The sequence below is a fragment of the Paramicrobacterium humi genome, assembly GCF_900105715.1.
In the GTDB taxonomy this organism is placed as follows: Bacteria; Actinomycetota; Actinomycetes; order Actinomycetales; family Microbacteriaceae; genus Paramicrobacterium; species Paramicrobacterium humi.
The window spans coordinates 1,178,397-1,230,781 of sequence record NZ_FNRY01000001.1 but is presented as its reverse complement, the minus strand read 5'-3'; the positions used below and the strand labels follow the sequence as shown (position 1 = coordinate 1,230,781).

General features: G+C 69.4%; 64 protein-coding genes (2 of these 64 cut by a window edge). 18 read left to right on the top strand and 46 right to left on the bottom strand.

From position 1 onward, the window contains the following. Positions 1-349, bottom strand: the 5' end (the start) of a protein-coding gene (locus BLV49_RS06215) for a LacI family DNA-binding transcriptional regulator (protein ID WP_091181472.1). Its footprint begins 668 nt before the window's first position; only the first 349 of its 1,017 coding nucleotides appear in the window; the start codon lies at positions 347-349; its stop codon lies off the left edge, out of view. A gap of 180 nt (positions 350-529) precedes the next feature. Between BLV49_RS06215 and BLV49_RS06210 the strand changes: the two genes are divergently transcribed. Together BLV49_RS06210 and BLV49_RS06205 are read left to right on the top strand one after the other, a co-directional pair. Next, positions 530-1,357 (top strand): SDR family oxidoreductase, encoded by an 828-nt coding sequence (locus BLV49_RS06210; RefSeq protein WP_091181470.1) that lies wholly within the window; start codon positions 530-532, stop codon positions 1,355-1,357. Between the two features lie 16 nt (positions 1,358-1,373). Next, on the top strand, positions 1,374-1,616 hold the full coding sequence (locus BLV49_RS06205; RefSeq protein WP_091181467.1) for a hypothetical protein: 243 nt from the start codon (positions 1,374-1,376) through the stop codon (positions 1,614-1,616). A gap of 85 nt (positions 1,617-1,701) precedes the next feature. On the opposite strand, the gene BLV49_RS06200 is transcribed toward BLV49_RS06205, so the two are convergent. From BLV49_RS06200 to BLV49_RS06185, 4 genes are all read right to left on the bottom strand, one after another. Beyond that, on the bottom strand, positions 1,702-1,956 hold the full coding sequence (locus BLV49_RS06200) for a hypothetical protein (protein ID WP_091181465.1): 255 nt from the start codon (positions 1,954-1,956) through the stop codon (positions 1,702-1,704). Positions 1,957-1,989: 33 nt separating this feature from the next. Beyond that, positions 1,990-2,421: an Hsp20/alpha crystallin family protein gene (locus BLV49_RS06195; protein ID WP_091186857.1), complete on the bottom strand. Its 432-nt coding sequence runs from the start codon at positions 2,419-2,421 to the stop codon at positions 1,990-1,992. Between the two features lie 121 nt (positions 2,422-2,542). Then, positions 2,543-2,800, bottom strand: a complete 258-nt coding sequence (locus BLV49_RS06190; RefSeq protein ID WP_091181462.1) for a hypothetical protein — start codon at positions 2,798-2,800, stop codon at positions 2,543-2,545. 86 nt (positions 2,801-2,886) lie between these two features. Next, positions 2,887-3,069, bottom strand: a complete 183-nt coding sequence (locus BLV49_RS06185; RefSeq protein ID WP_091181461.1) for a hypothetical protein — start codon at positions 3,067-3,069, stop codon at positions 2,887-2,889. 186 nt (positions 3,070-3,255) lie between these two features. Here BLV49_RS06185 and BLV49_RS06180 point away from each other — a divergent pair, with 186 nt between their 5' ends. Then, the gene (locus tag BLV49_RS06180) at positions 3,256-3,672 is read left to right on the top strand and encodes a pilus assembly protein CpaE (RefSeq protein WP_091181460.1); all 417 of its coding nucleotides are present in this window, start codon (positions 3,256-3,258) and stop codon (positions 3,670-3,672) included. A 4-nt stretch (positions 3,673-3,676) separates the two neighbouring features. Here BLV49_RS06180 and BLV49_RS06175 read toward each other — a convergent pair whose 3' ends face one another. Together BLV49_RS06175 and BLV49_RS06170 are read right to left on the bottom strand one after the other, a co-directional pair. Then, positions 3,677-4,615: an NAD(P)/FAD-dependent oxidoreductase gene (locus tag BLV49_RS06175; protein ID WP_091181457.1), complete on the bottom strand. Its 939-nt coding sequence runs from the start codon at positions 4,613-4,615 to the stop codon at positions 3,677-3,679. 30 nt (positions 4,616-4,645) lie between these two features. Beyond that, positions 4,646-5,485 carry a class I SAM-dependent methyltransferase gene (locus BLV49_RS06170; protein ID WP_176980741.1) on the bottom strand — a complete coding sequence of 280 codons (840 nt, stop codon included), beginning with the start codon at positions 5,483-5,485 and terminating at the stop codon, positions 4,646-4,648. A gap of 48 nt (positions 5,486-5,533) precedes the next feature. On the opposite strand from BLV49_RS06170, the gene BLV49_RS06165 reads away from it, so the two are divergent. From BLV49_RS06165 to BLV49_RS16865, 3 genes are all read left to right on the top strand, one after another. After that, entirely contained in the window at positions 5,534-6,142 is a 609-nt protein-coding gene (locus tag BLV49_RS06165; protein ID WP_091181451.1) for a helix-turn-helix domain-containing protein, read from the top strand. Positions 6,143-6,220: 78 nt separating this feature from the next. Next, positions 6,221-7,129, top strand: a complete 909-nt coding sequence (locus tag BLV49_RS06160; protein ID WP_091181449.1) for a cation diffusion facilitator family transporter — start codon at positions 6,221-6,223, stop codon at positions 7,127-7,129. A gap of 110 nt (positions 7,130-7,239) precedes the next feature. Then, complete coding sequence (locus BLV49_RS16865) at positions 7,240-7,383, top strand: hypothetical protein (RefSeq protein WP_176980740.1); 144 nt, start codon at positions 7,240-7,242, stop codon at positions 7,381-7,383. Here the strand turns inward: BLV49_RS16865 and BLV49_RS06155 are convergent. Genes BLV49_RS06155 through BLV49_RS06140 form a run of 4 tightly spaced genes read right to left on the bottom strand, consistent with a single transcriptional unit; the run spans position 7,380 to position 12,448 of the window. Then, on the bottom strand, positions 7,380-9,293 hold the full coding sequence (locus BLV49_RS06155; protein ID WP_091181447.1) for a glycoside hydrolase family 127 protein: 1,914 nt from the start codon (positions 9,291-9,293) through the stop codon (positions 7,380-7,382). The two genes, BLV49_RS16865 and BLV49_RS06155, sit on opposite strands and share 4 nt — an antisense overlap. Positions 9,294-9,351: 58 nt before the next feature. After that, positions 9,352-10,230: a carbohydrate ABC transporter permease gene (locus tag BLV49_RS06150; protein ID WP_091181444.1), complete on the bottom strand. Its 879-nt coding sequence runs from the start codon at positions 10,228-10,230 to the stop codon at positions 9,352-9,354. After that, entirely contained in the window at positions 10,230-11,156 is a 927-nt protein-coding gene (locus tag BLV49_RS06145; RefSeq protein WP_091181441.1) for a carbohydrate ABC transporter permease, read from the bottom strand. Before BLV49_RS06145 ends, BLV49_RS06150 begins: the two co-directional genes overlap by 1 nt. 29 nt (positions 11,157-11,185) lie before the next feature. Further along, positions 11,186-12,448, bottom strand: a complete 1,263-nt coding sequence (locus BLV49_RS06140; protein WP_091181438.1) for a sugar ABC transporter substrate-binding protein — start codon at positions 12,446-12,448, stop codon at positions 11,186-11,188. 160 nt (positions 12,449-12,608) lie between these two features. Between BLV49_RS06140 and BLV49_RS06135 the strand changes: the two genes are divergently transcribed. Together BLV49_RS06135 and BLV49_RS06130 are read left to right on the top strand one after the other, a co-directional pair. Beyond that, positions 12,609-13,610, top strand: a complete 1,002-nt coding sequence (locus BLV49_RS06135) for a LacI family DNA-binding transcriptional regulator (RefSeq protein ID WP_342706617.1) — start codon at positions 12,609-12,611, stop codon at positions 13,608-13,610. Between the two features lie 35 nt (positions 13,611-13,645). Continuing rightward, positions 13,646-14,341 carry an NUDIX hydrolase gene (locus BLV49_RS06130; protein ID WP_091181432.1) on the top strand — a complete coding sequence of 232 codons (696 nt, stop codon included), beginning with the start codon at positions 13,646-13,648 and terminating at the stop codon, positions 14,339-14,341. Between the two features lie 3 nt (positions 14,342-14,344). On the opposite strand, the gene BLV49_RS06125 is transcribed toward BLV49_RS06130, so the two are convergent. Genes BLV49_RS06125 through BLV49_RS06115 form a run of 3 tightly spaced genes read right to left on the bottom strand, consistent with a single transcriptional unit; the run spans position 14,345 to position 16,472 of the window. Next, complete coding sequence (locus tag BLV49_RS06125) at positions 14,345-15,142, bottom strand: SDR family NAD(P)-dependent oxidoreductase (RefSeq protein ID WP_091181430.1); 798 nt, start codon at positions 15,140-15,142, stop codon at positions 14,345-14,347. A 57-nt stretch (positions 15,143-15,199) separates the two neighbouring features. Next, entirely contained in the window at positions 15,200-15,715 is a 516-nt protein-coding gene (locus tag BLV49_RS06120) for a GNAT family N-acetyltransferase (RefSeq protein ID WP_281245345.1), read from the bottom strand. Between the two features lie 34 nt (positions 15,716-15,749). Continuing rightward, entirely contained in the window at positions 15,750-16,472 is a 723-nt protein-coding gene (locus BLV49_RS06115; protein WP_091181422.1) for a TetR/AcrR family transcriptional regulator, read from the bottom strand. A gap of 133 nt (positions 16,473-16,605) precedes the next feature. Between BLV49_RS06115 and BLV49_RS06110 the strand changes: the two genes are divergently transcribed. After that, positions 16,606-17,541 carry an NAD-dependent epimerase/dehydratase family protein gene (locus BLV49_RS06110; protein WP_091181410.1) on the top strand — a complete coding sequence of 312 codons (936 nt, stop codon included), beginning with the start codon at positions 16,606-16,608 and terminating at the stop codon, positions 17,539-17,541. A gap of 25 nt (positions 17,542-17,566) precedes the next feature. Here the strand turns inward: BLV49_RS06110 and BLV49_RS06105 are convergent, their stop codons facing one another. Next, positions 17,567-19,015, bottom strand: coding sequence for an HNH endonuclease signature motif containing protein (locus BLV49_RS06105; protein ID WP_091181408.1), 1,449 nt, complete (start codon positions 19,013-19,015; stop codon positions 17,567-17,569). Between the two features lie 138 nt (positions 19,016-19,153). On the opposite strand from BLV49_RS06105, the gene betC reads away from it, so the two are divergent. After that, positions 19,154-20,635, top strand: coding sequence for a choline-sulfatase (betC, locus tag BLV49_RS06100; RefSeq protein ID WP_091181404.1), 1,482 nt, complete (start codon positions 19,154-19,156; stop codon positions 20,633-20,635). 10 nt (positions 20,636-20,645) lie between these two features. Here betC and BLV49_RS06095 read toward each other — a convergent pair whose 3' ends face one another. Genes BLV49_RS06095 through BLV49_RS06055 form a run of 9 tightly spaced genes read right to left on the bottom strand, consistent with a single transcriptional unit; the run spans position 20,646 to position 27,088 of the window. Further along, positions 20,646-20,987 (bottom strand): HepT-like ribonuclease domain-containing protein, encoded by a 342-nt coding sequence (locus BLV49_RS06095; RefSeq protein WP_091181386.1) that lies wholly within the window; start codon positions 20,985-20,987, stop codon positions 20,646-20,648. Next, the gene (locus BLV49_RS06090; RefSeq protein ID WP_091181384.1) at positions 20,984-21,445 is read right to left on the bottom strand and encodes a helix-turn-helix domain-containing protein; all 462 of its coding nucleotides are present in this window, start codon (positions 21,443-21,445) and stop codon (positions 20,984-20,986) included. Before BLV49_RS06090 ends, BLV49_RS06095 begins: the two co-directional genes overlap by 4 nt. Positions 21,446-21,488: 43 nt before the next feature. Beyond that, entirely contained in the window at positions 21,489-22,364 is an 876-nt protein-coding gene (locus tag BLV49_RS06085; RefSeq protein ID WP_091181381.1) for a ComEA family DNA-binding protein, read from the bottom strand. Further along, positions 22,364-22,894, bottom strand: coding sequence for a hypothetical protein (locus tag BLV49_RS06080; protein WP_091181379.1), 531 nt, complete (start codon positions 22,892-22,894; stop codon positions 22,364-22,366). The genes BLV49_RS06085 and BLV49_RS06080 overlap by 1 nt, the downstream gene beginning before the upstream one ends. After that, complete coding sequence (locus BLV49_RS06075) at positions 22,891-23,685, bottom strand: 4Fe-4S single cluster domain-containing protein (protein WP_091181376.1); 795 nt, start codon at positions 23,683-23,685, stop codon at positions 22,891-22,893. The genes BLV49_RS06080 and BLV49_RS06075 overlap by 4 nt, the downstream gene beginning before the upstream one ends. Beyond that, the gene (locus BLV49_RS06070) at positions 23,682-23,888 is read right to left on the bottom strand and encodes a DUF2997 domain-containing protein (protein ID WP_143033980.1); all 207 of its coding nucleotides are present in this window, start codon (positions 23,886-23,888) and stop codon (positions 23,682-23,684) included. The genes BLV49_RS06075 and BLV49_RS06070 overlap by 4 nt, the downstream gene beginning before the upstream one ends. Before the next feature lie 10 nt (positions 23,889-23,898). Further along, on the bottom strand, positions 23,899-25,527 hold the full coding sequence (locus BLV49_RS06065) for an AAA family ATPase (RefSeq protein ID WP_091181372.1): 1,629 nt from the start codon (positions 25,525-25,527) through the stop codon (positions 23,899-23,901). Then, a complete protein-coding gene (locus BLV49_RS06060) occupies positions 25,524-26,387 on the bottom strand; it encodes a hypothetical protein (RefSeq protein WP_091181369.1) in 864 nt (287 codons plus the stop codon). The genes BLV49_RS06065 and BLV49_RS06060 overlap by 4 nt, the downstream gene beginning before the upstream one ends. Continuing rightward, positions 26,318-27,088: a hypothetical protein gene (locus BLV49_RS06055; RefSeq protein WP_143033979.1), complete on the bottom strand. Its 771-nt coding sequence runs from the start codon at positions 27,086-27,088 to the stop codon at positions 26,318-26,320. The genes BLV49_RS06060 and BLV49_RS06055 overlap by 70 nt, the downstream gene beginning before the upstream one ends. Positions 27,089-27,230: 142 nt before the next feature. Between BLV49_RS06055 and BLV49_RS06050 the strand changes: the two genes are divergently transcribed. Both BLV49_RS06050 and BLV49_RS06045 read left to right on the top strand, forming a co-directional pair. Continuing rightward, positions 27,231-27,416: a hypothetical protein gene (locus BLV49_RS06050; RefSeq protein WP_091181360.1), complete on the top strand. Its 186-nt coding sequence runs from the start codon at positions 27,231-27,233 to the stop codon at positions 27,414-27,416. Between the two features lie 3 nt (positions 27,417-27,419). After that, on the top strand, positions 27,420-28,541 hold the full coding sequence (locus BLV49_RS06045) for an AI-2E family transporter (protein ID WP_091181356.1): 1,122 nt from the start codon (positions 27,420-27,422) through the stop codon (positions 28,539-28,541). 25 nt (positions 28,542-28,566) lie between these two features. On the opposite strand, the gene BLV49_RS06040 is transcribed toward BLV49_RS06045, so the two are convergent. From BLV49_RS06040 to BLV49_RS06025, 4 genes are read right to left on the bottom strand one after another with little or no spacing between them, the layout of a single operon-like run. Beyond that, on the bottom strand, positions 28,567-30,213 hold the full coding sequence (locus tag BLV49_RS06040; protein ID WP_091181352.1) for a dipeptide ABC transporter ATP-binding protein: 1,647 nt from the start codon (positions 30,211-30,213) through the stop codon (positions 28,567-28,569). Then, positions 30,210-31,157, bottom strand: a complete 948-nt coding sequence (locus BLV49_RS06035) for an ABC transporter permease (protein ID WP_091181349.1) — start codon at positions 31,155-31,157, stop codon at positions 30,210-30,212. The genes BLV49_RS06040 and BLV49_RS06035 overlap by 4 nt, the downstream gene beginning before the upstream one ends. Beyond that, positions 31,154-32,122 carry an ABC transporter permease gene (locus BLV49_RS06030; RefSeq protein WP_091181347.1) on the bottom strand — a complete coding sequence of 323 codons (969 nt, stop codon included), beginning with the start codon at positions 32,120-32,122 and terminating at the stop codon, positions 31,154-31,156. The genes BLV49_RS06035 and BLV49_RS06030 overlap by 4 nt, the downstream gene beginning before the upstream one ends. A 13-nt stretch (positions 32,123-32,135) precedes the next feature. Further along, on the bottom strand, positions 32,136-33,653 hold the full coding sequence (locus tag BLV49_RS06025) for an ABC transporter substrate-binding protein (protein ID WP_091181344.1): 1,518 nt from the start codon (positions 33,651-33,653) through the stop codon (positions 32,136-32,138). Positions 33,654-33,776: 123 nt separating this feature from the next. Between BLV49_RS06025 and BLV49_RS06020 the strand changes: the two genes are divergently transcribed. Beyond that, positions 33,777-34,430 (top strand): DUF1028 domain-containing protein, encoded by a 654-nt coding sequence (locus tag BLV49_RS06020; protein WP_091181340.1) that lies wholly within the window; start codon positions 33,777-33,779, stop codon positions 34,428-34,430. A gap of 4 nt (positions 34,431-34,434) precedes the next feature. Here the strand turns inward: BLV49_RS06020 and BLV49_RS06015 are convergent, their stop codons facing one another. The 6 genes from BLV49_RS06015 to BLV49_RS05990 form a co-directional block, all read right to left on the bottom strand. Then, the gene (locus tag BLV49_RS06015; RefSeq protein ID WP_091181337.1) at positions 34,435-35,025 is read right to left on the bottom strand and encodes a helix-turn-helix domain-containing protein; all 591 of its coding nucleotides are present in this window, start codon (positions 35,023-35,025) and stop codon (positions 34,435-34,437) included. Between the two features lie 27 nt (positions 35,026-35,052). Next, positions 35,053-36,399 (bottom strand): enoyl-CoA hydratase/isomerase family protein, encoded by a 1,347-nt coding sequence (locus BLV49_RS06010; protein WP_091181333.1) that lies wholly within the window; start codon positions 36,397-36,399, stop codon positions 35,053-35,055. Positions 36,400-36,410: 11 nt separating this feature from the next. Continuing rightward, positions 36,411-37,619 (bottom strand): acetyl-CoA C-acetyltransferase, encoded by a 1,209-nt coding sequence (locus tag BLV49_RS06005; RefSeq protein ID WP_091186851.1) that lies wholly within the window; start codon positions 37,617-37,619, stop codon positions 36,411-36,413. A 377-nt stretch (positions 37,620-37,996) separates the two neighbouring features. Further along, positions 37,997-38,395 (bottom strand): type II toxin-antitoxin system VapC family toxin, encoded by a 399-nt coding sequence (locus BLV49_RS06000; RefSeq protein ID WP_091181330.1) that lies wholly within the window; start codon positions 38,393-38,395, stop codon positions 37,997-37,999. Next, positions 38,392-38,622: a FitA-like ribbon-helix-helix domain-containing protein gene (locus BLV49_RS05995; protein WP_091181327.1), complete on the bottom strand. Its 231-nt coding sequence runs from the start codon at positions 38,620-38,622 to the stop codon at positions 38,392-38,394. The genes BLV49_RS06000 and BLV49_RS05995 overlap by 4 nt, the downstream gene beginning before the upstream one ends. A gap of 59 nt (positions 38,623-38,681) precedes the next feature. After that, the gene (locus tag BLV49_RS05990; RefSeq protein ID WP_245723549.1) at positions 38,682-39,584 is read right to left on the bottom strand and encodes an NUDIX hydrolase; all 903 of its coding nucleotides are present in this window, start codon (positions 39,582-39,584) and stop codon (positions 38,682-38,684) included. A 70-nt stretch (positions 39,585-39,654) separates the two neighbouring features. Here BLV49_RS05990 and BLV49_RS05985 point away from each other — a divergent pair, with 70 nt between their 5' ends. Together BLV49_RS05985 and BLV49_RS05980 are read left to right on the top strand one after the other, a co-directional pair. Continuing rightward, positions 39,655-40,068, top strand: coding sequence for a YbjQ family protein (locus tag BLV49_RS05985; protein ID WP_091181324.1), 414 nt, complete (start codon positions 39,655-39,657; stop codon positions 40,066-40,068). A 39-nt stretch (positions 40,069-40,107) separates the two neighbouring features. Then, positions 40,108-40,380, top strand: coding sequence for an acylphosphatase (locus tag BLV49_RS05980; RefSeq protein ID WP_091181320.1), 273 nt, complete (start codon positions 40,108-40,110; stop codon positions 40,378-40,380). On the opposite strand, the gene BLV49_RS05975 is transcribed toward BLV49_RS05980, so the two are convergent. Continuing rightward, entirely contained in the window at positions 40,377-40,955 is a 579-nt protein-coding gene (locus BLV49_RS05975) for a metallophosphoesterase family protein (RefSeq protein ID WP_176980739.1), read from the bottom strand. The genes BLV49_RS05980 and BLV49_RS05975 overlap by 4 nt on opposite strands. Positions 40,956-41,002: 47 nt before the next feature. On the opposite strand from BLV49_RS05975, the gene BLV49_RS05970 reads away from it, so the two are divergent. After that, the gene (locus BLV49_RS05970; protein ID WP_143033977.1) at positions 41,003-41,422 is read left to right on the top strand and encodes a ribosomal maturation YjgA family protein; all 420 of its coding nucleotides are present in this window, start codon (positions 41,003-41,005) and stop codon (positions 41,420-41,422) included. A gap of 19 nt (positions 41,423-41,441) precedes the next feature. Here the strand turns inward: BLV49_RS05970 and BLV49_RS05965 are convergent, their stop codons facing one another. From BLV49_RS05965 to BLV49_RS05950, 4 genes are read right to left on the bottom strand one after another with little or no spacing between them, the layout of a single operon-like run. Then, positions 41,442-41,804: a VOC family protein gene (locus BLV49_RS05965; RefSeq protein WP_091181311.1), complete on the bottom strand. Its 363-nt coding sequence runs from the start codon at positions 41,802-41,804 to the stop codon at positions 41,442-41,444. Positions 41,805-41,863: 59 nt separating this feature from the next. Then, positions 41,864-42,496 carry a response regulator transcription factor gene (locus BLV49_RS05960; protein WP_091181308.1) on the bottom strand — a complete coding sequence of 211 codons (633 nt, stop codon included), beginning with the start codon at positions 42,494-42,496 and terminating at the stop codon, positions 41,864-41,866. Continuing rightward, complete coding sequence (locus BLV49_RS05955) at positions 42,493-44,325, bottom strand: sensor histidine kinase (protein ID WP_091181305.1); 1,833 nt, start codon at positions 44,323-44,325, stop codon at positions 42,493-42,495. Before BLV49_RS05955 ends, BLV49_RS05960 begins: the two co-directional genes overlap by 4 nt. A 33-nt stretch (positions 44,326-44,358) precedes the next feature. Continuing rightward, a complete protein-coding gene (locus tag BLV49_RS05950) occupies positions 44,359-45,048 on the bottom strand; it encodes a hypothetical protein (RefSeq protein WP_091181302.1) in 690 nt (229 codons plus the stop codon). A gap of 146 nt (positions 45,049-45,194) precedes the next feature. Between BLV49_RS05950 and BLV49_RS05945 the strand changes: the two genes are divergently transcribed. Further along, positions 45,195-46,142 carry a Ppx/GppA phosphatase family protein gene (locus BLV49_RS05945; RefSeq protein WP_091186843.1) on the top strand — a complete coding sequence of 316 codons (948 nt, stop codon included), beginning with the start codon at positions 45,195-45,197 and terminating at the stop codon, positions 46,140-46,142. A gap of 21 nt (positions 46,143-46,163) precedes the next feature. Here the strand turns inward: BLV49_RS05945 and BLV49_RS17020 are convergent, their stop codons facing one another. From BLV49_RS17020 to BLV49_RS05920, 5 genes are all read right to left on the bottom strand, one after another. Beyond that, positions 46,164-46,418, bottom strand: coding sequence for a hypothetical protein (locus BLV49_RS17020; protein WP_218132598.1), 255 nt, complete (start codon positions 46,416-46,418; stop codon positions 46,164-46,166). Positions 46,419-46,721: 303 nt separating this feature from the next. Next, positions 46,722-46,979 (bottom strand): glycine zipper domain-containing protein, encoded by a 258-nt coding sequence (locus BLV49_RS05935; protein ID WP_091181300.1) that lies wholly within the window; start codon positions 46,977-46,979, stop codon positions 46,722-46,724. 94 nt (positions 46,980-47,073) lie between these two features. Further along, on the bottom strand, positions 47,074-48,045 hold the full coding sequence (locus BLV49_RS05930) for a J domain-containing protein (protein ID WP_091181297.1): 972 nt from the start codon (positions 48,043-48,045) through the stop codon (positions 47,074-47,076). A 140-nt stretch (positions 48,046-48,185) separates the two neighbouring features. Next, positions 48,186-48,629, bottom strand: a complete 444-nt coding sequence (locus tag BLV49_RS05925) for an Hsp20/alpha crystallin family protein (protein WP_091181294.1) — start codon at positions 48,627-48,629, stop codon at positions 48,186-48,188. A 128-nt stretch (positions 48,630-48,757) separates the two neighbouring features. Further along, positions 48,758-49,252 (bottom strand): MarR family winged helix-turn-helix transcriptional regulator, encoded by a 495-nt coding sequence (locus BLV49_RS05920; protein ID WP_091181290.1) that lies wholly within the window; start codon positions 49,250-49,252, stop codon positions 48,758-48,760. 82 nt (positions 49,253-49,334) lie between these two features. Here BLV49_RS05920 and BLV49_RS05915 point away from each other — a divergent pair, with 82 nt between their 5' ends. Next, positions 49,335-49,949: an NADPH-dependent F420 reductase gene (locus BLV49_RS05915; protein ID WP_091181286.1), complete on the top strand. Its 615-nt coding sequence runs from the start codon at positions 49,335-49,337 to the stop codon at positions 49,947-49,949. A gap of 1 nt (position 49,950) precedes the next feature. Here BLV49_RS05915 and BLV49_RS05910 read toward each other — a convergent pair whose 3' ends face one another. Then, on the bottom strand, positions 49,951-52,215 hold the full coding sequence (locus BLV49_RS05910) for a glycoside hydrolase family 84 protein (RefSeq protein ID WP_091181281.1): 2,265 nt from the start codon (positions 52,213-52,215) through the stop codon (positions 49,951-49,953). A 36-nt stretch (positions 52,216-52,251) separates the two neighbouring features. After that, positions 52,252-52,385 carry the final stretch of a DeoR/GlpR family DNA-binding transcription regulator gene (locus tag BLV49_RS05905; RefSeq protein WP_176980737.1) on the bottom strand. 640 nt of this gene lie beyond the right edge of the window, so only the last 134 of its 774 coding nucleotides appear in the window; its start codon lies off the right edge, out of view; the stop codon is at positions 52,252-52,254.

Below are 52,385 nucleotides of genomic sequence, written 5' to 3'. Positions count from 1 at the left end.
TTCGGTAGCGGTCCAGCATCTCCCCCGGGTCCGAGCCGATCTGCAGGACGAGGGCGAAGCCTGGCCCGTCGATGTGGGATTCGATGCCGCCGATGAAGCTTGCGAAGAACGGGTCGAGCTCGAGCACGTCCGGATCGCGGTGCACGACCAGGCCGACGGCGAAGGCCTTCTTGCCGGAGAGGCTGCGGCCGCGCAGCGAGGGGACGAAGCCGAGCTCGTCGGCCGCCTTGACGATACGCGCTCGTGTCGCCTCCGACACTCCGGGGCGGCCGTTGAGGGCGCTCGAGACGGAGCTGATGGCGACGCCGGCCCGGGCAGCCACGTCAACGATCGTCACCCGATCCGCCATGGCCGCTCCTCACGTGCTCCGCACCGACGAGGACTTGCTCCGCGCCTGTGTCAGAGCGTAATGGCTCTTCGCGGGTCGTGTCGCTTCATACGTTCGCGGCGGTGCCCGCGCAAGGGGCTTGAGCACGCGCGGTCCGGCTCGTTTGATGGTGAGAGACCTCGACGAAAGGAACACGCGACGATGGCCGGCACTCCGAACCCCTTCGACTCCCGCGAGTTCGCGCCGCGACGCGCGATCGTGACGGGTTCTGACTCCGGCATCGGCCGCGCTGCGGCGGTCGCGCTCGCGCGCGCCGGCATGGACGTCGGCATCACCTGGCACAACGACGAGCAGGGTGGGGAGAGAACCGCGGAGGAGGTCCGTGCCACCGGTCAACGGGCGGTCGTGGTCTATCTCGACACGAGTGACCTCGAGAATTGCGGCGACGTGATCGACGGACTGATCGCAGAGCTCGGCGGCGTGGACGTCTTCGTCAACAACGCGGGCGCTGGCGCGAACCTGAAGCTCCTCGACACCAGCCTCGAGGACTGGCGCCGCATCGTCGCGATCGATCTCGACGGCGCCTTCGTGTGCATCCAGCGCGCCGCACGGCACATGGTCGCGCAGCGCACAGGTGGTCGCATCATCGCGACGACGAGCGTGCACGAGCATCAGCCGCGGGTCGGCTCGAGCGCCTATGACGCGGCCAAGCACGGGCTCGGCGGACTCATCAAGACCGCGGCGCTCGAGCTCGGCGAGCATGCGATCACCGCCAACGCCGTCGCACCGGGGGAGATCGCCACGCCCATGACCGGGCAGACGGACGAGGATCCGCACCTGAAGCACCGCCCTGGCGTTCCGCTCGGACGGCCGGGCGATGCCCGTGAAGTCGCCGCCGTCATCGCGTTCCTCGCCTCGCCGGCGTCAAGCTACGTCACCGGATCGTCGTTCGTCGTCGACGGCGGGATGCTGCAGATGGGCCCGCAGGGCGGCTCGCACCTCACGAGCGACGACTGGCGCGAGGGCTGACGGAAGGGAGAAACACATGTCATACGGAGTGCCGGACCCGCGTGCCGAAGAGGCGCCGGACGCTCAGAGCGGGAACACAGAGAACTCGACAACAGAGAACAAGGGAGACGACGTGACAAACGGACAGCCTGATCCGAACCGCAACAAGCCCTCGCAGGCGGAGGGAAGTGACGAAGAGGAGGACACGGTGTCACCGAAAGACCCGGCCGGGAACAAGCCGTCGCAGGCCGAAGGCGACGAGGAGACACCGGCGCCGTGAGCGGCGCGCTCGAAGGGAGAGCGGATGCTGCGCGAAGCAGCATCCGCTCTTCTGTATCGTTGGCGAACTGACGGTTCGCCCGGGTTCAGAGCGCCCGCGGAGGAGACCGCGCCCAGGTCGGCGTGCGACGAGGCGGACCTCCTCCCACGCTGCGAGAACTCGATGCGTCCGCGACGCGTCGAGCCTCCCCGCCCGGCCAAGGGCCCACGGGCGCGCCGGAGGGGCGACGCTCGCCGACGATCATCTCGAAGGCAAGGTCGACGAGGTCCTGGTCGTTCAGAATCAGGTCCCAGAACCGTTCATCGATGGTGTCCGGCCGTTCGGCCACGGCGGGGTTCACGCTGCATCACTCCTCGGGCAAGCGAGAGTCGGGTCACATGGTGATCGAGGACTGCCCGTTGGCGGGCGCGCCGGAGAGGACCTCGATCTTGCGCGGCTTGGCCTTCTCGCTGATCGGGATGATGACGCTCAGTACGCCGTTGTCGTAGTGCGCGCTGATCTGCTGCGCGTCGACGCCCTCGCCGAGGCTGAACTGCCGCAAGTAGGTGCCGTGCGGCCGCTCTTGCGCGAGCCACTTCGCGCCTTCGTGTGCCGCCGCCGTACGCTCTGCCCGAAGGGTCAGCAGCTGCCCGTCGACGTCGACATCGACACTGCCCGGGTCGATGCCGGGCATGTCGGCGCTGAGCACGTACTGCCCGTTCTCTCGGTACAGGTCGACCGGCATGAAGCGGGGTCCTGGGCGCAACTGCAGAAGATTGCCGGTGAGGCGATCCAGCTCGCTGAAAGGATCGTATGACATAGCCATTGTGAACATCCCCTTTCATCGTCCTATGACTATGACTCACGACTAAGGTAGCTCTCGCGAGGAGGGGTGCTCCGAATTTTTAGCTTCCTTTAAGCTTCGGCGAAGTGTGCCCACGGCTCCGCTACGTCGGCAGGTTGATCTCGTCGGGGTCGACGTCCACGTCGCCCTGGTCGTCGGGGCCGCCCGTTCCCGGCGCGACCTCGACGTTCTGATCCACGTCGTCGTCGACGGTGTCGGGCACGGGATCGCGCTGCTTCTGCTCGGTCTCGTCCTCACTCGAGGGGCTGTAGGCCGTGTCCTTCGCCTCCTGCTCCTCGTCGGTCAGGCCATGGCCCGGGGTCGCGTCGGCGTGTGTCTTGTCGTAGTCGCTGTTCGTCATACCGCGACGCTAGGCGCGGGGCCGCTCGCGCGTCAGGGCGTTGCGGATGCCGCCGCGAGACGCTAGCGGGATCCGATTCGAATCGCTCAGGCGGCCGAGGCGGCGGCGCGTCCGGTCACGACGAACGCGCTCTCGTCGTCGATGGCGATCCAGCCGCACGACTCGTCGGAGCATTCGATGACCATGACAGGCTCGTCGAACCCGGGCCAGTAGGCGAGCCCGGCGCGAACCGTCACCTCGCCGCATTCGGGGCAGTTCATGATGTCCATGCCACGAGGTTAAGACGAGCCTCCGACATTGCCGGCAACGGCACGCGCGGCCGCGAGTTCCGGCCGCCCTCCAGGGTTCACACGGTCCGTGACGGCGACTAGGGTGTGCCGCATGCACATCATCCTGGCAGCGGCGCGAGACGCGCTCGGCTGCGCGGCCGCCGACACGATCGGCACGCCGCACGCATGATCTCCACCCCTCTCGCGCGCCGGCTTCACGGTGCGGGGCTGCGCTGGACACCCGTCTCGGGCGACGCCTTCCAAGTCGACGGCGCCGAGTTCGAGGGCGACGTCTTCACCGTGAGCGACATGACGATCGAGGCGCACCACTACCCGACCGGAACGATTCTGGGCTTCAACGGCACGACCGAGTGGGCGCTCGACTCCGTCGCTATCGACGACGCCGTCTGGCTCCCGCGCGAAGACCAGCTGCGCGACCTGCTGGGGCCCTCGTTCGTCTCGCTCGAGCGACAGGATGCCACCCTCGGCGTCGACTACGTCGTCACCGTGTCCGTCGACGGCGATACAGCGAGCTTCGTGAGCGAGGACCCGGCCGAGTCCTACGGCATGGCGCTTCTCGCCCTGCTGCAGAGCCTGCACTGAGCGCTCAAGCGGCTCGCGCGGCGATCGCGGCGGCGAGGTCCTCCTGCAGGAGATCGGCATGCAGGGCCCCGGCCGCGACGACCCCGGACGCCGCTGAGGCGCCGAGGACAGCCCCGACGTCGGCGGCGTTTCCCGCCGCCCAGACGCCGTCGACGCTCGTGCGGCCGCCCTGCTCGGTCGGGATGTAGCGGCCTCCCATCGGATGCTCGCTCGGCTGCCCGCCGAGCTGCTCGAACAGCTCGGTTCGCGCCATGAAACGAGGTGCGACGGCGACCGCGTCCACCGCGAATTCGTGTCCGTCCTCGAGAACGACGGCGCGCACGCCACGGTCCTCGCCGCGCAATCGGGCGACGCGACCGGTGACGACGGGCACGCCGAGAGCGGCGAGCGTCTCCCAGCCCGCGTCGTCCGGTTCCTCCGTCTCGTTCACGAAGTACGTCACGTGTTCGCTCAGCTGCCGGAACAGCATCGTCTGGTGCAGGCTCCGGGGGCCGCCGCTGAGGATGCCGATGCGCTGCCCGCGCACCTCCCAGCCGTGGCAGAACGGGCAGTGCAGCACGCTCGATCCCCAGAACTGTCGAACGCCCGGCACATCCGGCAGCTCGTCGACGAGTCCCGTCGCGAGCAGAAGCCTGCGCCCGCTCACTGTCCCACCCGAGGCGAGATCGAGTTCGAATCCGCGGTCGGTTCGCCGAGCGGTCGTGACCGTGTCGTCGATGATCGCGGCGCCGTAGCCTTCGGCCTCGCGTCGCCCGGTGCCGAGGAGCTCGGACGGAGTGATGCCCTCGTGGCCGAGCAGATTGTGGGCGCCCTCGGCGGGAGCGTTGCGCGGCTGTCCGCCGTCGATGACGACGACGGAGCGGAGGGAGCGGGCGAGGGTGACGGCAGCGCTGAGTCCGGCAGCGGATCCGCCGACGATGACGACGTCGTGCGTTGTGTTCATCGGTGTTCTCCTTCGGAGATTGGGTGACGACTAGCGGCGGCGGGCGAGCCAGGCGACGCGGGCTCCGCGCACGCGCGTGGCGACGCGCGCCAGCTCCGCCTCGTTGCCGAGCAGCGCGTCGAGCGCGGTCCGGTCCTCGGCGGAGAGCTGAACGGCGGCTGAGGTGCGAATGTGCGTGAGGGTCGCGCGAGCGTAGTCGAGAACATCGACGGATGCCGCTTGGGCGCCGAATCGGCGCTCACGCACGTCTGCGAACCCTGCCTGCCGCACGTGCGGCGCCCAGTCGGGGTAGGCGTTCCAGCCCGCGTCGGCGAGGGAGGCGTGGCACCGCGTCTCGAGCGCGGCGGCCTCAGGGTCGCCGGTGAGGAATCGCGGAAGCCCATCCATCTCGATGACGGCGAGGAGGCCGCCGGGTCGAAGCGCCGAATGTGCGTCGGCGAGCACGCGATCGGGGTCGCCGACTTCGTGCAGCGAGGACGAGGCCCACACGAGGTCCGCGCCGCTCGCGGCATCCGGCCATGCCTCATCGAGGTCGGCCTGCACCGTCCCAACCCGCGCGGCCACATTGTGCTCGGCGGCCGAGGCGCGCACACGCTCGAGCATCGCGGCAGAGCGATCGACGGCCACGACGGTCGCGCGCTCGAAGCGTTCGGCGAGCGCGACGCCGCCGGAGCCGGTGCCCGCGCCGAGGTCCACGATGCGCTCGGGCTCGCGTGCGGACTCGGCCTGGATCCAGCCGGTGGCGTCGCCGAGGTAGCCGCCGAGCAGGGCGGCGTCGCGATCGAGCAGGTCGGCGAGAGCCTCGGGGCGAGCGTGCTCGTGCGCGTGGTCGGCGGCTTGCGAGCGGAGGTGCGAACGATGGTGGGGCATGCGCTCCATGGTAGACGGAGCATGCTTTAAAAGCATAGACTCTTGCGTATGAAGCAAGAACCCGATCTGGATGCCGTCATCCGCCAGCGCATCCGGGGGCTGCGTCTCTCGAAGGGCTGGTCGCTCGACACGCTCGCCGAGCGGTGCTTCCTCAGCCCCTCGACGCTCAGCCGCATCGAGACGGGCCACCGGCGCATCGCGCTCGACCAGCTCGTGCCGATCGCCCGGGCACTGGACACGAGCATCGATCAGCTCGTCGAGTCGGCGGAGGGCGATGACGACGTCGTGATCCGGCCCGAACCGCAGCACGCCGCGGGCCGCACGACGTGGCTTCTCACGCGCGAGCCGACCGCGAACGGCACGACCGTCGCGAAGATGCGTCTCACTCCGCAGCCCGACGACGCGACCCGCGGGCTCGGGGTGCACCCGGGCCACGAGTGGTTCACCGTGCTCTCGGGCACGGCGCGCCTGCGTCTCGGCGAGCGCACGATCCTCGTCGAGACCGGAGACGCCGCGTCGTTCTCGACGATGGTCCCGCACGCGATCTCGGCGCACGGCGGGCCGCTCGAGATCCTCACAATCTTCGACCGCGACGGGGAGCGCGCCCACCTGCACGCCGGCAAGGCGGCAACCGCGCCGGGCGAGCACGAAGCCTGACGCACGAGAGCGTCGCGCGCAACCCGGCGCGGCGGCATCCGGCCCCGGCGTAGTCTGTCACGCACGAAGGAGGCCGCCGTGACCGTCATCATCGCGTTCTGCGCCAACGTGCTCGTCGCTATCGCCAAGTCGATCGCCGCGTTCATCACGGGCTCCGCGTCGATGGTCGCCGAGGCGGCGCACTCGTGGGCGGATGCCGGCAACGAGGTGTTCCTCATCATCGCCGACAAGCGCTCGGCACGGCCGAAGGATCCGCGGCATCCGCTCGGCTACGGGCGCGAAGCGTACGTGTGGTCGCTGTTCGCGGCGGTCGGCATCTTCACGGCGGGCGCCGTCGTGTCGGTCATGCACGGCGTGCAGGAGCTCACCAATCCCGCCCCGGTGGAGTCGCCGCTCATCGCCTACATCGTTCTCGCCATCGCGTTCGTTCTCGAGGGCATCTCGTTCACGCAGGCGCTGATTCAAGTTCGCCGTCGCGCTCGCGAGACGCAGACCTCGGCCGCGAACATCGTGCTCAACAGCTCCGACACGACGCTGCGCGCGGTCTTCGCCGAGGACTCGGCCGCCCTCGCGGGCCTCATCCTCGCCGCCGCGGGAATCGCCGTGCACCAGATCACCGGAGACGCCGTGTGGGACGCCGTCGGCTCCATCGCCATCGGCGTGCTGCTCGGCATCATCGCGCTGTTCCTCATCGACCGGAACCGGCACTTCCTCGTCGGCGCGACCTCATCGCGCGACCTGCGTCGTCGTGTGGGGCAGTCGCTTCTGCAGCATCCTGACATCGAACGCCTCACCTACCTGCACCTCGAGTTCATCGGCCCGCGCCGGCTGTTCCTCGTCGCCGAAGTGGATCTCGCCGGAAACGACAACGAAGAGCAGGTCGCGGTCGAGCTGCGGCGCATCGAGCGTGAGATCGAGAGCCACGATGAGATCGAGACGGCTGTGCTGTCGCTCTCGGTGAGCGACGAGGCCTCCCTCGAGTTCTGAGCGGATGCCGCCAGGCCGGCTGCCGCAATTGTTCGGTGCCGGGGCGCGCCGCCGAGCGTATCGTTGGCAGAACGGAGCCGTTGTGGCTCACGGTCTCAAGGGAGCTGACCATGTCTGACAAGTTCTCGAAGAAGCACGGCCAGAAGACCGCGCCCGTGCGAACGCTCAAAGAGAAGCGGGCCGACAAGAAGGCGAAGGCCGACGAGCGAGCGCACAGCGACGTGCTCGACGCCGTGCACACGAAGAAACACTAGTCCCGGGGCTCTGCCCTGGGCAGCCAGACGCGCATCGTCGACGGTCCGCGGTTCGCCCACGTGTTGTAGGGGACGAGGGGCACGAGTTCTTCGTCGCCGAGCCGCGTCTCGGCGGTGGTCGAGTACGGCCAGTCGCCGTCGCGTGTCGCCAAGCGCCGCAGACCCACGCTCACCGCCCCCTCGATATCGCGCAGCGTGCCCGTCACGCGCGCCTCGTCGACGTTGTCGAGTTCTGGGGCGTCGATGGACTCGAGGCACATGACGAGTGGGCCGCGCTCGACCGCGCGCTGGCCGCGCAGCGCATCGATGCGCGGGTCGGGCTCCGTCCAGCGCGCGGCCATCGGGAGCTCGAGCTGCACGACGTCGCCTGCCGCGAAAGCGCGTCGCACTGTCACCGTCCCGGTCTCGACCGCTGTGGCCGCGTCGGCGCCGACGGCGAGCGTGGCCCCTTCCGCCCATGCCGGCACGCGAAGGCTCAGCGCCCACTCGGCGTCCGGCGACTCGAGGATCTCCACTCGGATGCTGCCGTGAACGGGGTAATCAGTGTCGAGGCGGAGCCGAACCGTCCCCGCGTCGATGTGCGCATCAAGCGATCCGTTCACATACTGGTGCAGTTGCACGCCGTCATCGCTCGTCGTCGCGACGTAAGCTCCGAGCGACGCGAGCGTGCGGGCGACGTTCGTGGGGCAGCAGGAGACCTCGAACCACGGAGCGCGCAGGCTCGACGAGGCGCGTGGGCTGGGCGTGTCGTTCGGCGGAACAGTGCCGGGGACCCGCTGGTGCAGCGTGTTCGTGTAGTAGAAGCTGCACCCATCGGCCGCCGGCGAGGTCGCGACGACGTTGTACAGTGTTCGCTCGATCAGGTCTCCGTATCGGGAGTCACCGGTCTGCAGCAGAAGGCGGTGGCTGAGCATGACCGACGCGATTCCGGCACATGTCTCGGAGTAGGCGCGGTCGCTCGGGAGCTCGAAGTCGACGCCGAACGACTCCCCCTCGTGGTGCGACCCCATTCCGCCCGTGAGGTACGTGCGCCGAGCGACGGTGCGAGCGTATGCGGCCTCGACAGCGTCGGCGAGACCCGTATCCCCCGTCTCGACGGCAACGTCCACGGCGCCAGCGGCCAAGTAGAGGGCGCGCACCGCGTGACCGGCGAACACCGTCGTATCGCGAACCGGAACGTCGTCTTGGAAATAGCTCCGTCCGAACTCGATATCGGCCAGCGTCCCGTGTCCGCGTCGTTCCACGAACAGGGCAGCCTGATCGATGTAGCGTCGCTGCCCCGTGTAGCGGCCGAACTCCACGAGGCCCAGCTCGATCTCGGGGTGCCCGCCGACGCGCAGGATTCCCTCGGGCCCGAACACCTCGCAGACATGGTCGGCAGCTCGTCGTGCGAGCTCGACGAACTCGTCGTCGCCGCGCGTTCGACCGCGTGCGACAGCCGCCTGCAGCAGGTGCCCGTAGCAGTACAGCTCATGGCCCCACTCGAGATCGGAGTAGCGCGGCGCCTGACCAGGGCGACCGAAGTGCGTGTTGAGGTAGCCGTCCGCCTCCTGCACGGGCGCGATGCGCGCGACGATTGCGCGGAACCGCGCATCGAGGTTCTCGGACCCCGCCCGACCGATCTCCCACGCCATCGCCTCGAGCAGCTTGTACACGTCCGAGTCGGCGAACTCCCGGCCGGTGCGGTCAGCCGGCAGCCGTCCCTCGACGGCGGCGTCAAAGTTGCCGATCCAGCCGACGCGCTCCATCCAGGCCTCGCAGTTGTCGATGATCGCGCGAGCGTTCAACTCCTGCATGCCGCCCCAGAAGCCCCCGTCGATCCGCACGTCCGTGAGGGCGAGCGGACGCAGGGCGCCGGTCGAGGGCGCGACGGGCGTAGCGATACGGGCGTCGATAGCGTGGACGGTCATAGTTGTCTCCCCGTGACAGGTGTCGGATGCCGCAAGGCGGCGGTCGTAGTGCGGGCGGTCACTTCACGGCGCCGAGCGTGAGTCCCTCACGCAGCAGCCGGTAGGTAAACGCGAACAGGATCAGGATGGGAACCGAGGTGATCACGGCGAGCGCCATGAGTCCCGGCCAGTCGATGCCGAAGGCAGAGACCTGCTGGGCGAGCAGCGCGCTCAGTGGGTAATTGCCCGGCGAGAGGAAGAAGTTCACGGCATAGAGGAACTCTCCCCATGACAGCAGGAACACGAGGGTCCCCGTCGTCGCGATGCCGTTGCGCGCGATCGGCAGCATGACGGCGAAGAACGTGCGCATCGTCGACGCCCCGTCGATCGAGGCCGCCTCCTCGAGCGCCTCGGGAACGGCGCGGAAGAATGGGCGAAGCAGCAGCACAGCGAACGGAATGAGCATCGCGGTGTCGGCGATGATGACACCGACGTTGTCGTCGAGCAGACCCCACGAGCCGAAGATCTGGTAGAGCGGGATGACATTCGCCGTCTGCGGCACCATCTGCAGCACGATGAGCAGACCGAGGCCGATCGTCGTGAGGCGGGAGTCGACGCGCGCGAGCCCATAGCCCGCCGGAATGGCGACGAGCAGTGTCAGCGCCGTCGTCCCCGCCGCGATGACGAGCGACTGCTGCATCGCGACGAACAGGCCGCCGTCGGTAAGCGCTGACGCGTACGCGTGAAGCGTCGGAGTGAACAGGAACGACGCTTGCGACGAGATGACCGCGCTCGAGTCCTTGAGCGAGGTGAGCACGATGAACAGAATCGGGATGCCGTAGACGAGCAGCAGCACGACTCGCAGCGGGCCGGCGACCGGCTCGAACCGGCGCTTCTTCCGGCGTGGCGTCGGAACGGTGACGGATGCCGCTCCCGCGATGTCTGCGGTGATGCTCATCACTTTGCCTCCTCGCTCCGCACGCTGCGGGCGTAGATCACGGCGAGTACCAGCACCATGAGCACGGAGATCACGGCGGTCGCCGATCCCATGCCGAAGTCGAAGCGCACGAACGCCTGCAGGTAGCTGAGGAAGGGAAGCGTGTTCGTCGCTATCCCGGGGCCGCCGTAGGTCATGACGAAGATGAAGTCGAACGAGCGGAACGCGTAGACGACGGTGAGCACGATGAGCACGAGCGTCGTCGGCCGAACGGCGGGCACGATCATGTGCCAGATCTCCTGCCAGCGGTTGGCGCCGTCGATGCGCGCCGCTTCGAAGACGTCGCCGGGAATCCCGAGGATGGCGGCCCGGAAGACGAGAGCGTTGAACGGGATGACGGCCCAGGAGTTCACGATGGCGACCGAGAGGAGCGCGAATCGGTCGTCGTACAGGAACGGAACCGCCTGCGGGCTGAGACCGAGTCCCATGATGACGGAGTTGATGAGGCCGTGGTCGCCGAGCAGGAACTTCCAGACGCTGCCGTTGACGACAGGTGGGAGCGCCCAGATGAAGACCATGAGCCCGAGCACGAACGCTGACAGCTTCGTGTTGGTGCTGAGAAGGATCGCGGCGCCGAGGCCGCCGACGAGCCCGATGCCCGTGACCACGAGCACGAAGACGAATGTGTTGCCGAGAGCCGGCCACAGCGAGCCCTGCGCGGCGGAGGCGGCGAAATTGTCCCCGCCCACGAACTCCCACGCCTGGTTGAGCGTTCGCGTCGTGACGTCGCTGACGCTCATGCGCAACAGCTGGGCCAACGGGTAGAACGAGAAGACCAGGAGGAACACTGCCGCCGGCAGCGCGAAGGCGAGCTTGCGTCGCTTCGACGGGCGCCGTCGTGCGGCCCGGGGCGGGGCGGCAGCGGGCGCGCTGAGCTGTGCGGTCATGTGTTCGTCCTGGTCTTCTTGCGTTCGGGCTACTTCTTGAGCAGCGGCTTGAGGTCGGAGATGACCTTGGCAGCCGCGTCCTTCGGCGTCATCTGACCGCCGATGACGGCGCTCCACACCTGACCGACGGCGATCTGCTGGTCCGCGACGCTCTCGGCCGGAACGGCGGGTGCCGGGTAGTTCGCGCCGTTCGCGGCGAGCGACTTGGCGAAGGCGGAGAGCAGCGGGTCATCGGTCACGCTCGCGTCTCCGGCGGCATCCGTTCGGCTGGGGATGCTGCCGACGTCGTCGAGGGCGATCTTCTGGCCTTCGGCGCTGAAGTAGGTCTGCTCGAGGTAGTCCCACGCGAGGTCGGGGTTGTCGCTGAACGCGCCGATCGCCTCGCCCTCGCCGCCGAGGTAGACCTTGCCGGAGTCGCCGACGGGAAGGGGAACGACTCCGTAGTTGAAGTCCGCGTCGCTCTGCGCCGTGCCGATCTGCCAGTTGCCGTTCTCGGCGAACGCGACATTGCCGGCCGCCCACGTCTGGAAGGGAACGGTCTGGTCCCAGGTGACGGCCTCACGGCTCAGCGCGCCGGATGCCGTCCAGTCCTGGATCTCGGCGAACGCCGCTTCCAGAGGAGCCGCTTGCGGATCGTCATAGCTGAAGCCGTGAGCGGAGAGCCACGGGTATGCCTGCCACTCGCCCTGCGACTGCGGCAGGCCCGACAGGGTGATGCCGTCGTATCCGGCCTCGGTCACCTTCGTCAGAGCCGAGTTCAGTTCATCCATGGTCGTGGGCGGCTGGACGCCCACCTTGTCGAGGATGTCCTTGTTGTACCAGAGGCCGAGAAGGTTGACGTAACCCTGCGCCGCATACGTCTCGCCCTCGAGTTTGTGGATGACCGAGTCGGGGAACTGGTCCTTGTCCGCGAAGCTCTCCCACTGCTTGGTCATCGGCGCCAGCGCACCACCGAGAGCGAGCGTTGAAGCGTCGGCTCCGTTGAACACGACGACGTCGGGTCCGGTCTTCGAGCCGACGGCCGAGATGAGCTTGGAGTTCATCTGGTCGTAGGGCACGAAGACGTTCTCCACGGTGACGCCGTCGTTGTTCTTCTCGAAGAGGTCCTTGTAGTCGGTCATGACCTTGACCTGGTTCTTGTCACTGAAGTAGTGCCACACCGTCACGGTCTTGTCGTCGCTCGATGCAGAGCCACCGGAAGTCGGTGTGCAACCGGTCAAGAGCAGCGCGCCCGTCGCAAGGAGGGCGCCGCCGGCCCAAACGGCCCGCCGGCCGCGGAGTTTCACAGTCATTGTGCTGTCCTGTCGTGAATCGTCTCTGATTTTGAAGGGGGCTTCCCGGTCGCATCCACTACGAGCTTTGAAAACTACCGAAAAGGTTTTCGGTGAATCTATCACCGGTAGCCGCGTCGGGTCAAACGTGTATTGTCGAAACAACTTCAAAAGGATGACAATGCCCGAACGATCACTGCGACCCACCCTGCGCGACGTCGCGCAGCTCGCCGGCGTCTCCGTCGCGACGGCCTCGAAGGCGCTCAACGGACGCGATCAGGTGCACCCCGAGACGCGGGCGCGCGTACTGAGTGCCGCGGAGCGGATCTCGTTCACTCCGAACGCGCTCGCGCGCGGTCTCCTCGCCGGCCAGACGGGAACCGTCGGCCTGATCACCGGCGACCTCGATGGCCGTTTCTCGCTCCCCATCCTCATGGGCGCCGAAGACGCCTTTGGGAAGGGCAAGATGTCGGTCCTGCTGTGCGATGCACGCGGCGACTCGATCCGGGAGCAGTACCATCTGGAGGCGCTGCTCGGTCGACGGGTCGACGGGCTCATCGTCGTCGGCTCGCGCACGGATCCCCGACCCTCCCTCGGTCGAGACCTTCCCGTGCCGGTGGTCTACGCGTACGGACCGTCCACGGATCCAGAGGACCTGTCCCTCGTGCCTGACAACGTGCGGGGTGGCGCGGACTCTGCCCGCTACCTGATCGACCGCGGTCGCACACGCATCGCGCACATCACCGGAGAGGCCGACTACCTGGCGGCGCGCGACCGCGCGGCCGGCATCGAAGGCGCGCTGACGGAGGCCGGCCTCGAGATCGTGGGCGGGGTCCAGTACGGGAGCTGGACGGAGCAGTGGGGTCGAACCGCCACGGCTCGTCTCATCGAGGCGCACCCGGACGTCGAGGCCATCCTGTGCGGAAGCGACCAGATCGCTCGCGGCGTGCTCGACGCCCTGCGGGAATCGAGCTGGGACGTGCCTGGACGGGTCGCTGTGATGGGCTATGACAACTGGGAGATCTTCGCAGTGGGCGCCCGACCGCAGCTGACGAGCGTCGACATGAACCTGGAGGCGCTGGGAGCCTTGGCGGCACGGCGCCTCGTCGAGGCGATCAGCGGTGAGGCGAGATCCGGAATCGAGCAGCTCCCCGTGCGTATCGTGCCCCGCGAGACGACGTAGCGCCGGCCCGTTCGCGACGCGCCTAAGCTGTCGGCATGGCATCGGTCGATTCGCGCGACGGCGTCGGCGCTCGAGCCGCACGCGACGAGCTCGAGCGGCTGTGCGAGCGTGAGGTCGACTGGCGACGCGGCCCGCTCGGGGCCGTGCCCGACGCGGACACCGCGCGAGCCGCCGCGATTCTCATCCTGTTCGGTGTTCTCGACGACGCTCCCGCGTCGGCTCGCGACACTCCTGTGGCGCGGGACCTCGACGTGCTGCTGCAGCGTCGCGCGGACACGCTCCGCTCGCATCCGGGTCAGATCTCGTTTCCGGGCGGCGGCATCGAACCGGCTGATGCCGGTCCGATCGAGGCCGCACTCCGCGAGGCGCACGAGGAGACGGGACTCGATCCGGCGGGCGTCGACGTGCTCGGGGTGCTCCCCGAGGTGCCGCTCGCCGTCAGCAACCACCTCGTCACGCCGATCGTGGCCTGGTGGTCGCGTCCGTCGCGCGTGGCGGCCGTGGATCATGCGGAAACGGTGGAGGTGTTCCGCATGCCGGTCGCAGACCTGCTCGACCCCGCGAACCGTGTGACGACGGTGCGCCGCTATGGCAGCCGGACGTTCCGTGGCCCCGCATTCCTCGTGCGCGACACCCTCGTCTGGGGCTTCACGGCCATCTTGCTGTCGCGCATGTTCGACGAGCTGGACTGGACGCTCCCGTGGGACGCGGCCCGCGAGCTCGAGATCTGAGCCTCAGCTCCCGCCGGGCATGTGCAGCAGCGGGCCGACCGTGAGCCCGCCATCCACGGGGAGCGTGACGCCCGTGATCCACGCCGCGTCATCGGAGGCGAGGAACGCGACGGCAGCCGCGATGTCCTCCGGGCGGCCGACGCGGCCCATCGGGTGCAGCTGCGCCATGTGCTCGAGATCCGCCCGCCCCGCGGCATCCGAGGTCCATACCCGCGTCTCGACGGTGCCGGGCGCGACGGCGTTGAAGCGCACCCAGCCCCCGTCCTGCCCGACCGTGCCGCGCGTCAGCGGACCGTATTCGACGGCGAGGTTCTTCATGGCGTTGATCACTCCGGCCTTCGCCGCCGAGTAGGCGACGCCGCCGAACGCCTGCAGTCCGTTGACGGAGGCCGTCGCGACGACCGCTCCGCCGCCGGGAGATTCGAGCAGCGCGGGAAGGCTCGCGCGGATGACGCGCATCGAACCCGCGAGGGTGGGGTCGACCTGTCGGTCCCACTCCGCGTCGTCGGTGTCGGCGAAGCGCACGCCGCTCGCGACGCCGACGTTGCTCACGAGCACGTCGAGCCGACCGAACCGATCGAGGGTCGCGGCGACGGCGACTTCGACCGAACGGGAATCGGTCACGTCGCACGGCATTGCGAGCGCGGTCGGCAGGCTCGCGGCGAGGGCGCTGGCGGCATCCGTCTCGACGTCCGCGATGACGACCGACGCCCCTTCCCTCGCGAGTCGCTCGGCGCACGCACGCCCGATGCCGTTCGCGGCGCCCGTGACGAGCGCCGTCCTTCCCTCGAATCGCCTCATTGCGCCTCGTTTCCCTGTCGCGCCCGCTCGCCGGATGCTCTCAGCGTGCCATACGCCTCACGGCGTCGCCTCGAACAGCTCGCAGATCGTGTCGTAGTACGCGTCGGTCTGGCCCTTGTGGCGCATGCCAATGCGTCGACACACGCTCTGCGAGGCGGTGTTCGCGGGATTGGTCACGGCGACCACCTTCTCGAGCCCCGCTTCGAACGCGAAGCGCAGCACGCGCGCGGCCGCCTCGCTCGCATAGCCGTGCCCCCATGCGTCAGGGTGCAGGTGCCAGCCGATCTCGGTGTCGCCCGAGGGTGCGCCGTCGGTTCCCGACGCGGGAATCGACTTGAGCAGCAGCACCCCGAGCACGCGCTCGTCGACAGTGCGCTCGACCGCCCAGATGTGATGAATCGGATGCTGCAGCTCACTCCACCGCTCGAGCAGCCGGACCGCCTCCTCACGCTCCTGCATGACGTCTCCGCGGCCGATGTACCGCCGCACCTCATGGCGCGAGTACATGTCGAAGACGAAGTCGGCGTCGCGAAGGGTCCACGTGCGCAGTGTCAGTCGTTCGGTTTCCAGCATCCTCACGATTCGATGCTTTCACACGCCCGCGCGCTCACGGTGCGATTGCCATGTCCCACGCGAGGCGGTACACGACCTGGTCGAAGTACGCTTCGGAGTCGTCGACGGAACCCACCGAGTGCCCGAACAGCTCGAATGAGAGGGTGCCGAACAGATTCGTCCACGCCATGAGCAGCCGCATGGCGATCTCGGTGCCCGCCGCGGAACCGTCGCCGAGCCCCCGCTCGGCCGCGAACGCGAGCGCACCCGCGACGGCGTTCTCGGCGCCCGCAGGAGTGCCGGGCGGCGCTGGTGGTGCGGCGCGGTCCTCCCCGCCGACACCGGCGGCCGCCACGATGTCGAGGAGCACGACGATCGTGCGCGATGCCGGGCCGACCGTCTCGCGAGGCGCGGCGTATCCAGGCACGGGCGAGCCGTAGAGAAGGGCGTAGTCCCCGGGGTGATCGAGCGCCCAGCGACGAATGGCGCGGCAAGCGGCGAACCACCGCGCCATGATGTCATCGCGTGCGGCGATGCTCCGTTCGGCGTCCTCGACGGCCGCGCCGAGCTCGTTGTACGCCTCGATGAGCAGCGCCGTGAGCAGTTCATCGCGGCTCGAGAAGTACCGGTACACCGCTGAGGAGACCATTCCGACGTCGCGGGCGACGGCGCGAAGCGAGAGCTGCCCCGGCCCCTCTCGCGTGAGTCGGGACCTCGCCGCCGCAAGGATCTCCGCCGTCAGCTGCTCGCGTGCTCGCTGTCGCGCAGTCGTGGCCATACCGTCCACCCTAGACAATTCGAGAGCAATGGACACAAACGAGAGCGGTGCTCTTGCAATTCTCGAGCTGGGCTGTCAGGATCGTTTCGAGAGCACCGCTCTCGCTTCCTGACCTCCACGAAGGGAACAGCTCATGTCTGATCGACACGTGATCATCGGTGCCGGCCCGGTCGGCCGTCATGTCGCCGCGCTCCTCGCAGGCGATGGCGCAGAGGTCGTGGTTGCCACGCGCAGCGGAACCGACACGGGAATCGCGCGCGTTCAGCATGTCGCTCTGGATGCGACAGATGCTGACGCGCTCGGTCGCGCCGCGGAGGGCGCGGCCGTGCTGTACAACTGCGCGAATCCGGCGGATTACACGAAGTGGGATGCGCTCTGGCCGCCGCTCGCTACAGCACTGCTGACGGCGGCGGAGCGTTCGGGCGCCGTGTATGCGATAACGGGAAACCTGTATCCGTACGGTGCCGTAGACGGTGTCATGCGTGAGGGATTGCCGGATGCCGCAACCGATCACAAGGGACGCCTGCGCGCGCGCATGTGGGCAGACGCGAAGGCGGCACACGACGCGGGACGGATCAGGGCTGTGGAGGTGCGCGGCTCCGACTACGTCGGCCGGGGCGTCGGCCCGAATGGGCACGTGTCGCGGCTTGTGCCGGCGGCTCGGCAGGGAAAGACGGCGTGGGTGTTCGGGCGCAAGGATCTGCCGCACACGTTCACGGACGTGCAGGATGTCGCCCGCACCCTCATCGCCGCTGCACGTGAGGAGACCGCGCACGGGAGGCTCTGGCACGTTCCGAGCAATGCGCCGACAACGCAGGAGCAGGCGCTGCGGGACGTGCTTGCGAGCATGGGACTGCCGATGGTGCGCATGCGCACGATTCCGCGTGCCGCGATGGCCTGCGCTTCACTCGTCGTGCCGTTCATGCGCGAGCTTCATGAGCTGTCGTATCAGTGGACGCGGCCGTATGTTCTGGACGATGAGGCGGCGCGTCGCCAGTTCGGGATCGAGCCGACGCCGTGGGACGAAGTGTGCCGCCGAACGGCGGAAGGGGAGATGGCGCGCGCATGATGGCGGCATCCGGCCCAACCGGGAATCACGGCGGCTGCGCTGCCGAATCGCCGGCTCGTCGCCGTCGAGCGACCTGCGCGCGGTTGCGGCCGAGCCGAATCCAGCCGCCCGACGGGTTCATCCACAGCGGAGCCTGAAGGTGGGGGATGCCGCCGCGCATCTCGACGACCCAGCCTTGCGCGTGCAGCACGTGGTGGTGGGCAGAGCACAGCAGCATCCCGTTGCCGACATCGGTTTTGACGCCGTCGCGCCGGAGCTTCACGTGGTGCACTTCGCACCAGCTGGCCGGGGCGTCACAGCCCGGCCACGCGCAGCCGCCGTCGCGAGCGGCGATCGCGAGCTTCTGCTTTGCCGTGAAGAACTCCACTTTGTCACCAAGGCACAGAATGTCGCCGTCCGTGCCGAGCAGCAGCTTGCGGTATCCGGCGTCGCAGCGGATGCGCTCGGTCGTGACGGGCCCGAGCGGTTCGAGCATGCCGTCGATCCACGCGACGCCGTCACCGTTCTGCAGCTCGTCGAGAGTGACGGAGGCGATGACCTGGGTCATCTCGCGCCGGCTGCCCTCGGACTCAGCGGCGCTGCGGTGCCCGGACGTGACGAGCCCGTCGAGAATGTCGTGCATCTTCTGGTCACGTGTGCGCGGGTCGAGCTGTTCGGCGCCGAGCCCCTCGGGCAGGCCGGCTTCGAGTTCGTCGAGCTTCGCCTGCTCCTCTTCGGAGAGGAACGTCGGGCGGCTGCGCGGGTTCATGAACGTGGAGATTGCGGCGCGCAGGCGGCTCGCGGCGTCGGGCGTGAGGCGGCCTGAGACGGGCGTCATGCCATCGGGCAGCTCGCGGCCGATGCGGAAGCTGCGCGAGCGCCGCTGGTCTTCTTCGCGCGGGCGTGCGCCATCTTGGTCGAGCGCGGCCTGCCACGTGCGCAGTTCGGTTCGCGTGCGCTCGGGCGTCGACTCGGAAGCGATGCGCATCATGCCCTGCTCGGCGGCATCCATCAGGTCGGGATCGGCGCGATGGGCGACCTCGTCGAGCACGCGGAGCACGGGGACCACCGATTCCGCGTCGACCTTGCCCGTGAATGCGGCCTCGGCCACGTGCTGCCGGGCGGGGGGCAGCGGCGCTCCGGTGAGCGTGTCGCGGTCGACGATGTTCTCGCCGTATTCGACGAGTCGCTTCGCGGCCGGCGCCGACATGCGCGTGACGAGCTGCAGAAGACCCACCGCGTTCTTCTCGCCGTGGCACGCGGCGAGCGTGTCGGCGCCGACAGCGCGAGTCGATCGAACGGTGAGTTCGGCGGCGGTCACGCCGAGGGCCGCCTCCGTTGCGCGGTGCAGTTCGGCGAGGCGACCGGCGGCATCGAGAAGCACGTCATCGGATGCCGCTGCCGCCGTGTGCGGAAGGGCGGCGAGCAGAGCGGCGGCGGAGCTCGAGGCGAGCTCCGCGATCCGCTCGATCGGCTGCGATTCCGCTTTCGTCATGCCGATAGTCAACCACCGACCACCGACATTCCGACGACGCCGGTTCGGCCCAAAAGACCTGGTTGTGGATAACTTCGGAAGTCCCGTACCTGTGGAGGAGAAGTCGCGAACCTGCCGTCAGCGTGGGATCGTTGTCACATGAGCTCCGACGCGACGGCGCGCTCGACGCGCCCCAACATCCTCCTGATCGTCGTCGACCAGATGGCGCACGACGTGATCGCCGCCCTCGGCCACCCGAGCGTCCTCACACCGAACCTCGACGAGCTCACAGAGCGCAGCGCCGTGTTCGAGAACACCTACTGCTCTTCCCCCATCTGCCTCCCCTCACGCGCGTCGCTGCTCACGGGCCGGCTCGCCCGCAATCTCGGCGTCTACGACAACGGTTCCGAACTGCCCGCAAGCACCCCGACCCTCGCGCATCACCTGAATCGCGCGGGCTACACGACCGTGCTCTCGGGAAAGATGCACTTCGTCGGTCCCGACCAGCTGCACGGCTTCGGCGAGCGCCTCACCTCCGACGCCGCACCCGCGAGCCTCGTGCTCACGCCGGACTGGAGCGAGAGCCCCCTGCCGAACCCGGGAACGAGCGTCAATCGGCTGCGCGTCGAACCCGTGCAGCCGTGGAGTCAGCAGCTCGGCTACGACGAGGAGGTGCTGCACACCTCCCTCACGCGGCTGCGCTCCCTCGTCGCGGCGGACGCGCCCTTCTTCCTGTGCTCCTCGTTCGTGCACCCGCACGACCCGTTCCTTGTTCCTGCCGAATACTGGCACCGCTACGACGACATCGACATCGCTCCGCCCCGCGCTCGTGCCGTCCCGTTCGAGCAGCTTCACCCGTTCGACCAGTGGATTCAGATCCACCACGAGGCCGATCGCTTCCCACTCGACGAGGACGAGACCCGCCGGGCGCGTCGGGCGTACTTCGCCGCGATCTCGTACGTCGACGACCTCGTCGGGCGACTGCTCGCCGAACTCGACCGCCTCAGAGCACGGGAGGACACCGTGGTCGTGTTCACGAGCGATCACGGCGAGATGCTCGGCGAGCACGGAATGTGGTTCAAACGCAGCTACCGTGACGGCGCGGCGAAGGTTCCGCTGCTGGTCTCCGGTCCCGGCATCCAACCTGGCCGGCGCACCGACGTCGTCTCCCTCGTCGATCTCACGGCGACGCTCATCGACATCTCAGACCGATCGGATGCCGCCGGGCCGCGCCCCACGCTCGACGGGCAGTCCCTCGTCCCGACTCTGAGAGACCCGCACGCACACGGTCGCGACGAAGCCGAATTCGAGTACCTCGCCGAGGGAACCGTGCAGCCGCTCCTCGCCCTGCGAACGGGGAGGTTCAAGTATGTGCTCGTCCGCCATCAGCCGCCGCTACTCTTCGACCTCGAAGCGGACCCGCTGGAGCAGCACGACCTTTCCGACGATCCGGACTATGCGGACGTCCTCGCGCGCTGCCGCGAGCGTCTGCTCGGCAGGGTCGACATCGACGAGCTCGACGCGCGCGTTCGTCGCAGCCAGCGCGAGCGCCGAATCACCCTCGCCGGAACGCCGGAGGGCCGCTCGTGGGACTACCGCCCCTCGCGCAACGCGATCCGGCTGTACCCGCCGCTCTCCTGAGGACGTGCGGCTACTCGATGCCGAGCGCGGCGACGATGAGCGGGAACTGAACGGCGACGGCTTCCCACAGAACCTTCTCGTCGGTGCCGTCGTAATCATGGGCGATGAAGTTGCGGGCAGCTCGAATCCCGCGCCAGTCGACGTCGGAATGCGCCTCCCGGAACTCCTCGGGTAGACGGTCGGCAGCGGCCGAGAGATCGACGATGAGTGAACGCGCGATACGTCGCTGGTCGTCATCCTCAGGATCAGCAAATCGCTCATGCCCTCGTGCCGCAACTCGGCGGGCAGAGGCCGCGAACCGCGCAATGTCCGCGAGGATGGCAGGGGTCCTCGATAAGCGATCGTTGTTCATAGCGGCACAGCTTCGGCGAGAATGCCGCTCATCGCGGGACCAACACCGCGATCGGACACTACGTCGACCTCGACGCCGACAATCTCGCGCACGTCCGTCCTGAAGCCGGCCAGGTCGAACAGCGAAGCACGGGGACCGGGATGGACGAGCACGTCAACGTCGGAAGCATCGGTTGCGGTGCCGCGCGCAACGGAACCGAACACCCGCACGTCACTAAGCCCACGGCGTGCCGCCGCCTCGATGATGCTGCCGCGTCGCGCGCGAAGTCGCGCCATGCTCGGGCGGTACAGCGCCGCGTTCAAGCGTGCGAGGGTGTCGGCAGAGGGAGTGCGCCGACCCGTCTCATACGCGGCAATATTGGGTTGAGGAACGCCGGAGCGCAGCGCGAGCTCTCGCTGTGAGAGGCCCTCGCTGATCCGCGTCTGCCGGAGGCTCTCGTGACGTTGCGTCTGCGCCATACCAACATGATAGCGCAGCGATATCAGGCCGGTGAGACGCGCTCTAGTAATCGACGCGCCGGCCGAAGGTGCGGGGGCCGCGCGGCGGCGGCGAGCAGGTCGCCGCGGTGCGCAGACGCACGATCTCGTGCGGCTGCAGGCCGACGGATGCCGCGAAGTCATCGAGCGACGCGAATCCGCCCTTGTCCTCCCGCACCTTCACGGCCCGCTTGGCGGTGCGCCGGCTCATGCCCGGCAGCTTCTGCAGTGCGCTCACGGGTGCGGTGTTGACGTCGACGGGTTCGGCGGATGCCGCGCCCGAGGCGGCGACCGGCGCCTCGTACAGGTCGGCGCCCGATCCGCCGACCTCGTCGAGCAGTCGCCGTGCGTCGCTCAGCTGCTGCTCGCGAGCGGCATCCTGAGCCTTTCGCTTCTCGGCCGCGCGCTGCTGCTCCGCCTGCTTGGCCGCCGCCTTCGCGCGCGCCTCGGCCCGCTTCGACCGGCTGGTCGAGCGGGTGGTCGTCGTGCGGCTCTCGGTCACCGTCATGGTGCCGCCGGGAATCGTCGTCGTGCGCGTGGACGATGTGGCCGTCGGCGCGCGATGCCACGTGGTCGAGCGCGACCGCGAGGCGTTGCTTCCCGATCTGCGGGTCCACAGCAGTCGCAGCCACGTGGGGTTCACGGCGAGGCCCGCGACGATGCCGGCGAGGAACACGAGCGTCGCGGCGAGGTCGCCCCAGCGTCCCCAGAGGGGGAGGTGGGCGACGATCGCAGCGGCGGCGAAGAAGGCGGCGAAGCCGAACCAGCGGCCGCGGCGAGCGACAGTCGCGATGACGGCGAAGCCGAACCACGTGGCGAGGGGCCCGGGAATGAGGGTGAGCAGCAGCCAGGAGCTGCGTGCCAGCATCCAGCCGATGGAGGGCTTGTCGTCGTCGGCCATCAGGCGTAGTCCTTGACGTTCAGCACCATCGTGACGGTGTCGTCGGCGTCGCGAGTCTCGGAGACGAGGTCGAATCCGGCGGCGTCGGCGCGCGAGCGGATGCGCTCGGCGACCGCCTGCTGCACGCGCGCGGCGTAGGCGGCGTCGAGCCGGCCGACGAGCGCAGCGGCGTAGGCGGCGTCGACATCACGGCCATCGGTCGCGGTGAAGTGGGCCGCCCAGATGCCGCCGTCGGTCTGCGTCATCGTGATCGTGACGCCCTCGAGCGTCGCGCTCACCTCGGCGGCGCTGACGTGCGCCTGGCGCGCGCCGAGGTCCTCGAGAGCGGCGCCGAGCAGGGTGGGGTCCTTCATGCGCGTGCGCACCGACACGGTCGAGCGCTCCCGCAGCTCCGTCTCGTCGCGTCCGGGTGCGGCGCCCGTGTCCTCGTCGGTCGATCCGGCGACGGATGCCGCTCCCGCGACGCCGGCGGCTCCAAGGGAGCCCATGACGGCGAAGGCCAGGGGGACAAGCAGAAGGGAAACGCTCATGACACGAGCTCCTCTCGGTGCGGCGCTCGGCCGGGCTGGACGGATCGGGGCGGCGCGGATCGGGACGGCGCGTCGCCGCGCACGCCGAGGTCGTGGAGCAGGGCGTCGAGCGCGGCGTCGTCGGCCCAGCCGTTGACGGCGATGCGGCCGTCGCGGTGGATGCGCACTTCGAGGCGGTCGCGCTCACCGTCGGCGTCGATCGCGCGCACCCGGTCGGCGTAGCGCTCGCTCAGCGCGCGGATGCCCTGGTTCGTCGAGCCGATCCACGGTCGGCGGGCGTCGGGGTGCTCGCGCAGGTAGGGCCCGTCGCACAGCAGGTCGGTCGCGGCAAGCAGGCGCGCGATGTCGGGGCGGCGCCGCGCCCAGCGCTCGAGCGCGTCAAGCGGGTAGCCGCTGAAGCTCATCACGGTGAGCCCTGCGGCACGAAACGTCTCCGCCACGACGGCGAGAGCCGCGGCCTGGTCGAACGGCTCCCCGCCGAGCAGCGTGACGCCCTCGGCGCCGCCGGCCTGCGCTGCGGCGACCCACGCGGCCGCCGCGGCGGCGGCACCCGTCGCCTGTCCGCCTCGCGCGGCCCACATCTGCGGGTTGAAGCAGCCGGGGCAGCGCACCGCGCAGCCCTGCACCCACAGGGCGGCGCGCACCCCGGGCCCCTCCGCCTCGGTCGCCGGAAGGAACCGCGACCAGCGCAGCTGCTCGCTCGAGACTGCGGGCTCCCGCGCGCCGAGGCCCGATGCTCGCGCGGACGCGAGCGCGGCGGCATCCGGAGCCGACTCGGCGAACACCCTCATGACCGGTCCCAGTCCCGCTGCTCGGTCTCGGCGTCGCTGCCGACGCCCGCGTAGTCGTCGGTGAACGAGGAGGTCATGGTCTGCGCCTCGAGCAGGTTCTCGAGCGCGCAGATGTAGTCCATGCACTCGGCGCCGTGCATTCCGGCGGTCTCGGCGTCGACGGTTCCGTCGCGCCGCAACTTCACGATCAGCTGCTTGGCCACGCCACTCCTCCTAGTAGTCCACCGTGCGTCCGCCGCGCCGAGTCGACAGCGCGGGTGAGCGATCGGATGCCGCCGGCGGGGCCGCCTCGGCGGCGTCGAGGTCCTCCGTCCCCGTCGCCCGCACGGCGCGCTGCGCCGCCCAGTCGCGGATGACCTGCACTTCCTCGGCCTGCGTGACCGAGAGCGGGATCATCGTCTGCACGGCCTCGACAAGGTCGTCCTCGGTGACGGCGTGGCCCTCGCTGTAGCCGGCGTAGAGCGCGGCGATCACGGCCTGCTCGATCTCGGCACCCGAGTAGTTCTCGCTCGCCGCGACGAGCCGGTCGAGCGCGCCGGTGTCGGCGGCGAGCGCGTCGAGCCCATTGTTCTCGGTCGCGTTCATCTGCAGCTGGATGCGCCAGATCACGCGGCGCTCCTGCGCGGTCGGCAGGTCGACGAAGAAGATCTCGTCGAAGCGGCCCTTGCGCAGGAACTCGGGCGGCAGCGCGTCGATGTTGTTCGCCGTGGCGACGACGAACACGGGCCGCTCCTTCTCCTGCAGCCACGTGAGGAACGTGCCGAACACGCGCGCGCTCGTGCCCGAGTCGCCGGTGCCGGTCGTGTTCGAGAAGCCCTTCTCGATCTCGTCGACCCACAGGATGCACGGCGCCACGGCCTCGGCCGTCGCGATCGCGGTGCGCAGGTTCTGCTCGCTCGAGCCGACGAGGCCCGAGAAGATGCGGCCGATGTCGAGGCGGAGCAGGGGCAGGTTCCAGGATGCCGCCGTCGCCTTCGCCGTCATCGACTTGCCGCAGCCGGGCACTCCCGTGATGAGCACGCCCTTGGGGTTCGGCAGACCGTAGGCCGCGGCCTTGTCGAGCCACGCGCCGTTGCGGCGCGAGAGCCAGCGTTTGAGGTTCTCGAGCCCACCGACGTCGTCGAGGTCGATGCCGCTGTCGACGAACTCGAGCAGCCCCGACTTGCGCACGGTCTGCCGCTTCTCGTCGAGAACGACCGTGATGTCGGTCTCGCCGAGCGCTCCGTCGTTCACCATGGCCCGCGCGTACGCGTTCTCCGCCTCTGCCATGGTGAGGCCGAGCGCGGCGTGCACGAGCTTCTCGCGCACCGCGTCGTCGGCGTCGACGCGGATGCGGCCGCCGGAGTTGTTCTCGATCATCGTGTCCAGCAGCGAGCGGATCTCCTCCGCCGAGGGCAGCGGGAACTCCATCAGGTGCGTGAGCTTGTCGAGCTCGGGCGGGATAACGCGCACGGGCGAGGTCACGATCATCGCGCGGCTCGCCTCGCCGTGCCGGAAGTCGAGCACCGTCTCGCGCACCTTGCGGATCACCGCGGGCTCGCCGGGCCGGTGCTCCGAGCCGAAGTAGGCGTGCAGGTCGCAGAACACGAACACGCCCGCGTCCTTCTCGCCCGCCGCGTGGTCGAGCGCGCGCACGGGGTTCGTCGTGTTCGCGACGACCTTCCCGTCCGGTCCGCACAGGCCGACGGCGGAGGTCCACGTCCACACCGCGCGCGGGTGCCGCTGCGCCTTCGCGGCGTGCGCGATGTCGGCGATGACCCGCACCTCCTCGCTCGACTCGATGTACAGCAGCGGGAGGCGAGCCTTGAAGGCCTCGTCGAGGTTCTGCGCGAAAGTGGTCATTCCTGCTCCTGTTCGGTGGGAGTCGTTGTCTGCGTTGGCCCGGCGAGCTCGTCGATCGTGACGGTCCACTCGCCGTCGCCCGTGTCGGCCTCGATCACGAAGACGACGAGCGGCGCCTCGTCCCACGAGACCCGCGAGTCGACCTCGTCGGTCTCGATGATGGGACGTTCATTCTCGCGGACCGACACGAGCGAGACGAAGAAGATGCCAGTGCCGTGGTGCTCGAACCGGGCGCTCAGCGCGTCGCCGCGGTAAGCGAGGTACGCGTTCCCCGAGCCCGAGAGCGTGTCCTCGATGGGCGTCGACGTGATGCGCCGCGCCGCGAACTCCCAGTCCCCCGTCGACTGCACCCACAGCTGCGTCCGCTCCCCCGGCGGCACGACGAGCGTCGTGTCCCCGGCGTCGCCGAGGTAGCCGAGAGCAAGCGGCAGCCGCCGGTCGGCGGCGGGCACATCGATCTGCGAGCTCGGCCAGATGCGGAACGTCGTGAACGCGTCGATCCGCGTTGCCGTGAGCTCGATCGGCTCGTCGTCCGCCGCCGTCAGCTCGATGTAGCCGCTGCCCGAGCCCCGCCACACGCTGCCGTCGCGTTCGAAGCGCTGCGGCGACTCGTCGCTCCACGGGTTGCGCGCCTCCGCGCCGTAGAAGCCGAGCTCGCCCGTGCGCGGATTGATGAGGTAATCGGAGAGCATGACCGACGCGAGCACCATCGCCGTGATCGTTCCGGCGATCCACACGACGATGGAGAAGAATCGGATGCTGCGGCCCGCCGCGGCCGACACGGGCGCGCTCACGGCGTCCCCTCGTCCGCGCCGGGCGTCGCGCTCGGCGCCGGTTCGTCGGGCACCGTGATCGTCCACGCCGTCTCCTCGAACGCGTCGATGACGAAAACCGCGGCGTCGGAATCGGCCCAGGCGATCGTGCGGTCGACGTTTCCGCTCACGCTCAGCACCTGCTCGCCCACGAGACCGGCGACGACGGTCACGCGCAGCGAGTACTCTCCGCGCGCGCTCACGCGCGCCGAGGTGGCGGTGCCGCTGTACACGAACGCGGCGTCCCCGATCCCGCTCACGGTGCCGCTCAGCTCCGCGAGGGCGGGCTGGGTCACCTGGATGCTCCACGGCTCGTCGGCCTCTGGCCACAGCTCGAGGGCTGAGGCGGGCGGCATGATGTACTCCTGGTCGTACTCGGAGATCGTGAACCGCGCGGGGTCGTCGCCGACGTCCGTGAAGGCGAGCGACCCGTTCTCGCCCGTCACGCTCGCGCGCACGAAATCACCCTCGACGACGTGCAGGTGAACCGGCTTCGAGGTGTCGAGCCCCGTGAGCCGGATCACCTCGCCTGTCCGGCCGGAGTACACGTCGCCGTCGTGCGCGGCGAGCGTCGGATGCGGATTCAGCCACGGGTCGTCGGCGTAAGCGGCATCCGATCCGCTCCCACCGTCGCCGACGCCGAGCGCGTTCGCGCCCACGACGGCCACGACGCAGAGACCCACGATCCAGATGACGATGGAGAACAGGCTCAGGCGACGCCTCGCCGCCAGCGACACTCGCTCCGCCACGCCCGGCCCCCTCCCTGCAACGCCTCAAGCGTACTGAGCCGCCGCGGCGGGCGCAGTGGGGAGTTGTGCCCGTCCACAACCCCTCGCCCACCGTCGGCCGCGCCCGGTATCGTCGTGGAGACACCGGTGAAAGGAGCACACCATGAGATTCCGGAGCCTGCTGTTCGCCGCCGTCGTCGGCGGCGCCTGCTACGTTCTCGGCACGCGCGCCGGCCGCGGGCAGTATCGCACGATGAAGCGCTCGGTGAAGGCGTGGACGAGCCCCGCGACGAAGACGGCGCAGAAGCGCGTGAAGAAGCTTGCGAAACAGCTGAAGAAGGTCGGCTGACCGGTGGGCCTGTTCGTTCGAGCGTCGACGGCTCCTGAGAGCGAAGAGCACCCGAGCATCTGGCGCGACGGCTTCGGGCGGCTCGCCACGCGATGCGTTCAGATCCTCGCGGTGCTCGCGGTCACCGTCGTCGTCGTGTACGCGCTGATCCAGCTCAAGCTCATCCTCATCCCCGTGCTGCTCGCGCTCATCTTCGCGTCCGCGTTCAATCCGCTCATGCGGGCGCTGCGGAGCCGGGGCGTTCCGTCGGTTCTCGCGACGATCATCGCGCTCGTGTCGGTGCTCGTCATCATCGGCGCGGTCGTCTGGCTCGTCGTCTGGGCAGTGGAGAGCCAGTGGGACGAGCTCGTCGAGTCGGCGTCGAACGGGTTCACGACGCTGCAGGAGTACTTCGCGCACTTGCCGATCACGATCGACCAGGCCCAGATCGACGAGTGGCGTGATACCGCCGTCGGATTCCTCACGAGCAGCCAGTTCGGCTCCGGCGCCCTCGCCGGCGTCTCGGCGACGGCGAACTTCCTCACAGGACTCGTGCTCATGGTCGTCGTGCTGTTCTTCTTCCTCAAGGACGGCCCGAAGATCTGGGAGTTCCTGCTTCGCCCGTTCGTCGGGAAGGAGTACCAGCGGGCGATCCGCATCGGCGACAAGACCGTGGACACGCTCGGCGGCTATGCGCGCGGCACCGCCATCGTCGCCGCCGTCGACGCGATCGGCATCGGCATCGGACTGCTGATCCTGCAGGTGCCGCTCGCGATTCCGCTCGCGGTCATCGTGTTCCTGACGGCGTTCATCCCGATCGTCGGGGCGACGCTCGCGGGCATTCTCGCCGCGCTCGTCGCGCTCGTGACGAACGGCCCCGTGACCGCGCTCATCGTCGTCGGCATCGTCGTTCTCGTGAACCAGCTCGAGGGCAACTTCCTTCAGCCGGTCGTCATGGGCCGCTCGCTCAAGCTGCACGCTCTCGTCATCCTGCTCGCCCTGACCGCCGGCACGATCCTCGGCGGCATCATCGGCGCCGTCATCTCCGTGCCGACGGCGGCCGTCGCGTGGGGCATCGTGACGGTGTGGAACGGCGAGAACGAACCGGCGAAGCCCATGCAGCAGAAGCGGCCCGAAGTGACGTAACCCTCTCGCCGTCGCGGTGAGCGGGTCAGCTCACGGCCGCGCGGGGCCGCTCGGGCGGCACGGCGGCCAGGAGCGATCGCGTGTACTGCTCGCGCGGCGCGGAGAAGAGCTGCGCCGCGGGGCGGTACTCGATGCTCTCGCCCGCCCGCATGACGAGAACGTCATGGCTCATCTGCTGCACGATCGCGAGGTCGTGCGCGATGAACAGGTAGGTGAGCCCGAACTCGCGTTGCAGTTCCGCAAGCAGATCGAGCACTTTCGCCTGCACCGACACGTCGAGCGACGCCGTCGACTCGTCGAGGATCATCAGTTCCGGCTCGACGGCGAGGGCCCGCGCGATGCTGACCCGCTGCCGCTGGCCACCCGAGAGCTCGTGCGGGTAGCGCTCCGCGAACGCGGTGGGCAGCCCCACGAGATCGAGAAGCTCACGCCCCCGGGCACGCCGCGCGGCGGAGCCGTGCGCGAGGCGATGAACGCGCAGCGGCTCGGCGATCGAGGCTCCGATCGGATTGCGCAGGTTCAGCGAGGAGAACGGGTCTTGGAAGACCATGCTGATGCGTCGCCGCACCGCCCGCCGTGCCTGTCCCTTCACCTGGAGCACATCGACGTCCCCGTCACCGCCGTGTAGGCTGACCGCTCCAGCGTGCGGATCGACGAGTCCCGTGAGAGCACCGGCGACGGTCGACTTGCCCGATCCCGACTCCCCGACAAGCCCAAGGGTCTCACCCCGGCGAATGCGGAACGAGACGCCCTTCACGGCGTGCACGATGGAGCGCCCGACGGGGGTGGACACAGGGAAGCGCACGTCGAGCCCCTCGACGGAGAGGAGCGGCGAGCCGCCGTCGTCCTCGCTGTCGAGGACGGTCGGTTCTTCCGCGGCGCGGATCACGGGCCGCGCCGCAAGCAGCTCCCGCGTGTAGTCGTGCTTGGGCCGGTCGAAGATGTCGAGGACCGGCCTCTGCTCGACGACGCTCCCGCCACGCAGCACCGCGACGTCATCGGCGACCTGTCCGATCACGCCGAGGTCGTGGCTGACCCAGATGACGGCCGTGCCGAAGTCGTTCTGCAGCGCGCGAACGAGTTCGATGATCTGCGCTTGCGTCGTCACGTCGAGCGCCGTCGTCGGCTCGTCGGCGATGAGGACTTCGGGGTCGCAAGCGAGCGCTATCGCTATCATCACACGCTGTCGCTGGCCGCCCGAGAGCTGGTGCGGGTAGCTGCGCAGTCGGGATGCCGGATCGGGCAGACCGACGGCCTCAAGCAGCTCGAGGGCCCTCATGCGCGCGGCACGGCCGGATGCGCGACGATGCGCCTCGAGCGACTCCGTGATCTGCCGCTCGAGCGTGAGCATCGGGTTGAGCGACGTGCTCGGGTCTTGGAAGACGAACCCGATCCGGCCACCGTGCACGCTGCGCAGAAGCCGCGGCGACGCTCCCACGAGCTGCACGTCTGCGGCATCCGGTCGTGCGAGAACGCTCGATCCCGTGACCACGGCGCCCGGCGCGTCGAGAAGGCCCGTCGCGGCGAGCATCGTCATCGACTTGCCCGACCCGGACTCGCCGACGATGCCGAGCGTCTCGCCGCGGTGCAGCTCGAACGAGACGTTCTGCACGATCGGGCTGCTCCCGATGCTCACGCACAGGTCGCGGACGGTGAGCACGGCGTCGTTCATCGTTTCCTCCGGGCTTCGAGCATGGTGCGCTGGCGCGGGTCGAGCACATCGCGCAGGCCGTCACCGAGCAGGTTGAAGGCGAGAACGGTGACGAAGATCGCGGCACCGGGGAAGATGCTCATCCACCAGGCCTGGCCGAGGAAGCCCTGCGCGTCGAACAGCATCCGCCCCCACGACGGCGCGGGCGGCTGGATGCCGAGCCCGAGGAACGACAGGGCCGCCTCGGACAGGATCGCGAACGCGAGGGACAGCGAGGTCTGTACGATGACGGGGCCGGCGATGTTCGGCAGGATGTGCCGACCGAGGATGTACCAGTCGCCGGTTCCCATCGTCTTCGAGGCCTGCACGAACGGCTCGACGCGCACGCTGAGCGCACTCGCCCGCGCCACGCGAGCGAATATCGGCGTGTAGACGATGCCGATGGCGAGCATCGTCGTGGCCATTCCGGGCGCGAGGATCGCGACGATCGCGAGCGCCAGGAGCAGGACGGGGAACGCGAACATCACGTCGACGATGCGCATGAGCACGGTGTCGAGCCAGCCGCCCCGGTAGCCCGATACGACGCCGACGAAGACCCCGACGATGAAGGCGAACGCGACGCTCACGACGGCGATCTGCAACGACGCCCGCGTGGCGATCAGCACGCGGGAGAACACGTCGCGGCCGAGATCGTCCGTGCCGAACCAGTGCGCGGCGCTCGGACCGTTGAGGGCGTTCGCCACGTCGATCGAGTTCGCGCCGTACGGGGCGAACCACGGCCCGCCGACCGCGACGACGACGATAACGGCGAGCACGATCGCGCTGGCGACCGTGACCGGGTTGCCGAGGAGCAGCCGCCATGAGGCGATGCGCGCCGTGCCGGTCTCGCTCGCCTCAGCGGCGATCGTGGCGGGGAGAACAGCCGTCGCCGCGCCCCGTCGTGTCCTCTTTCGCGCGTCGCTCATTGCAGCCGGATCCTCGGGTCGACGACGGCGTACAGCACGTCCACGAGCAGGTTGATGAGAAGGAACAGAACCGCGATGAGCAGCACGGCGCCCTGGATGAGCGGATAGTCGCGCGACGCCACGGAGTCGTAGACGAGCCGGCCGAGTCCGGGCCAGGCGAACACGACCTCGACGACGATGACGCCGGCGAAGATCGTCGCGAGCTGGATTCCGGTGATCGTGAGCACGGGCACGAGCGCGTTGCGCACGATGTGACGGAAGGTGATGACCCGCTTCGAGAGCCCCTTCGACGTGGCCGTGCGGATGTACCCCGTCGACGCGACGTCGAGCACGGCCGATCGGATGTAGCGCGTCATGATCGCTCCCGCGACGATGCCGACCGTCGTGCCGGGCAGAATCACATGCCGCAGCCACCCGATGGGGTCCTCCGTGACGGCGGCATAGCCGGAGGTCGGCAGCCAGCCGAGCACGGAGGCGAAGAAGGTGATGAGGAGCATTCCCATCCAGAAGTCCGGAACCGAGACGCCGAACTGGCTCACGGTTCGCACGATCGCGTCGCTCACGCGCCCTTCGTGCAGCGCCGACCAGATCCCCGCGGGAATCGCGATGATCAGGGCGATGAGGATGCCGACGAAGGCGAGGGAAGCCGTGGCCGGCAGCCTGCTGAGCAGTGTGAGCGTGACCGGGTTCCCGTTCCGGAAGCTCACGCCGAGGTCGCCCGTGAGGGCGTTCCCCACGTAGGAGAAGAACTGCACCGCGAGAGGGCGGTCGAGACCGCTTGCCGCGCGGAGCGCATCGTAGGCGTCCTGGTTGAACCGCGTGCCGAGGGCGATCCGCACGGGATCGCCCGGCACGAGGTGCACGAGGGAGAACACGACGATCATCACTCCGAGCAGCACGACGGCGGAGTACAGCAGCCGCCGCGCGAGGAAGCGGATCGTCGAGTTCGATGCGAACGCCTTCATGCCGTGGCGAGCCCTATCCCATGCTCACGTCGCGGAAGCGGATGGCGCCGTCGCTGCGCGCCTCGTACCCCTTGAGGTCGCTGCTCCAGGCCTGGATCACCGACGGATTGTAGAGGTAGATGTAGCTCGCCTCGTCGGCGATGATCGTCGCCGCGTCCGCGTACAGCTGCTTGCGGGCGCTCTCGTCCGTCTCGGTGCGGCCGGCGTCGAGGAGCTTGTCGACCTCGGCGTTGGAGTACTTCTGGGCGTTGCTCGCGGCCCCGGTGTGGTGCTGCGCGTAGTAGAAGTCGTCGGGGTCGATGTTGCCGAGCCAGCCCATCATGAGCATGTCGAAGTTGCCCGTGTTCTGCTCGTCCAGCCAGGTGGCGAAGTCGACGGTGCGAATGTCGAGGGTGATGCCGAGGGGCTTGAGGTTGTCGGCGATGATCTGCGCCGCCGTCACGGTCTCGGGATAGTCCTGCGTCACGAGCATGTCGATGCTGAGATCGCCGACGCCCGCCTCGTCGAGAAGCTGCTTCGCCTTGTCGAGGTCGGTGCTGTACTTGTCGTACGGTGTGTACCAGACGCTGTCTTCGGGGATCGCGAGCTGGTTCGCCGTCGCGGTGCCGTAGCTCGTCGCCTGCACGATGGCGTCACGGTCGATTCCGTAGGCGATCGCCTGCCGCACACGCACGTCGTTCCAAGGCTCCCTGGCCTCGTTGAGCGCGAGATACCAGTAGTCGTTGCTCGCGGCGACATCGACCGTGACGCCGTCGGCGCCCTTCAGTCCCTTGACCTGCTGCGCGGGGATGCTGTCGGTCCAGTCGACCTCTCCTGACTTGAGCGCGGAGATGGCCGTGCTTCCTTCGGAGATGAACCGGAATGTGACTCCGTCGATCTTCGGCGCGCCGCCCCAGTAGTCCTCGTTCGCGGTCAGCTTTATCGAATCCCCGCTTGTGTATGAAGCGACCTTGAACGGCCCCGTGCCGACGGGCTTCGTCGTGATGTCGCCGCTCTCGACGTTGTCCTTGTCGACGATCGCCATGCCCTTGAACCCGCCGATGCTCGAGAGCAGGTTCGGCGTGGGCTGCGACACCGTGATGTCCACGGTGAGGTCGTCGACCTTCTTCACGTCGCTGACGGCGCTGAAGCGCCACGCGTTCGAGAGCTCGTCGTCGATGATGCGGTCGTACGAGTAGACGACGTCGTCGGCGGTGAAGTCGCTGCCGTCGTGGAAGGTCACGCCGTCGCGCAAGTGGAACGTCCAGGTCAGCTGATCGTCGCTGAGGTCCCACGACTCGGCGAGCGCGGGCTGCATCTCGAGATTCTCGTCGGGCTCGACGAGAGTGTCGAAGACGTTCTCCAGCACTTGGAAGGAGAAGTACGAGGTCGTCTTGTGTGGGTCGAGCTGGTCCGGCTCGCCGGCGATGGCGGCGACGAGGACATTGTCGCCGCCTCCGCCGTCGACGTCGACGCCTTCTCCGGCCGAGCACCCGCTCAACACAACGGCGCCGATGGCGACCGTACCGAACAACACTGTTGGCTTACGCATAGGGATCACGTCGCAATCACTTGGATGATGATTTGATCATTATGTGGCACTATTGTCCCGGGGGCAAGCGCTCCCGGCGAATGAGACTCATTCGTCATATTCGCCAGGACACGAGGTGATGCGGTGACCTACACGGCACTCGCTGTCGATGTCGAGAACCGGCTCGTCGGCGCCGCGACGGCCAGCTTCTCGCTCGCCGTCGGAAACGCCGTGATAGCGACGGCGCCGGGGATCGGGGCGGTCGCGAGCCAGGCGTACACGAACAGGATGCTGCGCGCCCACGTTCTCGATCGCCTCCGCGTGGGCGACTCTCCCGCCCAGGCGATCACGCGCATTCCGGAGTGGGATGACGATGCGGCCAGACGGCAGGTCGCGGTCATCGACCTGCACGGGCGGTCCGCCGCGCACACGGGCGCCGGGTGCAGCGAGTGGGCCGGCTCTCTCTCCGGTGACGGCGCCGTCGTCGTCGGCAACCTGCTCGCGGGGCCGGCCGTCCTCGACGCCATGCTCGCGGCGCTCGAGAACCGCGCACCGGTCGGAGACGAGGAAGCGCTTCCGCCCGGAGCGGCCTTCGCCCGGCGGCTGCTCCGTGCGCTCGACGCGGGCGAGGCCGCGGGAGGAGACCGGCGCGGCCGACAGAGCGCCGCGATCCAGGTCGCCCCCTTTGCCGATTCGGTCGCCTGGCCGCCTGAGCGCAGCGTCGATCTTCGAGTCGATGACAGCCCGGATCCGCTCACCGAACTCCATCGGCTCCTGTCGCGGCAGTTCGCCGGCTAGGACTTCACACTTCGAACGGACTGACGGCGCCGAAGACGACAGTCGTGCCGGAATGCGCGTTCGCCCACCAGTGCGGCTGGGAGCAGCCGTAGGTCATGGTGTCGCCGACGCCGAGCTCGACGCGTCGATCTCCGTGCACGACGAGCAGGCTGCCCTGTTCGACCGTGACCGACTCCGTGCCCAGATGCCGAAAGGGCTGGCCCTCGTTGGAGAAGCCGGGCGGAAGCGTGCTGCGGATGACCTGAAGGCTCGACTGGCCACGCGGAGTGAGCAGTTCGCGCACGACCTGCTGCGCCGCCGGAGTCTCGGGCGAATTCGGGATATGGAACCTCTCGTCGGCCCGGACGATCATGGCGTCGCCGCCGAGTCCGCTGAAGAGCTTGGACAAGCCGACGCCGAGGGCGACGGCCAGGCGGTGCAGCGACTGGAAGGACGGATTCCCGAGCCCGCGCTCGAGCTGACTGATGAGCCCGAAGCTCACGCCCGAGCGTCGGCTGAGCTCCTGGACGCTGAGCCCCTGCCGCTGCCGCTCGACGCGCAACGCGGCGCCGAGGGCGCCGATCTCGAGTTCTGCGGCGTCCTTCTCGGCATCCATAGTCTCCAAGGGTAGCGTCGAGCCGCTTCAGCCGGCTGACGGGAGGGGTGCGAAGCGCGGGCCGTAGGCCGCCGCGAGCTGCGTGGCGCGGACGGCGAACCCCTCGGGCCCGCCGCTGTGCTGCTGGAGGAAGCGTGCGGCGCCGCCCGTGGCCGGCGGAAAGCCCGCATCGAGCGAGGCGACGTTGACGTCGGCGTCGGCGATCGCCTCGGCGGCCTGGACGCGAGCCGCCGCGAGGGCGGGAGCGAACAGCATCCGGTCGACGAGGTCGGCGAAGGGAGCGGGCGCCTCGACGCCCTCGACCGGCTCGAGAGCGCGAGCGTCCAGGCGCGCGATGACACCGCCACGCCAGCCGGCGCAGCGGGCGGCGCGCTCGACGACGGCAGGATCGGCGCCTTCGCGGACGGCGGCGACCGCCTCGCCGAGCGCGGCTTCGTCGACGACAGCCGCCACGTCGGCGCGCGCGTCATCGGCGCCCTCGCTCAATCGCTGCCGGTCGAAGAACGCGTCGATGAGGTTGCGGGCCTCCGCCGTGTGGGAGAGGTGCACGAAGTAGCGCGTCTCGATCTGCGAGGCGGTGTCGAAATCGACGAGGGAGCCCTCGACGATCGCCGCCATCGCGGCGCGCGGGGCGGGCAGCCGGCCGGCCTCGGCGTGAGCGGCGGCGATCCAGCCGGGCAGAGCGGAGGCGACGCGCGGGTCGCGGGCGTCGCCGCCGGGAATGCGGAAGCCTCGTTCGTCCCACGGTTTGACGGCCACGGGGCTTGCGGCGAGCCACGTGCGAGCGGCGGCGAGGGCGCCGGCGGCATCCGCCACGATCTCGTCGATGAGACCGAGCTGGAGGGCGTCCTGCACGCCGACGGGGTTCGCCGAGAGGATGAAGCGCACGGCGGCCTCGACGCCGAGCATGCGCGTGAGCCTGACCGTGCCGCCCGCGCCGGGGAGCAGGCCGAGGCCCACTTCGGGCAGGCCGAGGCGAAGCCGATCGCCGTCGACGGCGATGCGCCGGTGGCAGGCGAGGGCGAGCTCGAGACCGCCGCCGAGGGCAGAACCGTTCAACACGGCGACAACCGGCACGCCGAGGGTCTCGAGCCGGCGCAGGTCGCGCTTGATGCCGTCGAGTCGTTCGGTCTCGGCATCCGTCGTCGAGGGATCGGCCGCGCGGAGCGTTGCGAGATCGCCGCCCGCCGAGAAGGAGCGCTTCGCCGACGTGAGAATGACGCCCGTGAGACTCTCGCGTTCGGCCTCGAGCCGGTCGAGCGTCTCGCCCATGGCGGCGATGTAGGCGTCGTTCATGACGTTGACCGGCGAATCGGGGTCGTCGAGGGTGAGCGTCGCGATGCCGTCGGCGACGTCGATGGTCATGGCGGTCATTGTTCCTCCGGTCACACTCGCTCGATGATGGTCGCGATTCCCATGCCCGAACCAACGCACAAGGTCACGAGGCCTCGGCGCAGTTCGCGCCGCTCGAGCTCGTCGAGCACGGTCGCGACGAGCATGGCGCCTGTCGCGCCGAGCGGATGCCCGAGGGCGATGGCGCCGCCGTTGACGTTGACCTTCTCGTGCGGCACGTCGAGGTCGCGCATCCACTTCAGGACGACGGCGGCGAAGGCCTCGTTCACTTCGAAGACGTCGATATCGTCGACCGTGAGACCGGCGCGGGCGAGGGCCTTTCGGGTCGCGGGAACGGGCCCCGTGAGCATGATCGTCGGCTCGCTGCCCACGACAGCGGTCTGCACGATGCGCGCTCGCGGGGTGAGTCCGAGCTCGCGGCCGATCTCGGCGCTGCCGACAAGGGTGAGCGCGGCCCCGTCGACGATGCCGGAGGAGTTGCCCGCGGTGTGCACGTGGTCGATGTGCGGCACCTCGCGGTGACGATCGAGCGCGACGGCGTCGAAGCCGGCCGCGCCGAGCTTCGCGAACGCGGGCGGGAGGGCGGCGAGGCCCTCGGCCGTGGCGTCGGGGCGCCGGTGCTCGTCGTCGTCGAGCAGCATCCGACCGCTGATGTCGGTCACGGGCACGACGGACTGCTCGTAGCGGCCGCTTGCCCACGCGGCCTCGGCGCGACGCTGCGACTCGAGGGCGTACGCGTCGACGTCGGCGCGGGAGAACCCCTCGATCGTGGCGATGAGGTCGGCGCCGATGCCCTGCGGCACGAAGTGGGTGTCCCACGCCGTCGCCGGGTCTTGCGCGATCGCGCCGCCGTCGGAGCCGAGCGGCACGCGCGACATCGACTCGACGCCGCCCGCGAGCACGAGGTCTTCGAAGCCGGACGCGACCTTCTGCGCGGCGACGTTGACGGCCTCGAGACCCGAGGCGCAGAAGCGATTGAGCTGCACGCCGGGCACGGTCTCGGGCAGTCCCGAGGCGAGCGCAACGGTGCGGGCGATGTCGCTGCCCTGCTCCCCGACGGGAGACACGACGCCGAGGACGATGTCGTCGATGCGGGCCGGGTCGAGGTTCGGATGCCGCTCCCGGAGCGCCACCGCGAGCCCGGTAACCAGGTCGAGCGGTTTCACGCTGTGCAGGGCGCCGCCGCGGTTCTTGCCGCGCGGCGTGCGTATCGCCTCGTAGAAGAATGCCTCGCCGGTCATGATCACCTCATCGTGTCGCGGCGACGCGCGGCCGCCTGGCCCCAGCCTATGTGCTCGCTGTGGCGGGGTGAAGGATGCCGCTTCGTTCTGCACTTTCCGCCGACACGCCGCGTCGCACGAACACGACACGGCGTGTCGGCGCACTCTGCAGAAATTACTCGGCAGCGAGCAGGCCACGACGCGCGGACGTTCCCGATCAACGTGGGCAGTCGGGCTCGTCAAGCCGCCTCAAGGGGTGTGAGATGGATGCGTGAAGCTGGAGGCGATCGAATCCGACGCGCTGGAGGGTGTCGCGTACGACGCTGAGCGTCGAACGCTGCTGGTCCAGTTCGAATCGGAAGGCGCACCGCTTCCGTCGGCTGGACTAAGAAGTGCGCTCAAGCACCAAGGACACGAATCGCACACCGGGGACCAGACGCGGAAGCAAGTCTCCGATCTCCCGTGAGTAGCTCGCATCCGAGGACTTCAGCAAGAGCGACATACGACGTGTCGTGTGCGGTCACGTTTGCGCGTAATTCGTACGCGCGGCGCATAAGACGCAGCGTCGGGACGCGCTCAAAGTCGAGGCCTTCCAGATCGTCGACTGCCCGAACAAAACCTTCCTCGGAAATCGTGCCAGCCAGCCAGCGCTTGCGCAGTACGGTGACTGTTTCGACGTCGATGAGATCGGGCGCCATAAACTCGCCCGCGCTTCGCAATTCGTCACGTGCCGTGCGTCCGTCGTCACCGCCGTCGCCAAGTGCATTGACGAGCACGGAAGCGTCGATCACGATCACCGCTGCGAACGCCCCTCAGCGAGGTCCTTGGCCGCTTGTTCAAACCCCACCCGGCCGTCACATCGGGCCTCGATCTCATTCAGCACGTCGGTGATGCTCGTTCGCTCAGAAGCGCGATGCAACTCACCGAGCAGATATTGCTGCAGGGATTGATTATGTTCTCGCGCTTTGAGCTGCAGCTTCTTGTGCATGTCGTCCGGCACGTCACGAACCAGAATATTTGCCATGCTTTCATTCTGCTTGCATCCCGGCAGATCTTCAAGCAGACGTTGACGCAATGGCGCAGTTATTCGACGCCGGCGTCGCGCCGCGCAACCGCCACCGCGTCGAGCACTCGAAGCCGCAGCGCGTTCGAGCGCTCCGCGAACTCGCGCTGCCGCCTGACGTACTCGGCCTTGCCGGCCGGCGTCTCGATCGCGACGGGCTCGGCTCCCCACGCGCTCACGTCGTAGGGCGATGCGGCCATGTCGAGCCAGCGGATGTCGCGCGCGAGCTCGAAGGCGCCGAGCAGCACCTCGCCGGGCACGAGCGGGCCGAGCTTGATCGCCCACTTGTAGACGTCCATGCCGGCGTGCAGGCAGCCGGGCTGCTCAAGCTCGGACTGCGCCTCACGAGTGGGCTGCAGCCGGTTGAGCGGCACGGCCTCCGGCGTGAAGAAGCGGAACGCGTCGAAGTGACTGCACTGAATGCGGTGGCCCTCGACGACGGCATCCGTCTGCTCCTGACCGAGCCGCAGCGGCACGGCATGCCGGTGCTCGCGCTGGCGGTAGACCATCGCCCACTCGTGCAGTCCGAAGCAGCCGAACTGCCCCGGCCGTGCCGCCGTCTTCTCGAGAATGCGGCAGATCGCCTCGACACTGGCGCGCTTCGCGTGAAGGAACGCGGCGGCGTCCACGCGAACGGAGCCCGGTTCGGCGCCGGGGACGTACCACTTCCAGGTTGCGCGCGGGGCGCCGGCGGCATCCGTCAGTTCGATTCCCGCGCCGGGATGCCAGCGCCGGAGGATGCTCGGCTTGTACGAGTAGTAGGTGAAGAGGAAGTCGTCGATCGGATGCTGCTCGCCGCTCTGCTGCCGAGAGCGCCAGCCGGCCGTGAGCGCGTCGGCGCGCTGCTGGTGCGCCGCCTCTCGGGCGCGCCACTCCGATGCGGCCAGCGCGGGCGCGCGATCGAGGGCGGGGGCGGTGCTCACGCATCGAGGGTAACGCGGCGCGCTGGGCGATAGCATCGTGCCCACGCGAGGCGAACAGAGGAGACCGCGCATGATCATCGTGACCAGCAACGAGATTCCGGGCTATCGCATTGAGGCGGTGTTCGGCGAGGTCATGGGACTCACGGTGCGCGCTCGCGACATCGGCTCACAGTTCACGGCGGGCTTCCGGTCGCTCGGCGGCGGGGAGCTGCCCGAGATGACGCAGATGCTCTACGAGAGCCGACACGAGGTCATGAACCGGATGGTCGGCGAGGCGCAACAGCGCGGCGCGAACGCGGTGGTCGCGATGCGGTTCGACTCGTCGGAGCTCGGCACGACCTGGACCGAGGTGTGCGCATACGGCACGGCGGTTGTCGCGGTGCCACTCGGCGCCGGGGAGACCGGGTCGACGCCGCAGTCGGAGTGGCTCGTGCAGCAGCCGGCCCAGAACGGCGCTCAGCCGGGCACCGCGTCACCGCAGTAGATGCCGTCGCTTCACGCCCGTGGCGGGCAGAATGGTGTCATGATGCGGAAGAACGTGATCGTGACGGGCATGGTTCAGGGTGTGGGGTTCCGCTTCTCGGCGCAGCGGAAGGCGCAAGAGCTCCACGTGACGGGATGGGTGCGCAACCGCGCCGACGGCGCGGTCGAGGCCGAGATCCAGGGCACGGAGGAGCAGGTCGACGAGATGCTGCGCTGGCTGCGGCAGGGGCCGCGCGGCGCCGAGGTCGGCAGCTTCGAAGTGGCCGACGTCGAGGAGCTCGGTTCGGAGAAGAGCTTCGCGATCGACCGCTAGTCGAGAGAACGCAGCCAGTCGACAATTGCCCTCTCGTCGACGGGCGCGTAGTCGCGCACATCGACGCCGACGTTGAACTGCCGGCCTCGCTCCGCGAACTCGGTGTGGACGTGACCGTGCAGGATGGGCAGGCCGTGGTCGAGCGGCCGCTCGGCCCGGTAGCGGTCCTTCGCGAGCGAGTCGCCGCGGTACGGGAAGTGGCAGACAAGTACCCGGCGGCCCTCGATCGAGTGCTCGAGGCGCTCGGGCATGATCTGCCAGCCGGCGTCCTCGTACACGCGCCAGTACTTGGCGCGCTGGTCGCCGCCCTCGAAGAACGTCGCGACACGATCGTGGTTTCCCGGCACGAGCCGGCGGCGGCCGTTGAGCTGCGCCGTCATCGCGATCTGATCCTCGATCGGATGGCCGAGCGCGAGGTCGCCCAGGTGCCATACGTCGTCGTCGGGGGCGACCCGGTCGTTCCAGCGGGCGATGAGCTCCCGGTTCATCTCGTCGACGTCCGCGAACGGCCGATGCGTGTACCGGATGATGTTCACGTGCGAGAAGTGCGTGTCCGCCGTCCACCACGTCGTCATGGCCCACCTCCGCTGTTCGCCCGAGCGTAACGCAGTACGCCCGGCGTGTGACAGCCCCACCGAAGACGCGACGCGTCGCGGCATCCGCTCGTCGACTCGCCCTGATCGGCGCCGCGCCCGTCGTCATCGCGTGCGGGCTTGCTATGCACGCGCTCGGTTCGGGTCCAGTCGCCGACGTCGTGGGCGATGTGCTCTACGCCGCGCTCATCTACCTGCTGGTCGCGGCGCTGCTCCCGCGCGCGCCGCAGATCGTGCCCGCCGCAGTCGCGATCGTGTGGTGCGTCGCGATCGAGTTCTTCCAGCTCACCGGGCTGCCCGAGCAGTGGGGGCTGGCGTTCCGGCCCGCGATGCTGGTGTTCGGCACGGTCTTCTCTCCGGTCGACATCGCGTGCTACGTCGCGGGCATCGTCGGCGTGGCGCTGTGTGACGCCGCGGTCGCCCACGTTCGCCGCGCGCACGCCGCGTGAACTGCCCACCCGGCCGCGCTCACATCTCGGTCGTGCCCTCGTACAGTCCGATCGCGTTGCCGTCCGGGTCAGTGATGGCGGCCCACCAGCTCGTGTCCGAGATCGGCTGCTTCTGCATGATCACGCGTCCGCCGGCCTCGAGCGCCGCAGCGATCGTGTCGTCGATGGAATCGACTTCGACGTAGGAGCGCGGCTGGCTGAAATCGGCGCTGCGCGGCGCGAGCCCGCCGCCGCTGATCTGATTCGGTGCGCGCCACATCGGGTACCCCTCATAGCCGGGAGCCTCCGCGATCTGCCAGCCGAACAGTTCTGAATAGAAGGACTTCGCCTTCTGCATGTCGCTCACCGGGATGTCGATGTGCGTGATGTCTCCGTGTGCCATGAGACGTCCTCTCCTCACGCACAGTGTCACCCCGTTGCGCCGCCGCGGCAAGTGCGATCTCAGGCGCCCTCGTGAGAGCGCGGCGTTCGCGTCTCACGCACGATGCGGGCGGCCTCCAGCCGGTCGGCGGCATCCAGTTTGAGCATGACTATCGACACGTAGTTCGCGACCGTCTTCACAGACACGTGCAGGCGCCGGGCGATCTCGGGGTTCGTGAGGCCGCGGCTCAGCAGATCGGCGACGTCCGCCTCGCGCGCGGTCAAACCGGGGAGGGAGGCCCGGTCATCGGGGCGGACGAAGGGGCGCGGCACGTTCTGCCCGAGCCACAGGGCGCCCGACGCTGCCGCTTCCACAGCGGCGAGAATGTGCGCAGGAGGCGACTGCTTGGTGAGGAAGGCGCTGGCTCCCGCCCTCAGCGCCGCGGCGACGGTCGCCTCGTCGTCGAACATCGTGATGACGACGACGCGGATCGCCGGATCGCGGGCCACGATCCGCTCGGTCGCCTCGATCCCGCCTAGGTCGGGCATGGAGACGTCCATGAGCACGACCTCAGCGGTGGTGTCGGCGACGACCTGAAGCGCCTCGCGCCCGGTCATGGCCTCGCCAACGACCTCGTGCCCGCTCGCGGCGAGCAGGGACGTGAGGCCCTTGCGGAAGACCGGATGGTCGTCGACGACGACGATTCTGCTCACGGGACCACCTCCCGTTCGACCGGCAGCCACACCGACACGACCGTGCCGCCGCGGAGTCCGCGCTCGACGCGTGCCGTGCCGCCCAGTTCGTCCGCGCGCTCGCGGATGGAGCGCAGACCCAGGCCGGGCCGAAGCTGCTCGGGCACGCCGATGCCGTCGTCGAGCACTTCGACGCGCACGCCGCCCTCCGCGAGGCCGACGCGCACAGTGCACGAGCGAGCGTCCGCGTGCGAGCGCACGTTGGCAACGGACTCCTGCACGATTCGCAGCACGGCGAGATCGACGGCGGCGGGCAGTTCGCCGACGTGCTCGATCTCGAGCCGGACCTCGGGCACGGTTCCGGGCGCCGTGCGCAACCGATCGCGAATCGCCGCTTCGATGCCGTGATCATCGAGCACGGGCGGCCGCAGCCCGTGCGAGATGTCGCGCGCCCGCTCGGCGGCCTGCTGGATGTCGTGTTGCAGCTCGCGAGCGGTGTCGCCGAGAACGGGATCGAGCGGATCGGCCCGACGCGCGAGCGCCGCCGCCGACAGCACGAGTCCCGTGAGCCACGGGCCGAGGTCGTCGTGCAGCTCCCGCCGCAGCTCACGCCGCTCCTCTTCGCGCGCGCGAACGAGCTCGGCTTGCGCCGCCGTCGCCTCGCGAAGCGCTCGAGCGCCGTGCAGCGCCGGCGCCGCCAGCCGGGCGATCGTCGCGAGGCCCGAGCGGTCTCGCGCGCTGAGCGACGATTCTCCGTTGCGAGGAGCGACGGCGAGCGCGGCGAGCAGCTCTCCGCCCAACGCGATCGGAACCTCTTCCACGCTCGCCTCGCTTGTCGGGATCGGGACTCCGCAGTGCGCGTCGAAGACGGCGGCGTCGGCGGGGTCCGCGGCGCGCACGGTCACCGACGGCGAGGCCGTCGCTTCGGCGGCGACGATGGCGACACGCTGCGCCGTGCTGCGCGGGTCGTCGGCGTCGAGCACGGCGGCGAGGCGCGCGGCCGCCTGGTGCGGGGCCAGCCTGCCGCGGAAGACGAGCCAGTTCGCCGCGAACGCGCAGACGCGCGTGATGGTATGGCCGGCGGCGGCGAGCGCAGCAGCGCCCCACCACGCCGCAGCGCTGAACTCGGCTCCGAGCGCTGTCGCCGCGGCGATCACTCCCGCGAACAGCAGGCCGAGCACGGCGGCGACGCCGACGACGACGAGGAACGCGCGGAACGCGGCATCCACATTCCACACTCTCGGCCGCACGAGGCCGATGACGACGCCGAGAATGATCGGCAGGCTCGCCGCGTTCGCCGCGGCCTCCGACAGCGGGCCGGCATCGCCGATGCGGCCGCCGTGCACGAACGCGACGACGACGAAGCACGTGACGGACGCGAGAAGACCGAGCAGGGCCCAGCGCACGCTCTCCCGCTCCGCCGTCGTGGCGCTGCGCCGATAGCGATACGCGATGAACCCGAGGCCGAGCACAAGCTGAACCGCCGCGAACGCGGTCCACCAGGTCGACGATCGGTCGCCCCCGACGGCGGAATCGACGATGAAGACGACGACGGATGCCGCGACGAGCCCGATCGACCAGCGGGGCACGAACCGCCCGTCGGGGAACGTCGAGGCGAGGAGCGGGAACCCGATGAACCACAGTGCCGCCGCGAGATCGGCGACGACACCGTTCGGCGGACCGGGCGCGACGAGGCCGAGCGCGAAGCCGACGAGGAGCATGACGGCGGCAGCGGGCGAGAGCCACGCTCGCCGCCCGCGCCGCACCGACGTGATGAGGGCGACGAGCGCGCCCCCGATGGCAGCCGTTCCGATGACGATCCGGCTGGCGACGAGCAGCGATTCGTCCATGTGACTGATTGTGGCAACACGCGCGGCGGCGCGCTATGGCCGATGTGCCTTCACAAGGAACGCGACGCCGAGCACGAGAGCCTGCAGAACGAAGGCGATCATGCCCCACGGGACGCTGAACGGCGTCACGACGCCCGCGACGAAGGCGGCGAGAGCGAGGCACAGCACGACGCTGAGAGGAACGCCGATCAGCCCGGAACGCCGCCCCGCCGTGAGCAGGAGCACGGTCCAGCCCGCCGTCAGCACGGCGAACGCCACCCCGTAGCCCGTGCCCTCGATCGCCTGCAGCTGAAGCAGTGCCGCCTGCAGGTGCTCGTCGGGGGCGACGAGGGGGATGCCCGCGCCGACGGAGCTGTAGCCGGCTCCCACCGCTCCCGCCCACAGCAGCCACATGAGTGCCCCGGCAACGCCCATCGTCGTTCCCACCCGCGCCGCTGTCGAAGCGCCGTTGCCGGCCTGGCGGACGAGCTCGCCGACGCCGATGACGAGGAACAGCAGCCCGACTCCGATGCCGGCGAAGGCGAGCATCTCGACGCCGCCGCGCCAGCTGTTGTCGGCGAAGCCGTCCTGCCACGCAGGGTATTCCGCTTCGCCTTCAGCGGCGGCAAGGGCGACGACGACGGGCTGCAGCGCCCACGCTGCGAACGCCCCGATCCCGCCCCAACCGGCCGCGCGGTACGCGGCTCGGTCGCGGGATGTCGATGTGGTGATCGTCTCGGTCATGGCAACTCCGTTCGGTGGGATCGCCGGACGGCGATTTCCCTCAGCATCCGCCGCCGTGTTCCCGGGATGCCAGGGAGCGGAACTCCCGAATCGGCGTCGGGCGGACGGCGCGGTACAGTGAGCCTCGTTCTATGAAGGAGAAACCCGTGACCCGAGTGGCTGCCATCGACTGCGGCACCAATTCCATCCGTCTGCTCATCGCCGACGTCGCCGGTGGCACGCTCACCGACGTCGTGCGCGAGCTCGAGGTCGTCCGCCTCGGCGAGGGCGTCGATCGCACCGGCCGGTTCTCGGATGCCGCTCTCGGTCGCACGCTCGACGTCGCTCGCCGCTATGCGGCGCAGTGCCGTGAGCACGGCGTCGAGAAGGTGCGCTTCGTCGCGACCTCGGCCACTCGGGATGCCGCCAACCGGCTGGTCTTCATCGAAGCCGTTCGCGACATCTTCGGCGTCGAGCCCGAGGTCATCGCGGGCGAGGAGGAGGCGGCGCTCTCGTTCCGAGGCGCCACGAGCGTGCTCGCCGCGCAGGGCGAGGAGGCCGGCGGCCGCCTCGTCGTCGACTTGGGCGGCGGGTCCACCGAGCTCGTGCTCGGCGGCGACTCCCCCACCGCCGCGTTCTCCATGAACGTCGGCAGCGTGCGCATGACCGAGCGCAACGTGCGCAGCGATCCGCCGACGGAGGACGACCGCGACGGCGTGCGCTGGGATGTCAACGCGGCGATCGACGAGGCGACGCACACCGTCGACCTCGCAGAGGTGCGCGAGCTCATCGGCGTCGCCGGCACCATCACGACCGTGACGGCGCATGCTCTTCGGCTTGACCGGTACGACCCGGCAGCCATCCACGGCGCTCGGCTGCCGATCGCGACGGTCATCGCCGCGTGCGAGGACATCGCCTCGCTGCCGCGCGACGAACGGGCCGCTCTCCCCTACCTGCACCCCGGCCGCGTCGACGTGATCGCCGGCGGCGCCATGGTCTGGGCGACGGTGCTGCGGCGCACCGTCGACGCGGTCGCCCAAGCCGGGCGCAGTCTCGACACAGTCGTGACAAGCGAGCACGACATCCTCGACGGCGTCGCGCTCTCGATCGCCTGACGACGCGGCTCCCCCGCGAACTCACTCGTTCGGCTGGGACGCGACAGCCCACGTCGGCAGCTCCTCGACGTCCCGATGTCCGCGCAGCGCGACATACAGCGGAAGGGCCGGGAGAACAAGGAGCGTTCCCGAGAGCCACAGCGCGGCACGGACTCCGAACAGCTCGCCGATCGCGCCGCCCGCGAGAGCGCCGAGCGGTAGCGTCGCGAGCAGAACCGCGCGAACGACGTCGGACGCGATGAGGATGCCTCGCCGTCGCCACCGGTCGACCCACACGCCGGGCGAACGCGAGGGTGGACGACGCCGTGACGATGCCGAGCTCGAGCGGCGTCGCGTGCAGGGTGAGAACCGCGAGAAGCGGGATCGCGACTCCGCTGATCTGCGCGCCGAATTGGCTCGTGGTCTGCCCGATGAGCAGCAGGCGAAAGTCGCGGTGGGCGAAGAGAGAGCGACCAGACATAGGGGCCTCCGATTGTCGTGGGTAGGTGTTCCCCACCCACGAGCCCGGTCTGAAATCGTCGCTCGGGGGGTCTAAATATAGTCGGGCGGCTCAGCGCAGGCAATCATCGTCCGCGATTTTCACCGATCGGATGCCGGTGGGCCGCCCGTCTCGTCCGAGTCGTCGCCCGGCCCCTCGTCGTTCCTCTTCTTCTGTTGCTGCTGCTGGTCGAGTGCTACACCGAGCGCGACGCCGATCGCGACGCCGATTCCGAGCCCCGCACCCATGTTGTCTGTGGTGACACCGTAGCCGGCGCCGATCGCGACCCCCATGGCGATGCCGACGGCGAGCATCGAATGCTGTTCGTTCGGCCCGCGTCCTCGCTTCTGTGCGCCCATGCCCCGTCCTTTCGTCATCTCCGTCGACGCTACGCCCGCGACGATGACGTGACATCCGCCGCGCGACGGGTATCCCGGTCCGCCCGCGGTGGGATCAGACGAAGCGAATCGCGCGCTGCAGGCGCGTGCGGACCTCGAACAGGTCGGTGCCGGCGGGCCGCGCGGTGTCGGGCACGCCCGTGCGCAGGAAGTGCGCGATGACGGAGCGCTGCACGGCGAACGCGTGGCTACCCCGCACGCGGCCGAGCGAGGTGATGGGCGCCTCGAGGTCGTCGTCGGGCAGCACGATGACGAGTCCGGTGAACTTGACCTTCGCGCGGCGAGCGAGTGCTCGGGCGCGCAGGGCGAGGGCGTGAACGGGCCGCTCCCCCGCGCCGAGTGCCTCGCTGATCAGCTCTCCGCGGCGCACGCGCGCGGGCGCCCCCCAGTCCTCGGACTGCACGGCGTACAGGCCGGTCGGGCCGAGCACCACGTGGTCGATCTTCGCGGGATCTGTGAGCGGAGCGTTCGCGTCGGTGCTCCACTCGTCGTCGCCGACGGCGGTCGCGACGCCGTGCCAGAGTGTGTAGCCCATGCCGAGATCGCCCAGCGAGGCGGCCGTCGCCTCTTCGGCGAGCGCGTCGGCGAGGGCGTGGCGGATCTCCCGCGGCGCCCGCCGGATGAGGCTCTCGTCGTAGGGGTCGTCGAGCTCGGCGCCGCGGCCGACCCACTCGCGCATGAGGGTGAGGTAGCGTTCGCGCGACCAGCCGCCGGGGTGCCCGTGCGAGCGCGCCTTGGGACGCGTGTCGCGGCGCGTTTCATGGCTCGCACCGCTTGTCGCCCACACGTGCTCGTCGCTCGCGGTCGCCGGCCGGTACACCGATCGATCGAATGCCGCGCGCGCGTCGGGAGTGCCGATGCGCTCCCAGGCGAGCTGCACGGCGTTGAAGCGCGCGGCGCTGCCGCCGAGATCGGGGTGCGTCTCGCGGGCGAGCCGCCGGTACGCCTTGCGCAGCTCCTCGTCGCTCGCGGCAGGGTCGACCCCGAGAACCTCGTAGGGGCTCTGCGCGAGGGGGCTGTCAGACATGCCGGTCCTTCGGGTCGGGGACGACCAAGAACACTACCGCGACAAGCTGATGGAGAAATGGATGCCGATCGGGCTGGCACGCAAACGGCGAGGCCCGCCAGCGCATCGCTGACGGGCCTCGACTACTGTTCCCGTGAGGATCAGGACTGCGCGGTTGCGTCCTCGATGGCCGCAGGAGCGGAATCGTTCGCGGTCGTGACGGCGATCTTGCGCGGCTTGGCCCGCTCACTCACCGGTATCGTCACGCTCAGCACGCCGTTGTCGTAGCTCGCGCTTATTTTCTCCGTGTCGATGCCCTGACCGAGGCTCAGCTGTCGCAGGTACGACGCAGCCTGGCGTTCGCGGGTTATCCACTTCACGCCCTCACCCTTCGGCAGGGTCCGCTCTGCACGGATTGTGAGCAGCTGACCATCGACGTCAATATCGACAGAACCGGGATCGATGCCGGGAAGGTCCGCGCTGAGCACGTATGTGTCGCCATCCCGATAGAGATCCATCGGCATCTTGCGCGGGCCCTGCATCGCGTCGAGCACGCTTCCCGCCATGCGGTCGAATTCCCGGAACGGATCAAACGATGTTGCCATTTAGGTTTCCTCCTGAACGTGAGTGTGTCGTACTCAAGTACGTCTAGATTAGCACTCGCGCCCTTCGAGTGCTAGGAATGGCGATCGCCGTGAGCGAACCCACGAAGGGAAACCCTCCGTCACTGATCTCAGCGCGGCCCTCGATGGCCCGTGATGCCGAAGACGCTATCGGGGTCGATTCGCGAGAGCACTCGCTCGGCGATGCGCGCAAGGTCACTGACGTCGCGCTCGTCGAGGGCGCCGATGACGGCATCCTGCACCGTCGCGACGTGACCGGGAGCGGTCTCGACAAGCTTCTCCCAACCGGCCTCCGTGAGGCGCACGTTGGTGGCCCGCCGGTCTTCCGGGCACGGCATCCGCTCGATCAGCCCTCGCTTCTCCAGCCGCGAGACGACGTGCGAGAGCCGCGGGAGCGTCGCGTTCGTCTGAGCGGCGAGCGCCGTCATGCGCAGTGTGCGGCCCTCGCTCTCGGAGAGCATGGCAAGCGTGTAGTACTCGAAGTGCGTGAGATCGGCGTCGCGCTGCAGTTGCGAGTCGAGGATGCCGGGAAGCAGCTCGACGACGGCGACGAGACGCTTCCACGCCTCGAGCTGTTCCGCGGTGAGCCATCGTGGTTCGGTCATGACGCCATTCTACCAAATTAGTTGACGCAACAACCAAAGTGGCGTAGTTTCCTTGTAGAGACAACCAATCGAAGGAGTGGACATGACGGACATCACGATTATCGGTGCGGGAAACATGGGCTCGGCGCTCGCCGGGCGCTTCTCGTCGGCAGGAAACAGCGTGCAGGTTCTCGCTCGGGATGCCGCAAAGGCGAACGCGGCGGGCGGCACGGCCGCCGGCACGATCGGCGACGCGATCACCGGCTCGATCGTCATCCTCGCCGTGCCGTATCCGGCGCTCGGCGAGATCTTCACCGCCTACGCGGACGCTCTCGCTGGCAAGATCGTCGTCGACATGACGAACCCCGTCAACGGCGAGACGTTCGACGGACTCGACGTTCCCGCCGATGCCTCCGCCGCCGCGGAGATCGCCGCGAAGCTGCCGAGCGCCTCGGTGCTCAAGGCGTTCAACACGAACTTCGCCGCGACTCTCGCCACGGGCGACGTCGCCGGAACCCCGACGACGGTTCTCGTCGCGGGAGACGATGCGGACGCGAAGTCAGCGCTGACGGACCTCATTGCCTCGTCCGGCCTGCGCGCGCTCGATGCCGGATCGCTCAAGCGCGCTCGGGAGCTCGAGGCGCTCGGCTTCCTGCAGATTCTGCTCGCCGCGGGCGAGAAGACCTCGTGGACGTCGGGGTTCGCGCTCGCGAAGTGACTCAGGCCTCGGTGTGGCGAGCTCCGGTGATCGCGAGCTCGCCACACAGCAGGTTGACGGCGGCCGTGAAGAGCTCGTGCCCCTCCGGCGCGATGAGCCACGGGGCGAGGCCATCGGTGCCGAGGAAGAATAGCACGCGGTCGGCGGGCGCGCGCCGGCCGGAGGCGAGGGTGCTGCCCGCGGGGTATCGCGCGATCACGGGCAACCCGTTCGTCGAGGTCGTCGCGACGATCTCGGCGTGCGGGCCGACGCGCCCCCAGCTGACCATACCGGGGCCGCGGTAGACGCGAACCGTCCCGCTCGCGCCCGCGGCGAGCGGGTGGGCGTCGTCGATGACCGCGATGTCCTCCTGGCCGAGGACCTCGCCTGACCGGCTCGAGAGGCCGAGCGTGTCGAAGCGCCCCCATGCAAGCAGGGGAACGGCGGCGTCCGTCACCGCTCGTGCGTCGGCTGCTCCCGCGTTCGGCGACACGATGATGAGGTCGGTGTCCTCGCGCACGGCGCCGCCCGGCGCGACGAGATCGACGTCGAAGCCGCGTGCGGTCAGCCGCTCCGACAGGTCCCGGTCGCCGGGGACGGGGTTGCCGCCCACGAGGACGGCGACGTGGCGGTGAGCGGGCACGCTCATGCCGGCCATTCCCGCGCGCACGAGAACTTCGCGCACGAAATCGGGCAGCACCGAGCGCAGAACGTTCTGATAGTGCGCGTCCGCCCGCTCCTGGGCGCGCGCGAGCGCTTCCCGCTCGGCCACGAGCGCCTGTTCGTGCTCCTCCCCCATGTGCCGCAGCAGCGCGCAGGCGCGAGCGCCCGCGTCAGCGGCATCCCGAGCCGCCGCAAGCCACGGCCGCAGCGCGTTCGTGAGCGGCGACGGCGGGGCCTGTTCGTCTTCTCCCGCCCGAGCGAGCAGGGTGAGGGCGGCTTCGAGCCCGGCGAGGGCGTCCGCGTCGCCGCCGAGCGCCGCGGGGGCGAGCGCGCCGATATGCGCGCTCTGCGGCGCGGACGGCGGCCAGGAGCTGCTCACGGCGACGAGAGCCTCGACGGCTGCGGCGTGCCGGCCGGCCACGGCCCCGAGCGCCCGGCGGGCGGAGTCGGCGGGCACGTACGTCTCGGGGTTCCAGGCCCAGTCGGCGACGGTGGCGAGCGCGAGGTGCGACGGAGCCGCCTCGACCATGGGGTTCGAGGCCACGCCGACGAGCGCGGAGCCCGCGAGGTCCGTCGTGCGCCCGAGAAGCGGGCCGAGAAACAGGCGGCTGCGGTCGAAGTCGTTGACGGGGAAGTTGTCCCACAGCACGAGCCGCCGACCGTAGCTCGCCGCGGCCTCGTCGATGTCGCGTCGCGTGACCTCGCCCACGACGATGTCGGAGCCCGTCCACAGCACGAGGGCGTCCTCGGGCAGCGTCTCCCGCAGGCCCTCCCGGTATGGCGATGGCGCGCAGCCCGCGTAGTCGGTGGGGCAGATGAGCAGAGGGTCGGGGACATGATGCGCGCGGAGGAACTCCTCCTCGAAGACGGCTGCCGCGAAGCCGTGCGCTCGCCCGGTCGCCCGCGCATCCGCCCCGAAGCGCTCCCGGTCCGCGGCGTGCGTGAGCTCGCCCGGCACATCGTCGAAGAGCACGGCGAACCGGCGCACGCCCGCGCTCCACAGCTGCTGGGCCTTCGCCGCGAGCGCCTCGTGCTCGCCGCGCTCGGCGAAGCGCATCGAGAGCGCCGGGGATATCGCGTAGACGAAGCGCACGCGGTTGCGCTCGGCCTCGGCGACGAGCTCCGCGATCTCGCCGAGCAGGGCGGCCGGGTATGGCTCCCGCCAGTTCTCGCGATGGTAGGTGTCGTCCTTGGGGGCGTAGACGTACTCGTTGAAGCCGACGCGGCCGGCGAAGCGCAGGAACTCGACGCGGTCGGCGTGCGACCAGGGCGGTCCGTAGAACCCTTCCACGACGCCGCGCCGGCTGAGCGTCGGCGCGTCCCGGATCGTGAGCGCGGGCACGCCGGCCGGCTCGGCCCGCACCTGGGCGAGCGTCCCGCGTCCGCGGAAGAGACCGCCCTCGTCGGCCGCCGCGATCACGGCCCTCCCGCCGCTCTCGTCCCCGCTGACGCGCAGGATGTAGCCCTCAGGCGGGAGCGCCTCGGGGTGCTCGTCGGCGAGGAGCCGCCACGCTTCGCTCCCCGGTGCGTGGCCGACGACGAGCGTGATCCGGTCGGCGGGCACGCGGGCACCGGACTCGTCGCCGTGAACGACGTGCGGTGTGGGCAGAAGATCATCGAGCATCGGTGTTCTCCACGAGCGGTCGGATGCTGTCCGGCGTCAGACGACGACGGATTCCTCGTCATCCGCGATGACGACGCGGACGCCCGTGTCCCGCACCGCCGACAGCAGTTCGGGCGACGCGCCGGCGTCGGTGACGAGAACATCGGCGAGCGCGAGCGGGCCGATGCGGA

Excerpts from the sequence above, each read along its gene's own strand:
- BLV49_RS06210 (WP_091181470.1), top strand. The coding sequence starts at position 530 with ATGGCCGGCACTCCGAACCCCTTCGACTCCCGCGAGTTCGCGCCGCGA.
- BLV49_RS06205 (WP_091181467.1), top strand. The coding sequence starts at position 1,374 with ATGTCATACGGAGTGCCGGACCCGCGTGCCGAAGAGGCGCCGGACGCT.
- BLV49_RS06195 (WP_091186857.1), bottom strand. The coding sequence starts at position 2,421 with ATGGCTATGTCATACGATCCTTTCAGCGAGCTGGATCGCCTCACCGGC.
- BLV49_RS06190 (WP_091181462.1), bottom strand. The coding sequence starts at position 2,800 with ATGACGAACAGCGACTACGACAAGACACACGCCGACGCGACCCCGGGC.
- BLV49_RS06185 (WP_091181461.1), bottom strand. The coding sequence starts at position 3,069 with ATGGACATCATGAACTGCCCCGAATGCGGCGAGGTGACGGTTCGCGCC.
- BLV49_RS06180 (WP_091181460.1), top strand. The coding sequence starts at position 3,256 with ATGATCTCCACCCCTCTCGCGCGCCGGCTTCACGGTGCGGGGCTGCGC.
- BLV49_RS06175 (WP_091181457.1), bottom strand. The coding sequence starts at position 4,615 with ATGAACACAACGCACGACGTCGTCATCGTCGGCGGATCCGCTGCCGGA.
- BLV49_RS06170 (WP_176980741.1), bottom strand. The coding sequence starts at position 5,485 with ATGCCCCACCATCGTTCGCACCTCCGCTCGCAAGCCGCCGACCACGCG.
- BLV49_RS06165 (WP_091181451.1), top strand. The coding sequence starts at position 5,534 with ATGAAGCAAGAACCCGATCTGGATGCCGTCATCCGCCAGCGCATCCGG.
- BLV49_RS16865 (WP_176980740.1), top strand. The coding sequence starts at position 7,240 with ATGTCTGACAAGTTCTCGAAGAAGCACGGCCAGAAGACCGCGCCCGTG.
- BLV49_RS06155 (WP_091181447.1), bottom strand. The coding sequence starts at position 9,293 with ATGACCGTCCACGCTATCGACGCCCGTATCGCTACGCCCGTCGCGCCC.
- BLV49_RS06150 (WP_091181444.1), bottom strand. The coding sequence starts at position 10,230 with ATGAGCATCACCGCAGACATCGCGGGAGCGGCATCCGTCACCGTTCCG.
- BLV49_RS06145 (WP_091181441.1), bottom strand. The coding sequence starts at position 11,156 with ATGACCGCACAGCTCAGCGCGCCCGCTGCCGCCCCGCCCCGGGCCGCA.
- BLV49_RS06140 (WP_091181438.1), bottom strand. The coding sequence starts at position 12,448 with ATGACTGTGAAACTCCGCGGCCGGCGGGCCGTTTGGGCCGGCGGCGCC.
- BLV49_RS06135 (WP_342706617.1), top strand. The coding sequence starts at position 12,609 with ATGCCCGAACGATCACTGCGACCCACCCTGCGCGACGTCGCGCAGCTC.
- BLV49_RS06130 (WP_091181432.1), top strand. The coding sequence starts at position 13,646 with ATGGCATCGGTCGATTCGCGCGACGGCGTCGGCGCTCGAGCCGCACGC.
- BLV49_RS06125 (WP_091181430.1), bottom strand. The coding sequence starts at position 15,142 with ATGAGGCGATTCGAGGGAAGGACGGCGCTCGTCACGGGCGCCGCGAAC.
- BLV49_RS06120 (WP_281245345.1), bottom strand. The coding sequence starts at position 15,715 with ATGCTGGAAACCGAACGACTGACACTGCGCACGTGGACCCTTCGCGAC.
- BLV49_RS06115 (WP_091181422.1), bottom strand. The coding sequence starts at position 16,472 with ATGGCCACGACTGCGCGACAGCGAGCACGCGAGCAGCTGACGGCGGAG.
- BLV49_RS06110 (WP_091181410.1), top strand. The coding sequence starts at position 16,606 with ATGTCTGATCGACACGTGATCATCGGTGCCGGCCCGGTCGGCCGTCAT.
- BLV49_RS06105 (WP_091181408.1), bottom strand. The coding sequence starts at position 19,015 with ATGACGAAAGCGGAATCGCAGCCGATCGAGCGGATCGCGGAGCTCGCC.
- betC (WP_091181404.1), top strand. The coding sequence starts at position 19,154 with ATGAGCTCCGACGCGACGGCGCGCTCGACGCGCCCCAACATCCTCCTG.
- BLV49_RS06095 (WP_091181386.1), bottom strand. The coding sequence starts at position 20,987 with ATGAACAACGATCGCTTATCGAGGACCCCTGCCATCCTCGCGGACATT.
- BLV49_RS06090 (WP_091181384.1), bottom strand. The coding sequence starts at position 21,445 with ATGGCGCAGACGCAACGTCACGAGAGCCTCCGGCAGACGCGGATCAGC.
- BLV49_RS06085 (WP_091181381.1), bottom strand. The coding sequence starts at position 22,364 with ATGGCCGACGACGACAAGCCCTCCATCGGCTGGATGCTGGCACGCAGC.
- BLV49_RS06080 (WP_091181379.1), bottom strand. The coding sequence starts at position 22,894 with ATGAGCGTTTCCCTTCTGCTTGTCCCCCTGGCCTTCGCCGTCATGGGC.
- BLV49_RS06075 (WP_091181376.1), bottom strand. The coding sequence starts at position 23,685 with ATGAGGGTGTTCGCCGAGTCGGCTCCGGATGCCGCCGCGCTCGCGTCC.
- BLV49_RS06065 (WP_091181372.1), bottom strand. The coding sequence starts at position 25,527 with ATGACCACTTTCGCGCAGAACCTCGACGAGGCCTTCAAGGCTCGCCTC.
- BLV49_RS06050 (WP_091181360.1), top strand. The coding sequence starts at position 27,231 with ATGAGATTCCGGAGCCTGCTGTTCGCCGCCGTCGTCGGCGGCGCCTGC.
- BLV49_RS06040 (WP_091181352.1), bottom strand. The coding sequence starts at position 30,213 with ATGAACGACGCCGTGCTCACCGTCCGCGACCTGTGCGTGAGCATCGGG.
- BLV49_RS06035 (WP_091181349.1), bottom strand. The coding sequence starts at position 31,157 with ATGAGCGACGCGCGAAAGAGGACACGACGGGGCGCGGCGACGGCTGTT.
- BLV49_RS06030 (WP_091181347.1), bottom strand. The coding sequence starts at position 32,122 with ATGAAGGCGTTCGCATCGAACTCGACGATCCGCTTCCTCGCGCGGCGG.
- BLV49_RS06025 (WP_091181344.1), bottom strand. The coding sequence starts at position 33,653 with ATGCGTAAGCCAACAGTGTTGTTCGGTACGGTCGCCATCGGCGCCGTT.
- BLV49_RS06015 (WP_091181337.1), bottom strand. The coding sequence starts at position 35,025 with ATGGATGCCGAGAAGGACGCCGCAGAACTCGAGATCGGCGCCCTCGGC.
- BLV49_RS06010 (WP_091181333.1), bottom strand. The coding sequence starts at position 36,399 with ATGACCGCCATGACCATCGACGTCGCCGACGGCATCGCGACGCTCACC.
- BLV49_RS06005 (WP_091186851.1), bottom strand. The coding sequence starts at position 37,619 with ATGACCGGCGAGGCATTCTTCTACGAGGCGATACGCACGCCGCGCGGC.
- BLV49_RS05995 (WP_091181327.1), bottom strand. The coding sequence starts at position 38,622 with ATGGCAAATATTCTGGTTCGTGACGTGCCGGACGACATGCACAAGAAG.
- BLV49_RS05985 (WP_091181324.1), top strand. The coding sequence starts at position 39,655 with ATGATCATCGTGACCAGCAACGAGATTCCGGGCTATCGCATTGAGGCG.
- BLV49_RS05980 (WP_091181320.1), top strand. The coding sequence starts at position 40,108 with ATGATGCGGAAGAACGTGATCGTGACGGGCATGGTTCAGGGTGTGGGG.
- BLV49_RS05975 (WP_176980739.1), bottom strand. The coding sequence starts at position 40,955 with ATGACGACGTGGTGGACGGCGGACACGCACTTCTCGCACGTGAACATC.
- BLV49_RS05965 (WP_091181311.1), bottom strand. The coding sequence starts at position 41,804 with ATGGCACACGGAGACATCACGCACATCGACATCCCGGTGAGCGACATG.
- BLV49_RS05955 (WP_091181305.1), bottom strand. The coding sequence starts at position 44,325 with ATGGACGAATCGCTGCTCGTCGCCAGCCGGATCGTCATCGGAACGGCT.
- BLV49_RS05950 (WP_091181302.1), bottom strand. The coding sequence starts at position 45,048 with ATGACCGAGACGATCACCACATCGACATCCCGCGACCGAGCCGCGTAC.
- BLV49_RS05935 (WP_091181300.1), bottom strand. The coding sequence starts at position 46,979 with ATGGGCGCACAGAAGCGAGGACGCGGGCCGAACGAACAGCATTCGATG.
- BLV49_RS05930 (WP_091181297.1), bottom strand. The coding sequence starts at position 48,045 with ATGTCTGACAGCCCCCTCGCGCAGAGCCCCTACGAGGTTCTCGGGGTC.
- BLV49_RS05925 (WP_091181294.1), bottom strand. The coding sequence starts at position 48,629 with ATGGCAACATCGTTTGATCCGTTCCGGGAATTCGACCGCATGGCGGGA.
- BLV49_RS05920 (WP_091181290.1), bottom strand. The coding sequence starts at position 49,252 with ATGACCGAACCACGATGGCTCACCGCGGAACAGCTCGAGGCGTGGAAG.
- BLV49_RS05915 (WP_091181286.1), top strand. The coding sequence starts at position 49,335 with ATGACGGACATCACGATTATCGGTGCGGGAAACATGGGCTCGGCGCTC.
- BLV49_RS05910 (WP_091181281.1), bottom strand. The coding sequence starts at position 52,215 with ATGCTCGATGATCTTCTGCCCACACCGCACGTCGTTCACGGCGACGAG.